Origin of the sequence: Haemophilus sp. HMSC071C11, assembly GCF_001837655.1 — a bacterium.
GTDB lineage: Bacteria > Pseudomonadota > Gammaproteobacteria > Enterobacterales > Pasteurellaceae > Haemophilus > Haemophilus influenzae.
In genome coordinates, this window is record NZ_KV833441.1 from 42,207 (window position 1) to 85,396 (window position 43,190).

General features: G+C 37.6%; 43 protein-coding genes and 4 pseudogenes. 8 read left to right on the forward strand and 39 right to left on the reverse strand.

Going from position 1 to position 43,190, the window contains the following annotated elements; genetic code table 11:
* The 6 genes from HMPREF2644_RS06985 to rlmE form a co-directional block, all read right to left on the reverse strand.
* A partial coding sequence (locus tag HMPREF2644_RS06985) for a histone (RefSeq protein WP_070828347.1) occupies positions 1-443 on the reverse strand: 443 nt, incomplete at its 3' end.
* Between the two features lie 213 nt (positions 444-656).
* A complete protein-coding gene (sixA, locus tag HMPREF2644_RS06990) occupies positions 657-1,151 on the reverse strand; it encodes a phosphohistidine phosphatase SixA (RefSeq protein WP_005652786.1) in 495 nt (164 codons plus the stop codon).
* Between the two features lie 58 nt (positions 1,152-1,209).
* On the reverse strand, positions 1,210-2,547 hold the full coding sequence (gene glmM, locus HMPREF2644_RS06995; RefSeq protein ID WP_005656587.1) for a phosphoglucosamine mutase: 1,338 nt from the start codon (positions 2,545-2,547) through the stop codon (positions 1,210-1,212).
* A 37-nt stretch (positions 2,548-2,584) separates the two neighbouring features.
* Positions 2,585-3,412 carry a dihydropteroate synthase gene (folP, locus tag HMPREF2644_RS07000; protein ID WP_042594530.1) on the reverse strand — a complete coding sequence of 276 codons (828 nt, stop codon included), beginning with the start codon at positions 3,410-3,412 and terminating at the stop codon, positions 2,585-2,587.
* Positions 3,413-3,523: 111 nt separating this feature from the next.
* Positions 3,524-5,431, reverse strand: a complete 1,908-nt coding sequence (ftsH, locus tag HMPREF2644_RS07005; RefSeq protein ID WP_011962130.1) for an ATP-dependent zinc metalloprotease FtsH — start codon at positions 5,429-5,431, stop codon at positions 3,524-3,526.
* A 90-nt stretch (positions 5,432-5,521) separates the two neighbouring features.
* Positions 5,522-6,151 carry a 23S rRNA (uridine(2552)-2'-O)-methyltransferase RlmE gene (rlmE, locus tag HMPREF2644_RS07010; protein ID WP_013525847.1) on the reverse strand — a complete coding sequence of 210 codons (630 nt, stop codon included), beginning with the start codon at positions 6,149-6,151 and terminating at the stop codon, positions 5,522-5,524.
* Between the two features lie 126 nt (positions 6,152-6,277).
* On the opposite strand from rlmE, the gene yhbY reads away from it, so the two are divergent.
* Positions 6,278-6,577, forward strand: a complete 300-nt coding sequence (yhbY, locus tag HMPREF2644_RS07015; protein WP_005650404.1) for a ribosome assembly RNA-binding protein YhbY — start codon at positions 6,278-6,280, stop codon at positions 6,575-6,577.
* Between the two features lie 38 nt (positions 6,578-6,615).
* Here the strand turns inward: yhbY and greA are convergent, their stop codons facing one another.
* On the reverse strand, positions 6,616-7,092 hold the full coding sequence (gene greA, locus HMPREF2644_RS07020) for a transcription elongation factor GreA (RefSeq protein ID WP_005650402.1): 477 nt from the start codon (positions 7,090-7,092) through the stop codon (positions 6,616-6,618).
* Between the two features lie 163 nt (positions 7,093-7,255).
* On the opposite strand from greA, the gene dacB reads away from it, so the two are divergent.
* Both dacB and HMPREF2644_RS09165 read left to right on the forward strand, forming a co-directional pair.
* Positions 7,256-8,695 carry a serine-type D-Ala-D-Ala carboxypeptidase gene (gene dacB, locus HMPREF2644_RS07025; RefSeq protein ID WP_005662415.1) on the forward strand — a complete coding sequence of 480 codons (1,440 nt, stop codon included), beginning with the start codon at positions 7,256-7,258 and terminating at the stop codon, positions 8,693-8,695.
* A gap of 93 nt (positions 8,696-8,788) precedes the next feature.
* Positions 8,789-9,397 (forward strand): annotated as a pseudogene (locus HMPREF2644_RS09165) (IS1595 family transposase).
* Between the two features lie 70 nt (positions 9,398-9,467).
* On the opposite strand, the gene rpsO reads toward HMPREF2644_RS09165, so the two are convergent.
* From rpsO to HMPREF2644_RS07060, 5 genes are all read right to left on the reverse strand, one after another.
* Positions 9,468-9,737 (reverse strand): 30S ribosomal protein S15, encoded by a 270-nt coding sequence (rpsO, locus tag HMPREF2644_RS07040; RefSeq protein WP_005652821.1) that lies wholly within the window; start codon positions 9,735-9,737, stop codon positions 9,468-9,470.
* 135 nt (positions 9,738-9,872) lie between these two features.
* A complete protein-coding gene (locus tag HMPREF2644_RS09460; protein WP_005657378.1) occupies positions 9,873-10,007 on the reverse strand; it encodes a hypothetical protein in 135 nt (44 codons plus the stop codon).
* The gene (locus HMPREF2644_RS07050) at positions 10,007-10,735 is read right to left on the reverse strand and encodes a BUD32 family EKC/KEOPS complex subunit (protein ID WP_005662421.1); all 729 of its coding nucleotides are present in this window, start codon (positions 10,733-10,735) and stop codon (positions 10,007-10,009) included. Before HMPREF2644_RS07050 ends, HMPREF2644_RS09460 begins: the two co-directional genes overlap by 1 nt.
* 233 nt (positions 10,736-10,968) lie before the next feature.
* A complete protein-coding gene (gene fabA, locus HMPREF2644_RS07055; protein ID WP_005650386.1) occupies positions 10,969-11,502 on the reverse strand; it encodes a bifunctional 3-hydroxydecanoyl-ACP dehydratase/trans-2-decenoyl-ACP isomerase in 534 nt (177 codons plus the stop codon).
* Positions 11,503-11,670: 168 nt separating this feature from the next.
* On the reverse strand, positions 11,671-13,446 hold the full coding sequence (locus tag HMPREF2644_RS07060) for an AAA family ATPase (RefSeq protein ID WP_005662423.1): 1,776 nt from the start codon (positions 13,444-13,446) through the stop codon (positions 11,671-11,673).
* A 126-nt stretch (positions 13,447-13,572) separates the two neighbouring features.
* Between HMPREF2644_RS07060 and matP the strand changes: the two genes are divergently transcribed.
* The gene (gene matP, locus HMPREF2644_RS07065) at positions 13,573-14,019 is read left to right on the forward strand and encodes a macrodomain Ter protein MatP (protein WP_005662425.1); all 447 of its coding nucleotides are present in this window, start codon (positions 13,573-13,575) and stop codon (positions 14,017-14,019) included.
* A gap of 68 nt (positions 14,020-14,087) precedes the next feature.
* Here matP and recD read toward each other — a convergent pair whose 3' ends face one another.
* The 12 genes and pseudogenes from recD to HMPREF2644_RS07125 form a co-directional block, all read right to left on the reverse strand.
* Positions 14,088-16,010, reverse strand: a complete 1,923-nt coding sequence (recD, locus tag HMPREF2644_RS07070) for an exodeoxyribonuclease V subunit alpha (protein ID WP_070828348.1) — start codon at positions 16,008-16,010, stop codon at positions 14,088-14,090.
* Positions 16,010-19,645 (reverse strand): exodeoxyribonuclease V subunit beta, encoded by a 3,636-nt coding sequence (gene recB, locus HMPREF2644_RS07075; protein WP_038441267.1) that lies wholly within the window; start codon positions 19,643-19,645, stop codon positions 16,010-16,012. The genes recD and recB overlap by 1 nt, the downstream gene beginning before the upstream one ends.
* A 112-nt stretch (positions 19,646-19,757) precedes the next feature.
* On the reverse strand, positions 19,758-20,111 hold the full coding sequence (rplT, locus tag HMPREF2644_RS07080; protein WP_005596075.1) for a 50S ribosomal protein L20: 354 nt from the start codon (positions 20,109-20,111) through the stop codon (positions 19,758-19,760).
* Between the two features lie 65 nt (positions 20,112-20,176).
* Entirely contained in the window at positions 20,177-20,374 is a 198-nt protein-coding gene (rpmI, locus tag HMPREF2644_RS07085; protein ID WP_005596065.1) for a 50S ribosomal protein L35, read from the reverse strand.
* A 210-nt stretch (positions 20,375-20,584) separates the two neighbouring features.
* A complete protein-coding gene (gene infC, locus HMPREF2644_RS07090) occupies positions 20,585-21,127 on the reverse strand; it encodes a translation initiation factor IF-3 (RefSeq protein WP_010869182.1) in 543 nt (180 codons plus the stop codon).
* Between the two features lie 132 nt (positions 21,128-21,259).
* On the reverse strand, positions 21,260-22,072 hold the full coding sequence (locus HMPREF2644_RS07095) for a D-hexose-6-phosphate mutarotase (protein ID WP_011272579.1): 813 nt from the start codon (positions 22,070-22,072) through the stop codon (positions 21,260-21,262).
* 81 nt (positions 22,073-22,153) lie between these two features.
* A pseudogene (locus HMPREF2644_RS07100) lies at positions 22,154-22,603 on the reverse strand (sulfatase/phosphatase domain-containing protein); the annotation flags it as partial.
* A 7-nt stretch (positions 22,604-22,610) separates the two neighbouring features.
* On the reverse strand, positions 22,611-24,662 hold the full coding sequence (locus HMPREF2644_RS07105) for an AAA family ATPase (RefSeq protein ID WP_044329987.1): 2,052 nt from the start codon (positions 24,660-24,662) through the stop codon (positions 22,611-22,613).
* Positions 24,663-24,738: 76 nt separating this feature from the next.
* Positions 24,739-25,713 (reverse strand): restriction endonuclease, encoded by a 975-nt coding sequence (locus HMPREF2644_RS07110; protein ID WP_011272575.1) that lies wholly within the window; start codon positions 25,711-25,713, stop codon positions 24,739-24,741.
* 77 nt (positions 25,714-25,790) lie between these two features.
* Positions 25,791-26,552 carry a PP2C family protein-serine/threonine phosphatase gene (locus tag HMPREF2644_RS07115; RefSeq protein ID WP_011961976.1) on the reverse strand — a complete coding sequence of 254 codons (762 nt, stop codon included), beginning with the start codon at positions 26,550-26,552 and terminating at the stop codon, positions 25,791-25,793.
* A pseudogene (locus HMPREF2644_RS07120) lies at positions 26,552-27,396 on the reverse strand (NAD-dependent deacetylase). The gene HMPREF2644_RS07115 and the pseudogene HMPREF2644_RS07120 overlap by 1 nt, the downstream one beginning before the upstream one ends.
* On the reverse strand, positions 27,393-27,593 hold the full coding sequence (locus HMPREF2644_RS07125; protein ID WP_005657409.1) for a DNA translocase FtsK: 201 nt from the start codon (positions 27,591-27,593) through the stop codon (positions 27,393-27,395). The pseudogene HMPREF2644_RS07120 and the gene HMPREF2644_RS07125 overlap by 4 nt, the downstream one beginning before the upstream one ends.
* Before the next feature lie 218 nt (positions 27,594-27,811).
* Between HMPREF2644_RS07125 and rhuM the strand changes: the two genes are divergently transcribed.
* Positions 27,812-28,810, forward strand: coding sequence for a virulence RhuM family protein/type II toxin-antitoxin system death-on-curing family toxin (gene rhuM / locus HMPREF2644_RS07130; RefSeq protein ID WP_038441270.1), 999 nt, complete (start codon positions 27,812-27,814; stop codon positions 28,808-28,810).
* 48 nt (positions 28,811-28,858) lie between these two features.
* Here rhuM and HMPREF2644_RS07135 read toward each other — a convergent pair whose 3' ends face one another.
* The 8 genes from HMPREF2644_RS07135 to HMPREF2644_RS07170 form a co-directional block, all read right to left on the reverse strand.
* The gene (locus HMPREF2644_RS07135; RefSeq protein ID WP_011272571.1) at positions 28,859-29,569 is read right to left on the reverse strand and encodes an SIR2 family NAD-dependent protein deacylase; all 711 of its coding nucleotides are present in this window, start codon (positions 29,567-29,569) and stop codon (positions 28,859-28,861) included.
* Positions 29,553-30,008, reverse strand: coding sequence for a 5' nucleotidase, NT5C type (locus HMPREF2644_RS07140; RefSeq protein WP_005650363.1), 456 nt, complete (start codon positions 30,006-30,008; stop codon positions 29,553-29,555). The genes HMPREF2644_RS07135 and HMPREF2644_RS07140 overlap by 17 nt, the downstream gene beginning before the upstream one ends.
* A 58-nt stretch (positions 30,009-30,066) precedes the next feature.
* A complete protein-coding gene (locus tag HMPREF2644_RS07145; protein ID WP_005650362.1) occupies positions 30,067-31,020 on the reverse strand; it encodes a helix-turn-helix transcriptional regulator in 954 nt (317 codons plus the stop codon).
* Between the two features lie 65 nt (positions 31,021-31,085).
* Positions 31,086-31,571, reverse strand: coding sequence for an NlpC/P60 family protein (locus tag HMPREF2644_RS07150; RefSeq protein WP_011272569.1), 486 nt, complete (start codon positions 31,569-31,571; stop codon positions 31,086-31,088).
* A gap of 52 nt (positions 31,572-31,623) precedes the next feature.
* On the reverse strand, positions 31,624-31,914 hold the full coding sequence (locus tag HMPREF2644_RS07155; protein ID WP_005652847.1) for an integration host factor subunit alpha: 291 nt from the start codon (positions 31,912-31,914) through the stop codon (positions 31,624-31,626).
* 1 nt (position 31,915) lies between these two features.
* Entirely contained in the window at positions 31,916-34,303 is a 2,388-nt protein-coding gene (gene pheT / locus HMPREF2644_RS07160) for a phenylalanine--tRNA ligase subunit beta (RefSeq protein ID WP_011272568.1), read from the reverse strand.
* Positions 34,304-34,336: 33 nt separating this feature from the next.
* A complete protein-coding gene (gene pheS, locus HMPREF2644_RS07165) occupies positions 34,337-35,326 on the reverse strand; it encodes a phenylalanine--tRNA ligase subunit alpha (RefSeq protein ID WP_070828349.1) in 990 nt (329 codons plus the stop codon).
* Positions 35,327-35,474: 148 nt separating this feature from the next.
* The gene (locus HMPREF2644_RS07170) at positions 35,475-36,215 is read right to left on the reverse strand and encodes a hypothetical protein (RefSeq protein ID WP_011272566.1); all 741 of its coding nucleotides are present in this window, start codon (positions 36,213-36,215) and stop codon (positions 35,475-35,477) included.
* 45 nt (positions 36,216-36,260) lie between these two features.
* Between HMPREF2644_RS07170 and yfaE the strand changes: the two genes are divergently transcribed.
* The gene (yfaE, locus tag HMPREF2644_RS07175; protein WP_005662492.1) at positions 36,261-36,509 is read left to right on the forward strand and encodes a class I ribonucleotide reductase maintenance protein YfaE; all 249 of its coding nucleotides are present in this window, start codon (positions 36,261-36,263) and stop codon (positions 36,507-36,509) included.
* Here yfaE and dapB read toward each other — a convergent pair.
* From dapB to ribE, 6 genes are all read right to left on the reverse strand, one after another.
* Complete coding sequence (gene dapB / locus HMPREF2644_RS07180) at positions 36,504-37,316, reverse strand: 4-hydroxy-tetrahydrodipicolinate reductase (RefSeq protein WP_070828350.1); 813 nt, start codon at positions 37,314-37,316, stop codon at positions 36,504-36,506. The genes yfaE and dapB overlap by 6 nt on opposite strands.
* Before the next feature lie 16 nt (positions 37,317-37,332).
* A complete protein-coding gene (locus tag HMPREF2644_RS07185; protein WP_011272564.1) occupies positions 37,333-37,962 on the reverse strand; it encodes a LysE family transporter in 630 nt (209 codons plus the stop codon).
* Positions 37,962-38,453: a phosphatidylglycerophosphatase A family protein gene (locus tag HMPREF2644_RS07190; RefSeq protein ID WP_005650347.1), complete on the reverse strand. Its 492-nt coding sequence runs from the start codon at positions 38,451-38,453 to the stop codon at positions 37,962-37,964. The genes HMPREF2644_RS07185 and HMPREF2644_RS07190 overlap by 1 nt, the downstream gene beginning before the upstream one ends.
* Positions 38,450-39,436, reverse strand: a complete 987-nt coding sequence (gene thiL, locus HMPREF2644_RS07195; protein WP_011272563.1) for a thiamine-phosphate kinase — start codon at positions 39,434-39,436, stop codon at positions 38,450-38,452. The genes HMPREF2644_RS07190 and thiL overlap by 4 nt, the downstream gene beginning before the upstream one ends.
* A gap of 66 nt (positions 39,437-39,502) precedes the next feature.
* Positions 39,503-39,937: a transcription antitermination factor NusB gene (nusB, locus tag HMPREF2644_RS07200; protein ID WP_011272562.1), complete on the reverse strand. Its 435-nt coding sequence runs from the start codon at positions 39,935-39,937 to the stop codon at positions 39,503-39,505.
* A 3-nt stretch (positions 39,938-39,940) separates the two neighbouring features.
* Entirely contained in the window at positions 39,941-40,414 is a 474-nt protein-coding gene (gene ribE, locus HMPREF2644_RS07205; RefSeq protein WP_011272561.1) for a 6,7-dimethyl-8-ribityllumazine synthase, read from the reverse strand.
* A 226-nt stretch (positions 40,415-40,640) separates the two neighbouring features.
* On the opposite strand from ribE, the gene asnS reads away from it, so the two are divergent.
* Both asnS and can read left to right on the forward strand, forming a co-directional pair.
* Positions 40,641-42,044: an asparagine--tRNA ligase gene (asnS, locus tag HMPREF2644_RS07210; RefSeq protein WP_011272560.1), complete on the forward strand. Its 1,404-nt coding sequence runs from the start codon at positions 40,641-40,643 to the stop codon at positions 42,042-42,044.
* 75 nt (positions 42,045-42,119) lie between these two features.
* A complete protein-coding gene (gene can / locus HMPREF2644_RS07215; RefSeq protein ID WP_005631770.1) occupies positions 42,120-42,809 on the forward strand; it encodes a carbonate dehydratase in 690 nt (229 codons plus the stop codon).
* Between the two features lie 27 nt (positions 42,810-42,836).
* Here the strand turns inward: can and HMPREF2644_RS07220 are convergent.
* Positions 42,837-43,190, reverse strand: a pseudogene (locus tag HMPREF2644_RS07220) (ABC transporter ATP-binding protein); the annotation flags it as partial.

Below are 43,190 nucleotides of genomic sequence, written 5' to 3' on the forward strand. Positions count from 1 at the left end.
TCGCCTACTTTTTCTGATGCAGCTTCTTTCATCTCACTTGCTTTTTCTGATGCTGCTTCTTTCATTTCGCCTACTTTTTCTGATGCAGCTTCTTTCATTTCACTTGCTTTTTCTGATGCTGCTTCTTTCATCTCACTTGCTTTTTCTGAAACCGCCTCTTTTATTTCAGTTGCTTTTTCTGATGCTGTTTCTGTTGCTGATTTAATTACTTCTTTCGCATCTTCCACTTTCTCTGCTACTTTATTTTTCACGTCTGTAGAAAGCTGCTGTGCTTTTTCCTTTACTTCAGTCATTGTATTAGCTGCAGCATCTTTTGTTTCTGATGCGACTGATGCTACAGTTTGTTTCGTATCCTCAACTTTTTGTTTTGCTTCTTGCTTATCAAAACAACCTGTCACGGCTAAAGCTGAACCTAAAACCAATGCTAATGTTAATTTTTTCATTATTTTCTCCATAGAATAATTTGATTATTACAAAGCCCTATTACTTTGATGCAGTTTAGTTTACGGGAATTTTCATAAAAAGAAAAACAGTAATAGTAAAATTTTACCTTTCTTTAAAAAGATTACTTTATAAAACAACATCTAAGATATTGATTTTTAATAGATTATATAAAAAACCAATAAAAATTTTATTTTTTGTAAAAAAAGAATAGTTTATTTTAAATAAATTACAGGAGATGCTTGATGCATCAATATTTCTGATTTATTACCATCCCATAATAATTGAGCAATAGTTGCAGGATAAAATGATATTGGATTTCGTTTTCCATACAGTTCAGCAACAATTTCTCCCACTAAGGGCAAATGGGAAACAATCAATACAGATTTAACGCCCTCGTCTTTTAGCACTTCTAAATAATCAATTACGGAATGCGCATGGCCATAAGGCGTAATCCCCTCCCAAATTTCAAATTTATTTTCTAATTCCAAATCAAACGCTTGATTAACTTGATGAAAGGTTTCTTGAGCTCTGACATAAGGGCTCACTAAAATACGGTCTAGTGAATTAATTACTAGCGTGCTTAAATGCTGTTTTAACCACTGCCCTTGTAAAAAAGCCTGTTTAGAACCATAAACAGTTAAATGGCGAGCTTTATCACTATTAGCCATTACTTCCGCTTCGCCGTGACGCATAATAAAAATGTTCATTTTGCTTTCCTAAAAACTTTATAAAAATAAACCGCACTTTACTAAGTGCGGTCAAAAATTAATTAATTTTTTTCACGGCTTCTGCAATTTCTTCTGCACATTGTTGTGCAAGTTCAGCATCTTGGCATTCCACCATAACGCGAATAAGTGGTTCCGTACCCGATTTACGCAATAAAATACGACCTTTACCTTCTAAGCGTTTTTCAACCTCTGCGGCAACAGATTTTACAGCGTCACTTTCAAGTGGATTATCCCCACCCGTAAAACGTACATTGATTAACACTTGTGGGAATAATTTAACCGCACTTGCTAATTCATTTAATGATAATTTATGCTGCGCCATCGCTGCCAATACAGCCAATGACGCAACAATGCCATCGCCAGTTGTATTCTTATCCGCAATGATAATATGTCCTGAATTCTCCCCCCCAAGCGTCCAATCATTTTCAAGCATTTTTTCCAATACATAACGGTCTCCCACGTTTGCACGTAAGAAAGGAACGCCAAGCATTTTCAACGCAATCTCTAAGCTCATATTACTCATTAAGGTGCCAACGACACCGCCTTTTAATTGACCTGATCGCAATGCTTCACGCGCAATAATAAAGAGAATTTGGTCGCCATCGACTTTATTTCCTAAATGATCGACCATCATAATGCGGTCGCCATCGCCATCATAAGCTAAGCCAACATCAGCTTTCATTTCAACTACTTTAGCTTGCAATGCAGTTACATCAGTTGCACCACATTTTTCATTAATATTCAAACCATTTGGATCCGTACCAATTTCAATGACTTCCGCACCTAGCTCTCTAAACACGTTAGGCGCAATATGGTAGGTTGCACCATTTGCACAATCTACCACGATTTTATAACCCTCCAAGCCTAAGTGTGCTGGGAATGTCCCTTTACAAAACTCAATATAGCGTCCTGCTGCATCATTAATACGGCTTGCTTTACCTAATTCGGCAGATTCCACACAATCTATCGGTTGCTCTAACATTGCTTCAATGGCTTCTTCAATTTCATCAGGTAATTTTGTTCCTTTTGCTGAAAAGAATTTAATGCCATTATCATAATAAGGATTATGAGAGGCTGAGATCACAATACCTGCTTCAGCACGGAAAGTTCTGGTTAAATAAGCAATAGCAGGTGTCGGCATAGGGCCGGTAAATGCAGCGGATAACCCCGCAGCGGCTAAACCTGCTTCAAGGGCTGATTCCAACATATATCCAGAAATTCGGGTATCTTTACCGATTAAAACCATTTTCGAACCTTGAGAAGCCAACACTTTTCCCGCAGCCCAACCTAATTTTAATGCGAAATCTGGTGTAATTGGGTAAGCACCTACTTTTCCACGTACACCATCTGTTCCAAAATATTTACGATTTGCCATAATAAAATTCCTTTAATTTTTTATCGTTATAAAACCATCAGGCATTTTCTGTTGCCTGCCAAACTTTGAGCATATCTGATGTTGCAGCAACATCATGTACGCGTAAAATTTTTGCGCCTTTTTGCACTGCAATAAGCGCGCCTGCCGCACTGCCAATTATTCTTTGATCAACAGGTTTATCAAGCACTGCGCCAATCATTGATTTGCGAGATAATCCCGCTAATACTGGATAGCCATTCTTACAAAATTCATTCAGATTTTGTAATAATTGATAATTATGCTGTACAGATTTACCAAAGCCAAAGCCCATATCCCAAATTAAATTTTCTTTTTTAATGCCAGCAGAAAGGCATTCATTAGTACGTTTTTGTAAAAAAGCCAATACATCTTGCACGACATTTTCATAATAAGGATTTGCTTGCATCGTGCGAGGTTGCCCTTGCATATGCATAATACAAACAGGTAAAGCCAGTTTTACCGCCGTTTCTAACGCATTCGGCTCTTGCAAAGCACGAATATCATTAATCAAATCCATTCCAACATTTGCCGCTTCACGCATCACAACAGCTTTTGAGGAATCAACAGAAATCCAGCAATCAAAACGGTTTCGCACCGCCTCCACTACTGGCACAACACGATGCAATTCCTCTTGTTCAGAGACTTCATCCGCATTCGGACGAGTGGATTCTCCACCAATATCAATAATTGTCGCCCCCTCTTCTAGCATTTTTTCAACTTGAAAAAGTGCTTTATCTAGACTAAAAAACTGTCCGCTATCAGAAAAAGAATCAGGCGTAAAATTAAGAATCCCCATAATTTGAGGCACGCTTAAATCAAGACATTTATTATTTGCGTAAAGTTTCATAAAGTGCGGTTAATTTTTAGAGTGATTTTGGTGGGCGATTATAGCGAAATACATCCAAGAACAAAATCATTAGGAAAAAATAAAGCCTTTCCGAAGAAAGGCTTTGATGAGTTAAACATTAAAATTGTCGGTATTTTCTACCGCACTTTCGGGCTTTGTATCATTCGTTGTTGAATTTGCATAAGCAGCCTGCTGAGTTTTCGGCTCTCCCCAACCTGATGGCGGTGTGACAGGTTCGCGATTCATCAATTGTTTAATTTGCTCTTCTTCAATGGTTTCATATTTGACTAACGCATCTTTCATCGCATGAAGAATATCCATATTGTCGATCAAAATCTCTCTTGCTCTCGCATAGTTACGATTTACAATTGCACGCACTTCTTCATCAATCGAATGTGCAGTTTCATCTGACATATGTTTCGCTTTCGCCATTGAACGACCTAAGAAAACCTCGCCCTCATCTTCTGTATAAAGAATCGGACCTAACTTTTCAGAGAATCCCCATTGCGTCACCATATTACGCGCAATATTAGTTGCGACTTTAATATCATTTGATGCACCTGTTGAGATATTTTCTTCGCCGTAAATCAAATCTTCTGCTAAACGCCCTGCATACAAGGTAGAAAGCTTACTTTCTAATTGTTTTTGGCTAATACTAATTTGATCGCCCTCAGGTAAGAAGAATGTCACACCCAAGGCACGTCCTCGAGGAATAATGGTCACTTTGTGAACAGGATCGTGTTCAGGCACTAAATAACCCACAATGGCGTGACCAGCTTCATGATAAGCAGTGGATTCTTTTTGCTTATCCGTCATAATCATAGTGCGACGCTCTGGCCCCATATTGATTTTATCTTTCGCTTTTTCAAACTCAAGCATGGTTACCGTACGTTTATTCACTCGAGCAGCAAACAAAGCCGCCTCATTGACTAAATTTGCTAAATCTGCACCAGAATAGCCCGGCGTACCACGCGCTAACGTCATTGCATCAACATCTTGCGCAACAGACACTTTACGCATATGCACTTTTAAGATTTGCTCACGACCTTTCACATCAGGTAAGCCAACAACTACTTGCCGGTCAAAACGGCCTGGACGAGTTAAAGCTGGATCAAGCACATCTGGACGGTTAGTTGCGGCAATAACAATTACACCGTCATTACCGCTAAAGCCATCCATTTCAACTAGCATTTGGTTTAAGGTTTGTTCACGCTCATCGTGTCCGCCGCCTAAGCCCGCACCACGTTGGCGACCCACTGCATCGATTTCATCAATGAAGATTAAGCAAGGTGCATTTTTCTTAGCCTGTTCAAACATATCACGTACACGTGATGCGCCAACACCTACAAACATTTCTACGAAATCAGAGCCAGAAATAGTGAAGAATGGAACTTTTGCCTCTCCCGCAATCGCACGAGCAAGTAAAGTTTTACCAGTACCTGGAGGCCCTACCATCAAAATACCTTTTGGAATTTTACCGCCCAAATTTTGGAATTTATTCGGATCACGCAAGAAATCAACGATTTCGCCCACTTCTTCTTTTGCTTCATCGCAACCAGCCACATCCGCAAAAGTCACCTTAATCTGATCTTGATTCAACATTTTGGCTCGGCTTTTACCAAAGCTCATCGCTTTGCCGCCACCGCCTTGCATCTGACGCATAAAGAATACCCATACACCAACAAGGAATAACATTGGGAACCAAGAAATTAAAATTTGGGATAAGAAACCACGTCTTTCAAATGGCGTGCCTTCCACTTTCACTTTTTTGCTTAATAAATCATCAAGCAATTTTTTATCTTCAAGTGGTGGCATTACGGTTGAATATTTAGAACCATCGGTTTTCGTTACCGTAATTTCATTGGCATCAAAACGTGCCGCTGTCACTTGTCCGTTGCTTACATCGTAAACAAAGGTTGTATAATCAGTAGAATTTTCTACCGAAGATGAATTGAAACTTTGGTATGCTGTCATCATAATGACTGCCACTACCACCCAAAGCACTAGATTTTTGACCATATCGTTCAAAGTCTAACCTACCTTTCCTAAGTTAAAAAATTTCGTCACAAGATACTACACATCATTAGCAATGAAAAGCTATCAAAGCAATTAACCTTTATAGCCTGTTGCCACAATATATACTTCACGAGATCGTCCACGTGATGCTTCAGGCTTACGCACTTTCACCACATTAAATAAAGAACGAATTTCTCTTAAATATTCATCAAAGCCTTCCCCTTGGAAAACTTTAACAACAAAACTTCCTTTGCTTGCCAAGACTTGTTTACACATATCTAAAGCAAGCTCGACCAAATACATTGCACGTGGAATATCCACTGATGGCATTCCACTAAAATTTGGTGCCATATCAGACATCACAACATCAACTTTATCTTCACCTACGCATGCTAATAAAGCATTCAAAACATTTTCATCACGGAAATCACCTTGTAGAAAATCAACGCCTACAATGGGATCCATTTCCAAAATATCACAAGCAATCACACGACCTTTGCCACCAATTTGGCTTACTACGTATTGTGACCAACCGCCTGGTGCTGCACCGAGATCGACCACGGTCATTCCCTGTTTAAATAATTTATCCGTTTGCTGAATTTCATCAATCTTAAAATAAGCGCGTGATCGCAACTTTTGCTTATGTGCTTTTTGCACAAATTGATCACTAAAATGTTCATTCAGCCAACGAGAAGAACTCGCTGAACGTTTTTTCTTTCCCATAATCTTCTATTTTTTGTAGTCGTTTCGCCTATATTTGGGTACAATCTGTCAAATTCAAGTCGAGGCTGATTGAAATCAATGAAAAACATTGAGAAAATCAACCGCTCTTTTTTATTAGGAATCCTTATGACAACCTTATCAACCAAACAAAAACAATTTTTAAAAGGTCTTGCACACCATCTTAACCCAGTCGTTATGCTTGGTGGAAATGGCTTAACCGAAGGCGTACTTGCTGAAATTGAAAATGCACTTAATCATCACGAACTCATTAAAGTAAAAGTTGCTGGTGCAGATCGTGAAACAAAACAACTTATTATCAATGCGATTGTGCGTGAAACTAAAGCAGCACAAGTACAAACTATCGGGCATATTTTGGTGCTTTATCGCCCAAGCGAAGAAGCAAAAATTCAGCTTCCACGCAAATAACAACAAAAGTGCGGTCATTTTTAACCGCACTTTTTTATTTAAATATAATTCACTTCAATAATATCAAACTCAACGACACCACCAGGCGTTGTAATATTAACGGTATCATCTAATTCTTTACCAATTAAACCTCGTGCAATGGGCGAGTTTACCGAAATTAAACCAGATTTAATGTCCGCTTCATCATCGCCTACAATGCGATAAGTGACTTCTTCATCAGTATTTGTATTTACAAGCACAACTGTTGCACCAAAAATCACTTTACCATTATTTGGCATTTTTGTGACATCAATAATTTGAGCATTACCAAGTTTACCTTCAATCTCTTGAATACGCCCCTCACAAAAACCTTGTTGCTCACGCGCTGCGTGATATTCTGCATTTTCTTTTAAATCTCCGTGCTCGCGGGCTTCTGCTATGGCTTTAATAATTTCTGGACGACGTACATTTTTTAAGAAATCCAATTCTTCTCGTAATTGTTCTGCGCCACGCACAGTCATTGGAATTTGTTGCATTGTTTTTCCTTTTACTAAATAAAACAAAAACCACAGTAAAATTCTAAAATCTTACTGCAGTATTATCAAAAATAAACTTGAAATGAGAAAATGATTTACTCAATTTCATTCGGGGCTTATTATTGTTCGTCTAAAAAAAAATAGCAACCATAACAAACCTAATATGAAAAAATTATCTTCAATTTCTACCGCACTTGGTTCCTTTTTACTTTCAGTGAGTTTTAGCCTTCCAACCTTCGCCAATATTAATGTTTCAGATTTAACACAAAAACTGCCTGAAGGCTCTAACGTAGGTTTCATCGCCAAAAATATAAATCAAAACCAAATTATTGCTGATTATAATGGCTCAACCTTTATGCTTTCTGCAAGCACACAAAAAGTTTTTACAGCCGTTGCCGCTAAACTTGCATTAGGCGATCAATTCCAATTTGAGACCGCACTTTTGAGTAATGGGAAAATTCAAAGTGGGAATTTAGATGGTCACTTAATCGTGCGTTTCACAGGCGATCCTGATCTCACAAGAGGTCAGCTTTATAGCTTACTTGCCGAATTAAAAAAACAAGGCATCAAAAAAATTAATGGCGATTTAGTATTAGATACCTCTGTTTTTTCTAGTCACGACCGAGGATTAGGTTGGATTTGGAACGATCTCACAATGTGTTTCAACTCTCCACCAGCAGCTGCAAATATTGATAACAACTGTTTTTATGCGGAACTAGATGCGAATAAAAATCCAGGTGAAATAGTAAAAATTAATGTGCCTGCACAATTTCCAATTCAAGTGTTCGGACAAGTTTATGTAGCGGATAGCAATGAAGCACCTTATTGTCAGCTCGATGTTGTTGTACACGACAATAATCGCTATCAAGTAAAAGGATGTTTAGCCCGTCAATATAAACCTTTTGGCTTAAGTTTTGCCGTGCAAAATACGGATGCTTATGCTGCCGCGATTATTCAACGTCAATTAAGACAATTAGGTATTGAGTTCAATGGCAAAGTCTTGTTACCCCAAAAACCACAACAAGGTCAGCTATTAGCGAAACATTTATCAAAACCATTACCAGATTTATTGAAAAAAATGATGAAAAAATCCGATAACCAAATTGCCGATTCATTATTCCGAGCGGTGGCATTCAATTACTATAAACGCCCCGCCTCCTTTCAATTAGGCACATTAGCGGTTAAATCCATATTGCAAAAACAAGGAATTCGTTTTGGTAATAGCATTTTAGCCGATGGTTCGGGTCTATCTCGCCATAATCTTGTGGCACCTAAAACGATGCTATCCGTTTTAGAATACATCGCCAAAAACGAAGATAAACTACATTTAATGGAAACTTTCCCCATCGCAGGTGTAGATGGCACGATCAGTGGGCGAGGTGGATTAATTAGCCCGCCATTAGTGAAAAACGTGATTGCTAAAACTGGTTCTTTGAAAGGCGTTTATAACCTAGCTGGCTTTATGACAAATGCGCGAGGGGAAAAAGTGGCATTTGTACAATTTATTAATGGCTACTCAACTGGCGATTTGGAAAGCAAAACAAAACGTGCCCCATTAGTACAATTCGAGCGTAATTTATATAACGAACTCTATAAATATTAAGGTGCTGTAGTAGATAACAACTAAAAATCCTATTTAGGTTAGAATAAACCAATGAGAAAAAGTCACTTAAGCCAGCATAAATAAAATAAACTCATTGAACTGTTTGCCGTAGGTGTCACAGCAAGAACAGCCAGTAAATTGGTTAATGTAAACAAAAATACAGCCACTTATTACTTTCATCGATTACGCTTACTCATTTATCAAACAAGCCCACATTTGGAAATGTTTGAAGGCGAAATTGAAGCCGATGAAAGCTATTTCGGTAGTACTCGAAAAGGCAAACGTGGGCGCAGTGTTGCAGGGAAAGTCGCGGTATTCGGGCTTCTCAAATGAAATGGCAAGGTTTATACCGTCGTTGTCCCTAATGCGCAATCAGAGACATTATTGCCAATTATCCGAGAGAAAGTTAAGCCTGATAGCATTGTGTATACGGATACCTTTCGTGGTTATGATGTGCTTGATGTCAGTGAATTTAGCCATTTTCGCATCAATCACAGCACGCATTTTGCTGAAAATCACAACTACATAAACGGAATTGGGAATTTTTGGAATCACGCAAAACGCCATTTACAGAAGTTTAATGGCATTCCCAAAGAGCATTTTGAGCTGTATTTAAAAGAATGTGAATGGCGTTTTAACAACAGTGAAATAAAATCTCAAATTTCCATTTTAAAACAATTAGTTAAGGGGAGTTTGGTCTAGTGATCTAGTACAGCCCCATAAAAAAGCCCTCGATATTCGAGGGCTTGATTTTTTACTATCGTAATAAAAATTAGCGACGTAAACCTAAACGAGCGATAGTGCTTTGGTATAAAGCAAGATCAGTACGTTTTAAGTAGTCTAAAAGTTTACGACGACGAGAAACCATACGTAATAAACCACGACGACCATGGTGGTCTTTTTTGTGCTCTGCAAAGTGAGTTTGTAAGTGGTTGATTTGTGCAGTTAATAATGCGATTTGAACTTCAGAAGAACCGGTATCTTTCGCATCACGACCAAATTCAGCAACGATTGCTGCTTTTTTTTCAGTACTTAGAGACATTTTTTACTCCTAAAAGGTAGTGTTGTTAATACATCATTCGCCGATCTCTAACTCAGCGATGACAAGGAAATCGCATTCTAACGATGAATAAGTTCAAATGCAAGATAAAGATTAAAGTTACCACACTTTTCATTATTAGAAGCGAATACCAGATCCAATCCCCACACCTAATCCTACACCATTACTTCCACCACCAGCACTAACACCACCACCCACAGTACAAGCAGCTAATATGCCTGATAATGCAAAAATAAAAAATATTTTCTTCATCATTTTTTCTTTATCAAGAAAATTTCAAATAAGCGATAAATCGAAATTAAATCTGTCTTTGCAATAGGTTTAAAAGGCAATAAAAGATAATAAACCCAGCTAAAACGTTGCAAAAATACGATCATATTTTGCCAATTTTTCGCTTCACAATGTGTTTGATAATACAACGCTACTTTTTGAATAAAAGTGTCCGAAATATCTTCTTCTCGACATAAACTATCAAAGAAAAATAACATATCCCGAATAACTACCCAATTTTGATTTCGGCTATTTGAACGAGATTCAAAATCAAGAAAAGTAACTTTCCCTTTATCCCAAGTAATATCTCGAATAGCAGGACGACCATGCACCAAATTTTTAGCATGCAAATCAATCAAAGCGAGACAAGCATCATAAATAATTAAAAATTTCTGTTGTTCATCTATATTTTTATTACATAGCCATTGTGATACGGTAAGTCCCACATTCTCTAAAACAAAAAAATGATCACTATAATAAGAGACTTTTGGCACTGGCGCATTTTGTTCAGCAAGCTTCAATAAAGTATATAATTCATTTTTAAAAGATTTTTTAGGATGGGGTTTTAATAATAGCCAAATACCTTTCAATTTTTCAGGTTGCTTCAACCAATATTTTTTTCCTTCATATTGAAAAGGATAAATTCGTTCATCTCGATGTTTTGTTACCAGTTGCTTCACATATTCTTGAAAATCATCATTTACCATCATATTCCCACTACTTTAGTATATTATTTATAATTTAAATAGAAATTAATTTAATATTTTCTATAATAACGTTTATTAAAAACTTTAAAATAAACTTTATTTACCACTAATAAAATTAAAAAATAACAAGAATATTATAGATATTTTAAAAATTTATTACAATTTAATAAGTAAAAGTGCGGTGAAAATCTAAGAAAAACTTTCACCGCACTTTTGTATGAATTAATAAAGAAAAATTAAAATGTTGAGGTATCTTGGAATAGTCCCACTTTTAAATCTGTCGCGGTATAAATAACACGACCATCTACTTCAACTTCACCATCAGCCATTCCCATAACTAGTTTACGATTAATAACTCGTTTCATATGGATTCGGTACACCACTTTTTTAGCTGTTGGCAAAATTTGTCCTGTGAATTTAACTTCTCCAACGCCTAATGCTCGCCCTTTTCCTTTGCCACCAATCCAGCCTAAATAAAACCCAACAAGCTGCCACATCGCATCCAATCCTAAACAACCTGGCATTACTGGATCGCCAATGAAATGGCAACCAAAGAACGGCAATTCAGGTTTAATATCAAGTTCGGCTTCAATGTATCCTTTACCGAAAGCACCTGTTTCTTCATTCATTTCAATAATACGATCCATCATCAACATTGTTGGCGCGGGTAATTGCGGGCCTTCTTTACCAAATAATTCGCCGCGACCTGACGCGAGCAAATCATCATAAGAATAGCTACTTTTTTTATTAAGTGTACAAGCGTTTTGCATTTCAGATTCCTTTATATATGATAAATCCAGTTTATAACTGATATATCTATTTTAAAATGAACGCAGTAAACTGTAAATAGCTAACACTTGTTCGCAAAACTTGTCGGAGCAGTCACTCTTAGAAATTATAGAAAAAAAGAAAAGCGAAAAAATGCTCGCTTTTCTCTATTAGGAGCGGAAAAAATGCCAAAAACTTTTTCGTTCAGAATCGGCACGTCCCTCAATACGACGTTGAATAAGACGAGATAAAGGCTCAGTTTTTTCTGTATAATCTTTGTTTTCATCTAACAAATCACGCCCAAATAACAATTCACAAGCCTGATAAATATCTTCCACAGGATAAATAAAAAACTCGCCATTTTTTACCGCACTTTTCACTTCATTAGACAAACTCAGTTGCTGAATAGTCGTCATTGGAATGATTACACCTTGTTTTCCAGTCAAACCGCGACGTTGGCAAATAGTAAAAAAGCCTTCAATTTTATCATTTACACCACCAACAGAATGAACAAGTCCAAATTGATCAATCGATCCTGTAATTGCGATATGTTGAGGCAAAGGCAAATCAGCTAAAGCGCTTGCTAGCACACAGAAAATCGCCAAAGATGCACTATCACCATCAATTTCACCATAAGACTGTTCAAACACTAATGAGGCAGAAAATGGCAATTGCGAGGGCAAATCTAAGATATTGGAAAGGCAAGCTTGCGCAATCATCATGCCTTTACCGTGAATATTTCCCGCTAGTTCATTTTTTCTTTCAACATCAATCACTTCCCCATCGCCAAATTGCACAATACAACTAATACGCGAAGGTTCGCCGAAACATACTGGCGTACCAGGATATTCAATTACCGAAAGCCCATTAATTTGTCCAACAATTTCGCCTTGCGTTTCGACATAAACTTGCTCGTTTAAAATATCGGCATAAGTTTGTTCTTTTAAGAAACCATATTGTGCTAATTTTTGTTGAAAAATACCCTCAAAATCCACCGCACTTAATGCAGTTTTTTCAGCAAAAGTTGAAGCATCCTGTAATATTTCTTTTAATTTGAGAGGAGATGCATTAATTAAAAAGCGATTTTCACTTTCACGAACTAATAATTGATAGAGTTTATTTAAAGCAAGAAAATCTAGCTCAATATTTTGCTCTTGAGCCATTTGTTGTACATAACTCGCCCAAGTTTTTTGTTCCTCCACTTCAGCTACAGAAATATAACTTTCAATTTCAGCATAATCGGCGAAAGAATAAAGATTTTCTTCTAACTCAGCCAAAGTGGCTAATTCAGTACGATTACCAAGTACAATCACTTTTAAGTTCAGCGCATAGCTTGGTATATCACAAGGTAAATTTTTAAATGGATGGGCTGAATACCAGTCAAAAGTCTGGGTTTGCAGAATTTGTTTTAATCGCCCCCATAAATCAAATTGAGATAACAATGTTGCCGCACTTAAAATCAAAACGCCACCATTAGCCTTATGCACCAATCCCGGCACTAATTGAATATCTTGTGAACTTGGATGAATCCGAAAACTACCGAAAAGCTGGAATTGATCGCAATACAATGCACTTAACGCCTCTCCTTGACTAGCAAAATTATCATCTAAAGATTTTGCTGGCTCAGTATAAACATGAGGAAAAGAAAAAGAGTCGCCCTGCTCTATCACATAATTTACACCAAAAATTGACCGCACTTTATGATGATTTTGCGATATAAAATTTTGTAATAACTCCGCATATTCAACAGGTTCGCCCACTTTCATCATTAGTAAGGAACGTGTCGGATGACGTAAAAATAAATCGATACCCTGTGTAGCATTCGGTTGTAACGCCCAGAAATCCACTGGTTCTAAAGGAAAATCTTGAATTACCAAATCAGGTTGTAATGCCTGCCAATTTAAAGATTGCTCAATAGCTTGTTGTTGAGAAAATAATGAACTCACGGCTGGTCTCTTTCTAGAAAAATTGACCACATTATCGCATATTTAATAGCCTTGTGAAAATCCACTAGAAAATCGGCATAAAAACACGTATATTAATGCAGTTACCACGTCACTCAATGATAAAAAATGAAATACCAAAAACTCGAAAATCAAGAATCAAATTGGAAATGGATTTACCTAATTCGTAAACATCGCGAAGGGGAAAATATTACTCGCTACGAAGAACGTAGTTTGCAAGAAGCTAAAGCCCAAGAATTATTAGAATCCCAAAATTATCCTTCACAAATTGAAGAATGGATTAAAAATCATCTTTCTCCAGCCTTACCAATTAAGCTTGATCAAGCCATTCGTGCCCGCCGTAAACGCTTTTTTAATGGAGAAAAACAACATACCAAGAAAAAATCCATTGATTTGGAATATGCTGTTTGGCTACGTCTTTCTAAATATTCTCGAAAAATGAAGATGACACTTTCGGAAACAATTACCTATATGATTGACGAAAGAGAAAGCAAGGCACAATTTGAAAATCAAATGGCAGCAATGAAAACCAGTTTGAAGAATTTATTAAAATAATCTTCCCCAAAAGTTATTTTAAATGGAGATTATCTGATTGATTTATCTTCCAAATTTACCGCCTTTTACTAATTTAAATCTTCCAATAATTTTCCCAATCCGCTCTGGCGTTTGACGGTCTGACGAATCGCTGTTTTCCATATTTTTTCATCGGCAAATACAGTGAGTTCTTTTTTCGCACGAGTGACGCCCGTGAAAACTAATTCTCGCGACAGTACTGGATTTACTTCTGTTGGAAGCACCATGACAGTGTGTTCAAATTCGGAACCTTGAGATTTATGAATCGTCATCATAAAAGCGGGTTCGTGCGCTGGAATTCGGTTTGTCAGCACTTCTCGATTGCCAAACCATACTTTGCCATTTGCCAAGCATAGTCCAATATCGCCGTTATAAAGGCGAACGTTATGATCATTTTCAGTAATCATAATTGGCTTGCCGATATACCAATCTTGTTCATTACGGAACCAAAGCAATTTTTGCTCTCGCAACGCTAACGCAATTTCTTTATTGAGATTTTCGACACCTAAATTGTTATTACGAAGTGCGGTTAAAAATCTCACAGAATTAAATTGCGCTTGAATGGCTTCGGCATAGGAAATGCCTTGTTCATTTTTAGCGTTAGGATCAATTTTTTGTTTACGTAAATCGTCCAACATTTTTAAGAAAGTGCGGTAATTTTCCACCGCACTTTTCACCACTTGATTGACCGCATCGCTTTCATCATTTAGGGCATTAAAGTGCAATTCTTGCGGATAATGGTCAAATAACTCAAGGCTATCGTCTGCTTTGCCTTTTTGAATGAATTCAGCCAATTTTCCAATGCCTGAATCTTTATCAAAACGGCAACTTTCTGTTAGATGGCATAAGCAATCACGTATTGGATTTGAACAATCGGAACCTTCTACTTTGTAGCCTGTTGTTGCTAGTAAGTATGCGACTTGTTCATGACTATAAGGTTGAGTAACAAATTGAGCTAATTCCCCCAATACAGCCCCCGCCTCAACAGAGGCTAATTGTGCCTGATCGCCTAATAAAATTAATCGGGTTTCGGGCTTTAACGCATTGATAAGTTTTACCATCATCGGCAAATCAATCATTGATGTTTCATCGACAACTAACACATCTAATTGCAAAGGGTTATGGCTGTTATAGCGCGTGTAATCATTAAAGGCGTTCACGCCCAGTAAACTATGCAAGGTGCTGGCTTTTTGTGGAATCGCATTGAAAAGTGAATGGGATACATTCATTTTTTCTTGCATAAAACCTAACGCATTTTTAATCGACTCTTCCAAACGGGAGGCGGCTTTGCCAGTCGGTGCAACCAATTTGATGTGTAATTTACAATCAAATAATTCTTGTAGAACGAGCAATAAACGCGTAACTGTCGTGGTTTTTCCTGTTCCTGGGCCACCCGTAATAATCGAAAATGGACTTTTAATCGCTGTCGCCACTGCCACTTTTTGCCAATCTGTTTTTTCCTGTTTTTCAGGGAAATATTTCTCTAATTTTTGATGAATTTCATCATAAGAAAAGGCTAAAGTGCGGTGTTTTTTTAAAGTGTTTTTTATATATTGCGCGATACGATATTCATCTTGCCAAGTACGATAGAAATACAACGCGCCAAATTGAAATACCATTGGTGCAATTTGATTGACGGGATCTTGCGTAAATGCCATATGCCCGCACAACGCATTTTGCCAATCTTCCACAGCTAAATAACCAATCTTTTCACGAATTTCAGCTAAATAGTCTTCTTCTGTAGTGCGATAAGCCAAGCCAAATAAATTATGTTCTAAATAGCGATCTAATTGGCTGCAAGTATTTCCCTGCGTATAACGCCAACTACAAAGTGCGGCTAATAATATAGCTAAATTTTTGATTGGTTCCGCATAATCCGTATGACATTGTTTATCAGCTATCAACTTAGCAAAATAATAATCACCTTGAGAAAGAATGCGCTGCTCTTTAAGTTTGTGTAATACAGATAACATTAAAACACCCCGTCTAATTCTGTGATTAATTCAACGCTTGGACGATCGTAAAATACGCCAGATTGTGGTTCACCGTTCATTCCACGTAAGAAAAGATAAAATACCCCGCCGAAATCTCGTGCATAATCGTAATGAGGCACAACGCTTTGTAAATAACGATGTAATGCCAGCGTATAAATTAAATATTGCCAATCATAGTGACTGTGTAACATTTCTTTTTTCAATGCCTCTTGATTGTAGTCAGCAAGGGTTGAACCTAAGAAATTAGATTTATAATCAATAAGATAATATTTTCCATTATGGCGGAAAACTAAGTCAATTGAACCTCTCACCATTCCTTGAATTTGCTCAAATTGAAGTGGCTCGCTTGGTAAATGATGATGGGCTTTCAATGTGCGATTAAACTCTTCAACATCAAAATGTTCCCAAATAGCCAGATAAAATGGCATTTCTTTAATGCAATCTTTATTTGCCAAATCAGCTAATGCTATTCCTATTTCATGAGAAAGTGGCGTATGTGAAATCTGTTGTAGCCAATTTTGTAGCGGCTCTGTAAAAGTTTCATCTAACTGTAAGGATTGTCTTAATTTGTCAATTTCTTCTATATTTGCTAAATCAGAAAAATAGCAATTTTCAAAATGGCGATGCAATGCAGTCCCGACTTGTTTACCTCGTGGTAAATCTAAAATATTTGATTCATTTTCGTTTAAAAGTGCGGTGGATATTTCAATAGCATTTTGACTATCGTAATCTTTTGCGTCATCAAAAACAGCGTGTTTTTTCTCCGCACTTTCAGCGAAATAATTTTGTCGGCGATGACCTTGTTCAATTGAAGTAAAACTGGTTATTCGCCAATCTTGCTCAATATTGCCCGTAAATTCTGCGGCTTTAAGCTCATCATTTTTTGTATTGATAGATAAAGCCGGAAAAGCCTCTAGATTTGGCTTAGTACAGATTTCCACATTATCTCGCATTTTTTCTTTAAAGGCTTGCAACAACGTCTCGGTATCTTTAGAATTCGACAAATTTATTTCCTTGCCTATTTCACCTTGGCTTAATACATAATGTAAGGCATTCCATTTTTTATCAAATTGTGCAGGCAACGCGAATGCCATTTGATATTTGGCACGTGTTAAAGCCACATAAAGTAAACGTAATTCTTCAGCAAAAGTTTCTTCACAAAGAGCGTTTAAATTGCGATTTTCTATATCCCATAAGGTTTCATCTCGTTCTTTAGAATAATAAATATTGATGTCTTTTTTACTTGGATCTTTGCTCGGCACAGCTAAAAATGGTAGCCAAACTAAATCATATTCTAAGCCTTTAGATTTATGGATTGTCACTATTTTTACCAACTGGCGTTCACTTTCTAAACGAATTTGAGCCTCTTGACGACCTTCGCCTTGAATTTGTTTTTCAAACCAACTGAGCAATGCCGATTCACTTTCGTGTAGCGTGGCAGCTTGTTGTAAAATTTCTGCCAAATGTAGGAAATCCGTTAAATCTCGCTCGCCCGTGGCTTGGCTTAATAAGCGTTCTGAAATGCCTTGCTCCAATAAAATTTGATGTAACATTGCCAATATTCCTTGGCGTTGCCAAGTTTGTTGGTATTGAGCAAAACTATCTGCCCAACGTTGCCAATCTGCTTCATTTTGCTGAATTTGATGAATATCCGCTGCATTTAAGCCAAAAAGTGCGGTCGCAATCGCGTTCAAAATTGGACGTTCTGCCACATTCAAACAGGCTTTAAGCACCCAAGCTAATTCTTTCGCAACATTGCTATCAAATACGCTATTTTGATCAGAAAGATAAACTGACGCGATCCCTAATTTTTGCAATTCATTTTTTACTAAAGCCGCTTCATTTTTATCACGCACTAATACGGCAATATTTGCCGCTTGCAATGTTTTACGAGTATCTTCATTTTGAAAAACTGCCTGATTTTCAGCCGCACTTTTTAGCCAATGTTGAATAGAAATAGCACATATTTTTGCCATTTCAGTTTTATTCACTTTGTCACTTTCAGTTAGATAAAAACGATAAGCTGGTTCGGCTTTGCCATTTAAATAAAATCGCAGATGATCATCACGAGAATCAACAGCAGTAAATTTAATATTTTGATAAATAAATGGCGATTGAGGAAAATCGAATAAAGCATTTACACCATCAACCAAATGCTTCTCTGAACGATAATTTTTAGTGAGTTCAAAGCGAGATTGGGCTTCGTCTGAGGCTTTTAGATAAGTAAAAATATCTGCGCCACGGAAACGATAAATCGCCTGCTTCGGATCACCAATCATAATAAAACCAGTATTTTTTTCGGGATTATCACGATAAATTTTTGAAAAAATAGCGTATTGTTGTGAATCCGTATCCTGAAATTCATCAATCATCGCAAAAGGATATTGGAAACGAATCATTTCCGCTAATTCATCCCCTTGCGCATCTTGCAGGGCTTCACAAAGCAAACGCAATAAATCATCAAAGGATTTTTCTTGATGATTTAGTTTATAGTCTAAAAGTTTTTGTTGTAAGCCTTGTCGATAATGATAAAGAGTGAGTTTGCTTAGTAAATCTGGTGTCATTAAGGCATTAACGCGCTTTTCAAGCTCTGCAAAAATCGGGGAATAAAAAGGCGTTGCGGTTTTTTTATCTTTATTTTTATCCGTTGATTCTTCGCAATTTTTCTCAATAGATGATTGTAGGAAATAGTCTTTCAATGTGGTATTAATTTGATAATCTCTAGGATTATTTGACCATTGATTGATTTTATTAATCCAATCCCCTAAACGCTTTACTTGGTACTTTTTACGATTTAACGATTTCAACTGATCTTTTGGATAATCTTTCTCCAGTTCATTGGTAATAATCGCTAAAATTTCATCCGCACTTTCTAACCAAAATGCCTTTAATTCATTCAACGCCTTTTGATAACCACCAAGATATTGCGGTAAAAAGATTTGTATTGGTACAGATAACGCCTGTTTATTTTCAATCTCCACCTGCAAATCTTTACCTAAATCCGCTTTCAACAAAGACAACACCTTTGCTGGTGATACTAATTCTGTCGCGATAAAATTCGCAGATTCAAAATCCAACGGATAAAAATGCTCTCGCCAAAATTCATTAGCAAAACGAACTAATAAATCAGATTGATCTTTTATTAATTCTAAATTGAAATGAATGCCAGAATGGAAAGCATATTGCATCAACATACGGCGACAAAAACCGTGAATGGTATAAATCGCCGCCAGATCCATATTTTGTTCAGCTAACTTTAAGCGATGAATTGCCTCAAAAATATCTAAATTATCACAAAGTGCGGTAAGAAATTCATCATTTTTAAATGCGGATTTATCTTGGGTTTTAGCAAAGGCAGTGAGTTTATTAATCGCATCTGTTATACGCTCACGAATTTTTTTCTTGAGTTCTTCTGTTGCCATTTCCGTAAAGGTTACCACCAGAATTTCTTCCACATTTAATGGACGTGAAAAATTATTTTCTCCCGCCTTTAATAAAAGTCGGAGATATAAAGAACCAATAGTGTAGGTTTTTCCCGTACCAGCAGATGCTTCGATTAAGCTAATTTGATTTAAAGGTAGCGTGATGGGATTCAGTGGGATTGTTTCGGCCATAGATTTTAACAGATGAGAACTAATGGCATCATTTTACAAAATTTGAAGTCACAAATGCAAAAAAAGGACGCTTTTCAGCGTCCTAATTCTTCTTTATCTAAACTTTAAAAAATTAAAGTGCAGATTTTGCTTTTTCAACTAATGCAGCAAACGCTACTTTGTCGAATACAGCGATATCAGCAAGAATCTTACGGTCGATTTCAACAGATGCTTTTTTCAAGCCGTTGATGAATTTGCTGTAAGATAAACCGTTTTGACGCGCTGCAGCGTTGATACGTGCAATCCATAATTGACGGAATTGACGTTTACGTTGACGACGGTCACGATATGCGTATTGACCAGCTTTGATCACCGCTTGGAAAGCAACGCGATACACGCGTGAACGTGCACCATAATAACCTTTAGCAGCCTTAAGAACTTTCTTATGGCGTGCTCTTGCAATAACACCACGTTTTACACGAGCCATTATTTAATCTCCTATGTAATATTTTTCTAAAATGAACTAATCGTACGTTTTGCTTAAATAACGGCTTATGCGTATGGTAAGCAAGCTACTACTAAAACTTGGTCTGCTTTCGCAACCATTGATTTATGACGTAAATGACGTTTACGTTTAGTTGTTTTTTTAGTCAAAATATGACGTAAGTGAGATTGTTTACGCTTGAAACCACCAGAAGCAGTTTTTTTGAAGCGCTTCGCTGCGCCGCGTACTGTTTTGATTTTAGGCATTGTTAAAATAACTCCGCATTTTTCGTTTAAAACAACATAATCAGGCGAACTTATAAAGTTACTTGGAAGCACTGATCATTTCCATCATAAGGCAAATTAAATTGCCTTTTCAAAAGCAGTTAGGCTGCGTAGTGTGCCTAACATGCAGTTGTCTTTTCATTTAAGTCAAACTTAAACAAAAAGATTTGCTGAAGAATCTCAGCAAAATTCTTATTTTTTCTTCGGTGCTAACACCATTACAGCCTGACGGCCTTCTAATTTACCTGGTGCAGATTCAACCACTGAAATTTCAGCTAAATCATTTTTTACGCGCTCTAATACATCTAAACCGATGTCTTGATGAGCCATTTCACGACCGCGGAAACGCACGGTAATTTTCGCTTTGTCACCGTCTTCTAAGAAACGGATTAAGCTGCGTAATTTAACTTGATAGTCACCTTCGTCTGTGCCAGGGCGGAATTTAATTTCCTTAACTTGCACAACTTTTTGTTTTTTCTTTTGTTCTTTAGCGGTTTTACTTTTTTCGTAAAGGAATTTACCGTAGTTCATAATGCGACAAACCGGCGGCTCTGCATTTGGGCTAATTTCAACAAGATCAAGCTCTGCTTGTTCTGCCATTTCTAGGGCTTGTTGAATAGAAACAATCCCTGCCTGTTCACCATTTTGGTCAATTAAACGAACTTCTTTTACACGAATCTCTTCATTGATACGGTTTGGGCGATTTACTGCCGGTGCTTTTTTTACGGTTTTAATAATCGTATTCCTTCTATTGGTTAATAGTAAAAATCTTTTCGCTAAAAATAAAAGATTTCAAATTTGTTGCCCGCGAGAAACGAGCAAAATCCCACGAATTCTATAGTATTCACACCACTTATGCAACAAAATTTAGCCTTTAAGCGAAATTTCCACGCTTAAACTTTCGCCAAATTCAAGTAAGTGATGAATGCGTGCAGTTTCTAAGCACAACATCGTTTGATAGCCAGTTTCACTCATTCCACTCGTCTTTTTGTGCCAAGGATTCCAAAGGACAAATTGACTTGCATTATGATGATGCAGTGCAATTGTACGATTGAAACTTTTATCTAGGATTTGATTCTGCATGTTTTCTGCGGAATAAACGCAATCAACATTTTCAGAAATGTGACGCGGTGACGGAACATTTTCTTGTTGTTGGTTTAAGCTATTAAAACAAGTTTCAGGTAAACCTTGTACTTCCACTTGATTAATATCCCCAATATTAAAATAGGTATGTAATGCTGCTTGGGCTGATTCTTCGCCATAATGGGTAAAAGTTAAATGACATTTGTCTGTAAATACCATAGCAATTTTCGCTTCGATAATATTTAAATCAGAAAACAACTCAAATTCTAACCGCACTTTATGGGCTGAAATATCATAATGGCTTAACTGCCATAAACGAATACGAGCTGTGCCGTGCGCAGGTTGTTTTACGCCACCAAACCAAGGATAGCAAATCGGTACACCACCACGAATAGCATTGCCATTTTTGAATGGCTCTACTTCACTTAGCCATAATACATCTTGCTTCGCATTTTGCGGTTTCCAACTGATAAGCTGTGCCCCTTGCAGGGAAATTTTTGCTGTTCCAACAGCGTGTTTTAGATAAAGAATGGGAATATCATTATGTTGAACAAGATGAAGTTCTGGTGTCAGTGTTTTTAGTAATGTTGTTTTCATGTTTATTCCTATTTTAAAAGATAAATAAGGTGCAGAGATAACAAAGGGCGTATCAGATACGCCCTTAATCTACGACTTTGATTAAATTTCGTCAATAATTCGATAAACCCAATTTTCCAGTGGGTCATTCAGACGTTTCATCTCTGCACGAATTTCTTCCAACATCTCTTTTTTGATTCTGTTATATTGAGGATCATAAAACAAATTGTGCATTTCTTCTGGATCGTTACGGATATTGTAAAGTTCGCAAACATCAGTCGCATTAAATACGAGTTTGTAATCTTTACGACGCCACATACGCTGTTCAAAATACACAAAATGCCCCGCAAGCTGACCAAGTACACCTTTTCGTTGGTTATCTTGGTGTTGGCGCATAATCGGAAGAATGCTCTGCCCTTCAAAACTTTCTGGCACTTTTTGATTGGCTAAATCAAAGACTGTTGAAGTTAAGTCGTGAAGATAAACAAGGTTATCATCTTCTTGATTTACACGATCAGAGTTTGGATCTTTGATAATCATCGGAATGTTGTATGGCTGTTTAGAACCCTATCCGCCTTGTCGTTGCAGAAAACGCTGGTTTCACTTCACATTCCCCTTGTAGTGCCATCAGCCAATCTTGCACCTTGTGAAAAGGGGAAAATTGGTGACGACGAGCCACTGCAGCAAAATCCCCTGGTGTCAGCAGATTAAGCGATTCAATCTGACTTAAATCCTCTTCCGATAACAACGGCAATCCTAAAATTTCTGCTTGTTGTTTAGCAAAATCTAAGCGTTGTTTGAGCGTTAAATAATCAAACTTCAATTTTAAATCAAAACGGCGTAAAGCTGCGTGATCAAGAACCTCAATTAAATTTGTTGATACCACCATCAGGCCCTCAAAGCGTTCAATTTGTGTTAGCATTTCATTCACTTGCGAACGCTCCCAGCTTCGATTTGCGCCTTCTCTAGAAAATAAGAACGTATCTACTTCATCTAGCACCAATATTGCATTATCGGCTTTCGCTTGTTCAAAGGCTTGAGCAATATTTTGTTCTGTCCCGCCCACATAAGGATTAAGTAAATCTGAGCCTTGTCTTAGCAATAGCGGCATGTCCAACTGTTCCGCAAGCCACGCTGCCCAAGCAGTTTTTCCTGTTCCCGGCGGGCCATAGCAACAAATTCGCCCTTTTTTCGACCGTTTTAACCCTTCACTAATACGATGAATATTGTCGTTACAAGCCACATAATCCAAGTTGTAGTCGGCTTTGCCTAAAACAAGCGGTTCAATTTTCGGTTTATTTTGCGATTTTAACGTTTGATTAAACATCATGAGCAAAGTCTCAGCAAAATTTGATGTATTGAGTTCCTTTGCCACCCGAATTGTGCGGCTTAAAATCGCCGGCGTTAATGACCGCACTTTAGCAAAATGCTGCACATAGGCCGGACTTAATTTTCCCTCAGTCAGTTGCGTAATCAGTGCTGACTTATTTTTCAACGGCAAATCTGGCATTTCTAAAATAAAATCAAAGCGGCGTAAAAAAGCAGGATCTATGCCCGAAACAGAGTTAGATAACCAAATCATCGGCACGTTATTGTTTTCCAATAACTGATTTGTCCACGCTTTATTTTTTTGTGCAACAGAACGCTCCATAAACGAGCCGTTAAACACATCTTCAATTTCATCAAAAATTAAAAGCGCCTGCTTGCCGTTCAATAGCGTTTGAGCAAGACGACTGTAGTTCAGGCGTTGCTCTGCCTCCACAACATCTCCGTCAGAATCCATGTAAGTAATGTTATACGCCGAAATCCCCAACGCCTGTGCAAGCAACCCGGCGAATTCTGTTTTACCAGTGCCAGGCACGCCATAAATTAAAAGATTCACGCCTTTTCGATGATGTTTTAGTGCTTGTTGCAAATAAGTCAACATCATCTCTTTCATGCCGGCAATATGGTCAAAATCATCCAGTTGCAGACTTGGCACTTGAGCGACTTCCGTACAAGATTTTAATAGGACGTTTTCGTTTAATGGTTGTGTCACAAATTCATCAAAATCTAAGGTTTCGCCCCAATCTAAATAATCATGCACACTATCGGGGCGATAATCGCGATCAATCAGGCCATAAGCATCGAGTTTACTGCCTTTCTTTAAGGCAGATAGAATCTGATTTTTCGGCTGTTTAAGTAAATCCGCCATGATCGCAGCCGTTCTTTGTAAATCCGATTTCGGCAAGTAGCCAAACAAATCTCGCATAGCTCCTTCACTACGTAAATGCATGGCAAAGCGGAGAAGTTCCTGTTCAACGGGATTCAGTTGCAAAAATTCTGCCAACGTTGCCAAATTTTCATACGCCTGTTTCCATAACTCAGGTAAAAGTGCGGTGGATTTTTGGAGTTTTTTATACCGCTCTTTTAAAAGCCGACGAGCAACCGTGCGTAAATTTTTATCATTCTCTAATTCTTCAGGCAGCCCAAATGCACTGGCAATTTCATCACTTCGCCAGCTAGTCTCCCGAAACACTTCGGAAAAACCTTTATGCTCAAATAAAACTTTAAGCATCATATTTTCAGTATAAGAAGACACTGTCGGTGGGTTTAATTTATATTCAGACATAAAAAAATACTCCTTACTGGGTTGGTAAGGAGTATTTTAGTGAGTAGTGCGACAAAAGGTGTCGTTAAGGATAGTTTTAAGAACGTTTGTTAATCAACCATTCAACTAAACCAGCACTAATTACAAGCTCTGCCATTTTTCGGCCATTTACAAGCTTAATTCCTTTAGCTTGATATTGTTTTTCATCTATGTTTTCTAAACCAGAATGATATACGTAATACATTTCTGAATAACCATAGTTTTTATATTCACTTTCAAAGTTCGAAACATATTCGTCTAATTGTTTAATATCCGTATCTGACTTAATTTGCACAAATACTCTCTTCTGCGTTGAAGACGAATACAAATCAAGATCTATTCCTTTCTCCGTTTTACCTAAAACAGAGTATCGTTGCCATCCTAATTTAGAAAAAACAAGATCCGTTAAAAGTTCAAAGTCACTCCACCATAAACCTTTAATTAATTTTTCAACTGATTTAATTAATGTTTCATACGCCTCTTTCGCTTCTGTAATTTCCTCAATAACTTCACCATTTATACGACGTATTAAATAGTCCTCCATCTCAACACCACAAATCGTCCCTCTATAGGCTTGGACCTTTGTTACTCTACCATCAAGATTATCGACTAAAAGCTCTTTACCGTTAGCATCAACGCAAGACCAATTCCCATTGTTACTAATAACTTTTCTTGTTCTAGAACCATCGCTTTCCTCAACAACCTCTTTACTGCAAAAAGCCCAATATAATTTACGTCCAAAGAAGGTGATCCAAAGTGTATCTTCCCCAAGTTGATAAAAATCTTGAATTTGTCTCAAGTGATTTGAAACAGTTCCTGTATGGTCACTCCAATAAGTTTTACAATATTCAATACAACTATCCCATTGATTATTCAAACATTCTTTGTGAATCTCTGATGTAGATTCATAGCCAAGACGAATCGTATTTTTTGTACTTGCTGTACTATTTTTATCAATACAATCTTTTTCCCAACATCCTTTTATGCCTAATTTAATAAAACGAATATTAGTAGGTTCAATTTTTTCAAACATAGTTTTTCCTTATTTCTAGTTAAAATTCACCGAATTATAGATAATTGAGCAAAAAAAAAACAATTTAAACATATTTTTTACTCAATAATAGAATGACAACAAACTACCGACAAATCATCCGAAAACGATTGCTTCTCAATCATCTTGCGGCAAACCGTAAGGCGATATTTATCATCGGGATATTTCTGCCAAATTTTTTCGCGCATTTCATCTGAAAGCCCGTCGGTCAAGCCGTCAGAACAAAGTAATAAACTTTCCCCTTGCTGAATTTCAATTTCTTGATAAAAAATTTTATCTTGAAATTCGGAATAATCGGCGACTAAACAAGAAGAAACGCCGCCATAAATCGTGGCAAAATCTTCTTCTTTTTTATCGGGGAAATCAGTCAATAATTCAGAAAGAATAGAATGATCTTGGGTGATTTGTTGCCATTTTCCTTGGGCATCAATTAAATAAGCACGACTATCGCCTACGCTGAGAATTTTCGCTTTACGGGTTATTTGATCAATTTCGGCAGCCACAAATGTGGTCGCCGAACCAAAATAATCCTCAGCTAATTCTGCTGATAAACTGGATTGTAAATCGTAGATCGTTTGACGGTTTATACTTTCCATTTGGCTTAATAATTGCATAGCCAATTTGCTCGCTTTTTCAGGTCGGTTGCTATTAGAAATACCATCTGCCACGCCCACAATAAAGTGCGGTCGGTTTTCAAGGCGTTTTTCAGCCGTTTTGAGTTTATATTGAAACACCGCCTCGCCATTAAAAAGGGCATCTTGGTTGCGTCGCTTGTTGCTGCCAATTTGTTGGCAAAAGGTAATTTCGCAAAAATTTTCCATTATTCAACCGCTTGTTGAGAAGGATTTAGAAGGCGATCAATCGCTTTTAGTGCATCTAACGCTTTCATTTCTAGACTTAAAAAGTGCATTTTCGGCACGCCTGCATCTTGTGGGTTAATACGGATACCCCCCCCTTTTTTGCTTTCGCCGTACGTTCAGAAAATCGACGCACAGTTGGAATGGCTTTTCCTGCTCCCAGTTCGATAACGACGAGATTTTGCACTTCTTTTAACCACGATTCTAACCGCACTTTTTTAAAATCCTGATATTGACTTGCATAACTCCAATCATTAAACATTAGTACATTTTGACGAGCAAAGCCCCCACAATAAGGACAATGTGGTTTTTCACTGGTTAAACATAAGTTTTCATTATCCACGACAGGTTGAAAACTTGATGCAGACCAACTTAATCCTCGACAATTATTGACACATTGAAGACGCTCCAAAGTACCATGTACTTCATAAACATGGCTATCATTAAAACCAGCCTTTTGAAAATGCCCATCAACATTACTGGTAAAAACAAAATATCCATGAGGTTTATCTCCCGCCCAGCATTTTAAAATCTGATACCCTTCGTGAGGAAGAGTATTTCGGTATTGAACTAATCGATGCCCATAAAACCAATAGGCTAGTTCCTGATTATGCTTATAAGCTAGTGGCGTTGCGATCTCTTCAAAAGATATATTATGTTCTTTAAACATAGGATAAGCATTCCAAAATCCGCCAACGCTGCGGAAATCGGGAAGCCCAGAATCCACGCTCATACCCGCACCAGCTGTAATTAAAATGCCATCCGCTTTGCGGATAAGTTCCACTGCATAATTCAAATCATTTTTCATAATACTTTTCTCTGCCCATTTTTCATTGATGAAATAATACCCGCTTGTTCCAACTGTTCTAAAATTTGCCCAGCTCGATTAAAACCCAACATAAATCTGCGTTGAATCATTGAGCAAGATGCAAATTTTTGTTGTTGCACATATTTTTTTACATCCTCAAAAAGTGGATCTCTTGCCATAATTACTTTCATTGCCATTATTTGCTCCTTTTTCTTAATTAAAGGCTTTATAAATATGTAAGAAGTAAAGAATTTCTCTTTATGGAGAAATTATATGAAAGGAAGCGACAACTTGTGTCGTTTGTGAATATTGAAAGCGGTTATTTTTAGAAGATTTTTTGCAAATAAGATGCTCTGTATTGCAATATGCATATTTATCTGGTTATATATACATGTTAGTTATTAAGGAAAATAATATGAATAACCAAAACCCGATTGAAATTTACCAAACTCAAGATGGCACAACGCAAGTGGAAGTGAGATTTGAAAATGACACCGTTTGGCTTTCCCAAGCGCAGATGGCTATGTTATTTGGTAAAGATATTCGCACCATCAATGAGCACATTACCAATATATTTGATGACGAAGAACTTGAGAAAGAATCAACTATCCGGAAATTCCGGATAGTTCGCCAAGAAGGTAAACGCCAAGTCAATCGTGAAATTGAGCATTATGATTTAGATATGATTATCTCTGTTGGCTATAGAGTAAAATCTAAACAAGGCATTAGTTTCCGCCGTTGGGCAACTGCACGTTTAAAAGAATATCTGACTCAAGGCTATACCATTAACCAAAAACGTTTACAGCAAAATGCTCACGAATTAGAACAAGCACTTGCGCTTATTCAAAAAACGGCAAATTCATCGGAATTAACGCTAGAAAGCGGTCGCGGATTAGTGGATATTGTCAGCCGTTATACGCATACGTTTTTATGGCTACAACAATATGATGAAGGTTTACTTGCCGAACCACAAACACAGCAAGGCGGTACATTACCGACTTATGCTGAGGCTTTTTCTGCACTAGCAGAGTTAAAATCACAGCTGATGACAAAAGGTGAAGCAAGTGATCTCTTTGGACGTGAACGAGATAACGGCTTATCTGCGATTCTAGGTAATTTAGATCAAAGTGTATTTGGTGAACCTGCTTATCCAAGCATTGAAGCAAAAGCGGCGCATTTACTTTATTTTGTCGTCAAGAATCATCCTTTTTCAGATGGTAATAAACGTAGCGGCGCATTTTTATTTGTAGATTTCTTACATAGAAATGGGCGTTTGTTTGATCATAATGGATACCCAGTTATCAATGATACTGGGCTTGCCGCGCTCACTTTATTAGTTGCTGAATCTGATCCGAAACAAAAAGAAACGCTTATTAGGCTTATTATGCATATGCTTAAGCAAGAGAAAAAATGATAAATAGCGACCGAAGTCGCTATTTGTTTAAAAAGTGCGGTCATTTTTCTATGAGTTTTTGGTGTTCTCTAATAACTCTGCCACCACTTTTGGCACACCCTCGCCTGCTTTTTCTTTGATTGCAATAACTTGCTTACGAACAAATCCTGTATTTGGGTTAGGATCAATCAGATAAATTGGCGCTTTTCTTGGGGCTTCATTGACTAAGCCATTGGCTGGATACACTTGTAAAGAAGTGCCAATCACTAACACAACATCTGCTTGTTCCACAATATCAACCGCTCGTTCTAGCATCGGCACCATTTCACCAAAAAAGACGATGTAAGGGCGCATTGGGTGTCCATTTGGATCTTTATCTTCTAATTTCTGATCACCAAAACAATCCACAATATAACTTTCATCAAAGCTACTGCGAGCTTTATTTAATTCACCGTGTAAATGCAACACCTTCGAGCTGCCGGCACGTTCATGTAAATCATCCACATTTTGCGTGATGATTCTCACATCATAGGCTTTTTCTAGTTCAACTAAGGCGAGATGCGCAGCGTTTGGCTTAGCTGCTGCCGCATTTTTACGGCGTTGGTTATAGAAATCAAGCACTTTCGCACGGTTCTTTTGCAAGGCTTCGGGCGTACAAACTTCTTCTACTTTATGCCCTGCCCACAAACCATCTTCCGATCTAAAAGTTGGAATTCCACTTTCGGCACTAATGCCAGCTCCCGTTAATACCACGCAAATTGGTTTATTTTTCTCTGTCATTTTTCAGGCTCCTTTTATTAGCAAACTGTTCTGTACCAAAATGAACATGCTCGCCTTGAAATTTGCCAGCACCATTTTTAGTGCGATCATCAATTAAATAATCACCTTGGTTGAGATTTTTATGATGGGATAAAATCAATCGTTTATATAAGGCTGAACCTTTTTCTTCACCGAAATAATGTTGAATCCATTTTACTTTATCACTCCAAGCAGAAGGATTATGCCAAGGCGCAGTAGAAAGCACATAAATATGATATTTTTTCATCAATTTATGCACCGCAGAAATCGCATTCGGCATAGGTTCCATTAAGCTAAAAATGCCCTCGACTTCATCATATCGACCTTCATATTCTCGCTTGGTTTTATCATCTAGTTTTGCAATACCTGATGGAAAATCTACCATCACATTATCCATATCAATATAAACAATTTTCTTCATTTTAATGCCCTCTCTGTTGATGGCTTAATGATAAAAGATGAAGCGACAATTTATGTCGTTAGGCATTTTCGTCTAAATAAGTGCGGTCAATTTCTTGGTAATCTTCACCAAAATGGGCTATCCACCATTCCAGCATAGCGCTCTTAATCACGGTAGCGGAAATTTCATATTCAGTGCCACAATCTTTTACTGTTTGATCCATTGATAATGGTGTTTCTGTTAAAAATCCACCAATATCTTTATTAATGCGGAAAGTTAATCGAATTTTTCGACCATAGGTAAAACCAAACTTTTGGCTTTCTACATAAGATTTCAAATTAAAATCAGGGCGTTCAAATATCATTGTACTCACTGTTACCTTAAGCAAGCGATGCAAAGCAAGGTGTAAAATATCGCCATTCTCATATTGTGCGACTAAATAGCTACTTGGTCCTTGTTGAACCAAAGCCAATGGCTTGACCTGTGCCTTATGTTCTTTACCGTGAATACTCCGATAATGCACCTGTAAAAATCGATTTTGATAAAGTGCGGTACTAATTTGAGAAAAAATTTCTGGATTGATTTTGGCAGGTAATAACGGCTGACTAGTTGGTGCAATAGCAACTTTATTAAGCCATTCTGCCCCTGATTTTTTATGGCTGTCATAAACCAAATTATATTCGGCCTGTTGAAAGAACGCCTCCATTGAGTTCATAATGCTAGAAGGCAAAATGCCATTGAGATATTGTTTAGCAAGCATAAGCACAAGTGATTGCTGTTCATTTAAAATCGGTAAATCCAAGCCTTTAGCATTTGATTTCCATCGATATCCATAAGGTTTATCACGCATATCTCGCTCAATTTCAAACTGTTGAGACAAACTTTCTAGCAGGCGTTGGATTGAACGAATATCACGTTGAACACCAATATCAGCAAGTTTTTGTAAGATTTCTTCTGCGGTAATAAAACGAGTTTTTGGAATAAGGCGTAAAATTTCAAGTTGAATTTGAAGTGCGGTTAAGTTTGAGGGCATTTTTATCTCCCTAATTTGAAAAAAATCATTATAAAAAATGCTGGAAAATTCCAGCATTATACTTTTTAAATCCGTCTGACTTGCCAGAAGGCTTTCGACCAATAAGGGTTATTCATTGAAGAATAGACGACTCCCCCTCTGGTGGAAGCATGAAGGAATTTATCTTCTTTTACATAAATCCCCACATGATAACCATTAGGACCTCGGCCAGTTTTAAAGAAAATTAAATCGCCAGTTTGAATATGTTCTTTGCGTACATGTTTACCATAATTAGCTTGTTCAACAGTGCTTCTAGGCAAACGAAGATTAAAACGATCGAAGAAAGTTTTCTGCACAAAACCAGAACAATCTACCCCACGACGAGAAACGCCGCCGAGCACATAAGGTGTACCAGCCCATTCATGTTGTTGTTCGCTCAACATGGCTATGGCCATAATAGGATCGCCGATTTGACCTTTATAGTTCATCGCATAATCATCGTTTTGAAAACTGGAACAAGCGAATAAAAACAGCGAGGCAGTAGCGATTAAAAATGATTTATATACTTTCATACCTTTTCATATAAAAAGTGCGGTAGAAATTCACCGCACTTTTTGTTGCTTACTATTTAGTTTTTTCTACACGGGCACGTAACTTTTGCCCAGGTTTAAATGTCACTACTCGGCGAGCAGAAACTGGCACAACATCACCTGTTTTTGGGTTACGCCCTGGGCGAGATGACTTATCGCGTAATTCAAAATTACCAAATCCTGATAATTTCACATCTTGACCAGATTCTAGCGATAAGCGGATCTCTTCCAAAAAGTTCTCCACCACATTTTTCGTATCTTGTTTAGATAAGTGATATTTATCGCTTAAATATTCAATAATATCAAGTTTAGTTATCGTAGCCATATTAATCCCTTAATTCAGCATTAAAGCGTTGTTTTACCTCCGCTAATACTGCTGAAATCACTGCATTAATTTCTTCATCTTCAAGTGTTTTTTCATTATCTTGGACAGTCAAGCTAATCGCTAAACTCTTATAGCCTTCAGCGACGCCCACACCTTGATATACATCGAACAAGTTCACTTGCACCAATTTTTCGCCACCTGCTTGTTTACATGCTGCGATTAATTCCCCTGCTGGTACGCTATCCGCGACGACTAAAGCTAAATCACGACGGTTTGCTGGGAATTTAGAAATTTCTTTTGCTTGCACCACATTACGTGCCGCAATTGCATTCCAAAGAATTTCAAATACAAACGTTTTGCCATTTAAGCCAAGTTTTTGACTAATAGATGGATGAATTGCACCAATAAAACCAATTTCTTGACCATCTAATTCAATAGCAGCAGATTGGCCAGGGTGTAATGCATCAAATTGTTTTGCAACAAAACGAACTCTATTACCACCTTCTGTTAAAGAAAGTACTGATTCTAAATCGCCTTTAAGATCAAAGAAATCTACAGACTCTGCTTTACCTGCCCAATGTTCAGATTTTGCCGTTCCAGTAATCACCGCACTTAAAACAAATTCTTGACGCACGCCAAATTCAGCATTGGCATCTGGCACAAAACGTAATCCTGTTTCAAATAAACGAACACGGGATTGTTGGCGATTTTGGTTATAAAGCACTGCACCTAATAAACCGCTGATTAAAGACACGCGCATTGCGGACATTTCCACAGAAATTGGGTTTGGCAATACAAGTGCTTCTTTATGTGGATGTAATAAACTTTGAATTTTTGGATCCACAAAGCTATAAGTAATAGCTTCTTGATAATCTGCATCCACAAGTGCGGTCTTAATTCGAGCTAAATCTAAATCAGATTCTTTGTGCTCACGCATGCGGAGATGCGCTAATGGCGCATTGTTTGGAATGCTGTTATAACCATAAATACGCGCCACTTCTTCAATTAAATCTTCTTCGATTTCAATATCAAAACGCCAGCTTGCAGAAGTTACCGTCCAAATATCATTTGCATAAGTAACATCGAAACCAAGACGGTGGAAAATTTCCGTTACGCTTCCTGTTTCAATATGATGACCTAAAAGTGCATCTAATTTACTACGGCGAAGTTGAACTGTATTGACTTTAGGAAGATGAGTTTCACTGCTTGCTTCACAAATCTCACCCGCTTCACCACCACAGATTTCAAGTAATAATGTGGTTGCTCGTTCCATTGCTTTACGGGCTAATTCAAAATCCACACCACGTTCAAAACGGTGCGATGCATCAGTATGTAAACCATATTGTCTTGCACGGCCTGCAATCGCTAATGGAGCGAAAAATGCGGATTCTAAAATCACATCTTTCGTTTCACTATTCACGCCACTGGTTGCACCACCAAAGATCCCTGCCATTGCTAAAGGCCCATTTTGGTCAGCAATTAATAACGTATTTGATTGAAGTTTTGCGGTTGAGCCATCTAATAATACTAATTCTTCCCCCTCTTTCGCGAAACGAACTTGAACAGGTTGTGTAACTTTAGCTGCATCAAACGCGTGCATTGGCTGACCGAACTCAAGCAAAATATAGTTAGTAATATCGACAATAGGATCGATAGAACGAATACCACAGCGACGCAATTTTTCTTGCATCCACATTGGCGATGGTGCTTTTACATTGACGTTCTTTATCACACGTAATAAATAACGCGGGCAAGCTTCTGGTGCTTGTAAATCAATTTGAACTTTATCAGAAATTGTTGCTGGCACTGCTTCAAAGTGCGGTTGATTTACGAGTTGTTTATTTACCACACCAATTTCACGCGCAATACCTGCGATGCTCAAACAATCTGCACGGTTTGGCGTTAAGCTAATTTCGATGGCATTATCATCTAAAGCTAAATATTCACGTAAATCAGTACCAATTGGTGCATCAAGTGGCAATTCAATAATACCATCCGCTTCAACATCAATACCTAATTCAGAAAATGAACAAAGCATCCCTTCTGATGGCTGACCACGTAATTTCGTTTTCTTAATTTTGAAATCGCCAGGTAATACCGCACCTTCTGTTGCACAAGCCACTTTTAAGCCTTGACGACAATTTGCTGCGCCACACACGATATCCAATAAACGATCACCGCCTACGTTCACTTTAGTTACACGTAATTTATCTGCATCTGGATGTTGTGCACATTCCACTACTTCACCAACAACGACACCATTAAATGTACCCGCAACGCTTTCCACGCCATCTACTTCTAAGCCAAGCATGGTAATTTGCTCGCATAATTGCTCGGTGGACACCGCAGGGTTCACCCATTCTCTTACCCACTGTTCACTAAATTTCATTTGTTGTTATCCTTTTAATTCAAATCCGAGAAATTACTTAAATTGTTTTAAGAAACGTAAGTCGTTTTCAAAGAACGAACGTAAATCTGTTACGTTATAACGTAACATTGTTAAACGCTCAACACCCATTCCCACGGCAAAACCAGAATATTCATTCGGATCAATACCAACGTTACGCAACACATTTGGATGCACCATACCGCAGCCCAACACTTCTAACCATTTACCATTTTTACCCATCACATCCACTTCCGCTGAAGGCTCTGTGAATGGGAAATAAGATGGACGGAAACGCACTTGTAAATCTTCTTCAAAGAAAGCGCGTAAGAAATCGTGCAATAAACCTTTCAATTCGGTGAAATTTGCTTTTTTATCCACATAAAGTAGTTCAATTTGATGGAACATTGGCGTATGCGTTTGATCGTAGTCATTACGATATACACGTCCTGGAGCCATAATGCGAATTGGTGGCTGCATTTTTTCCATAGTACGAATTTGCACGCCAGAAGTTTGAGTACGAAGTAATAATTCTGGATTAAACCAGAAAGTATCGTGATCGGCACGTGCTGGGTGATGTTTAGGAATATTTAACGCATCAAAGTTGTAATAATCACTTTCAATTTCAGGGCCATTTTCAACTGAAAAGCCAAGTTCTGAGAAAAATTTTGTTACACGATTAATCGTCATGGTAACTGGGTGTAAGCCACCAGTTTCAACTTTGCGACCTGGTAAACTGACATCTACACGTTCTTTTTCTAATTTTGCGTTAAGTTCAGCCTGTTCCCACTCCGTTTTTTTTGCATTTAAAAATTCTAACGCAGCTTGTTTTGCTTCGTTAATTTTTGCGCCCATCGCAGGACGTTCTTCTACTGACACGTTACGCAATTCTTGCATTAATTGCGTAAAATACCCTTTCTTACCAAAATATTCGACACGGATTTCATCCAAAGCCGTTAAACTTTTATCCTGAATGGATTCAATCGCTAATTTCGCTTTCTCAACAAGCTCGTTCAGATGTTGCATAGTTTCCCCTGCTTCTCTTTTCTCTATAAAATAAAAAACCGAGTAATGATAATACCAAGTCCTTAAAAAGTAAAAGAATAATGCGAAAAATCATTGGCTTATCAAAAATAAAAATGGAATAACGTATTCGCTATTCCATTTTTTCTTGTTACCAACAAAATCGTTCATTCACAAAATTTTCTGACCGCTTTTTTTGCCATTTTTCTTTATTTTTTGGATTAGCAAAAAAACGGGCTTGTTCCTGTAAACGTTGAACTAATTTTTCTTCCGATTCTTTTAACGCTTTTTGACGATCTGCAAATTTTGCGGGTAATGCTGGTAAGAAAACCACTTCATAAGGATGCGCAATTGTCCATTTCACCGCATTTTCGGCAGCACGACTTTGTTTATCAAAATCACAAAACGCATAAGCATTAACAAACTGCCCTACAACATGGCTGAACCCTGTATTATCCTGCACCGTTTGTTTTGGTAAATCCAACACATAAAGTGCGGTGATCAAACGATTTTGACCACGATAAAACCAAGTAACCGCTTCATCTCTTAAGCCAAAATCGTAAGCCCGAGCGGCTAAGGTAAACATTGTCATTGGTGAAATGCGAGCTGGATTTTCTTCTAAAAATTTTACCGTACTTTTATAACCTTTTAGCGTATTTTCACGTAACATAGGATCAATTTCTTTATGTACAAATACATTTTCTGCTTTTCCATTTTCAGCAGAATAATAAGGTTTAATATAAATATCCACAGTCTTCACTGGTTCTTTGCTAATAGAACTACAAGCCGTAATAAAAAGTGCGGTTATAAAACCTAGCATTTTAAAAATAGGAATTTTGGCAAAATTCAAGCAAATCCACTGACTAAGTGAAGTTTTTATCAATAATTTCATCTTTTCCTTATATAATAGTACGACAAATTACAACATATCGTTATTATGAAAATCCACCTTATCCGCCATAACACCACATTAGAATTCAATAATGAAACAAGTTTACTTGATCATCTCGAGAAAAATAATATTCATCACGAATATCAATGCCGTAGTGGCTATTGTGGTTCTTGTCGCGTTAAGATCAAAAAAGGCAAGGTGTCTTATAAAGAAATGCCTCTTGCCTTTATTCAACCTGATGAGATTTTATTATGTTGCTGTCACGTAGAAAGTGACCTTGAAATTGATTTATAAATTATTTAAATCTAATACATCGGTCATATCAAATAAGCCATTCGCCTTATTTTCTAACCATTTACCAGCACGCACTGCACCATTAGCGAAAGTCATTCGGCTTGATGCTTTATGGGAAATTTCTACACGTTCGCCAATATCTGCGAACCAAACCGTGTGTTCCCCCACCACATCCGAAGCGCGAATAGTTGAAAAACCAATTTCATCCCGTTTACGTTCGCCTGTAATTCCTTCACGGCAGAAGACTCCGTGCGTTTTTAAATCGCGACCTAAGGTTTTTGCGATATGTTCGCCCATAGAAAGTGCAGTGCCAGATGGCGCATCAACTTTATGACGGTGATGAGCTTCGATCACTTCAATATCGCAATAATCCCCCATCACTTTTGCTACTTTTTCTAAAAGCTTGAAGACTAAATTCACGCCAACACTGAAATTTGATGCAAACACAATAGCAATTTTATCTGAAGCTGCTTTAATCGCTGCTTTACCATTTTGATCAAAACCCGTTGTACCGATCACCATTTTTTTATTATTCGCTACGCAAAATGCAATATGTTCAAGGGAGCCTTCTGGTCGGGTAAAATCGATTAATAAATCGAATTTATCTTTTTGGCTTTCAAGATCGTCTGAAACTGCAACGCCAAGATGACCAATTCCTGCCAATTCTCCCGCATCCGTCCCAACTAAAGATGATCCTTTGCGTTCAAAAGCCGCACCTAGTTCTACGCCTTCCGCAGAATGAACCGCTTGAATTAATTGACGCCCCATTCTTCCGCCAGCACCAGCGATTGCAATTTTTAATGTCATGTTACTTCCTTTTCTATTAATGAATTATTTCGTTGATGCCGTTATAAACAAGCGCACAACCAAAAAATAAAAATACAATACCTGCCATATTATCAATATAACGGCTGTATTGACTGTATAAACGCTTGGCAATATTACGTGAAAAAATCAATGAAATCACATAAAAATAACAAAATGTTTCTACCACAATCACCATAAAAGCCAAGATAATTTGCCACATTTCAGTGATATTTACTAAGACAAGCGACATCACGCTACTAAAATACACCACGACTTTTGCATTGGATAAATTCACTAAAAGCCCTTTCAAAATTTCTTTTTTGATTGTGGTTTGCTGATTAAATTCAGTATCAGAGTGCGGTTCAAATTGAGCGTATTTTTTGCTGCGAGCCATTAAAAAACCGAGATATGCTAAGTAACTACCGCCTAGCAACATAATAACGCCATGTAATGCTGGAATGGTAACGAACAACACCGCCAATCCCAACATAGAAAGCATTCCCCAAAAAGCGATACCAAGCGTTATGCCTAAAATGCCACAAACTGTATTACGACGAGAGTTACTTGCCGCCATTCGACTTACATAAAAGAAATCAGGCCCTGGCGTCATTAATCCAAATAAATGCACAATGATTAAATTTAGCATCACAACATCCAATATTGAATAGCAAATACAACAATCACAGCATAAATTGCCGCTAAAACGTCATCGATCATAATGCCAAAACCATTTTCGAGTTTTTCGTCAAAATAACGAATTGGAAACGGTTTTAAAATATCAAAAAAGCGGAATAACGCAAAAGCAGCCAAAATCCATTGCCAAGATAATGACGGTATCGCTGCTAATACAATAAATACGCCGACAAATTCATCCCAGACGATAGAACCATGATCGTGTACGCCCATATCTGCAGTAGTTTTTTGGCAAAGGTAGCAACCGAGTAGAAAACAAAGTGCGGTGAAAATTAAAAAGATTTTTACGCCTAATAAGGAAAGTAAAATCACACCTAAAATTGTTCCAGCTAAGCTCCCCCAAGTGCCGGGTGCTGGATAAATTAAACCCGAGCCAAAACCAACGGCAAGCAAATGAATAGGATTTAAAAGAGAGATTTTTTTAAGAGGATTATTTTCTGTCATTTTGATTCCTTAAAATGATCGAAACCGCTTGAAAAAATTATATTCACAGGTTTTCCATCCCGTAAAAAACGGGGAGAAAAGTCACCGCACTTTTCATTAATTTTACCAATACAAGTGCAAGGCACGTTCAGTTTTTTCAAGCGTAATTCTAATTCATCTTTATATTCGGGCGGTATGGTAAAACAAAGTTCATAGTCTTCGCCACCACTTAAGGCAAATTGTTCCGCTTGAGTGCGATCATATTTATTTAAAATCGATGATGAAAGAGGTAATGCAGTCAGTTCAACTTCAGCACTACATTGACTTCGTTCAAGAATATGCCCTAAATCAGATATTAGCCCATCGGAAAGATCAATGGCAGCATGAGCAATATCAATTAACGCCCGCCCAAGTTCAATTCTAGGTGTGGGTCTAAGATGTCGTTGTTGCAAAAAAACATCATCAGAATCAACCGCACTTTTGCCCAATAAAATTTGTGTTAAACCTGCCGCGCTATCGCCTAAAGTGCCTGAAACATAAATTAAATCACCGATTTGTGCTTTATGCCGACAAATTCCTTTGTTTTTTTCGACAAAACCTTGTGCCGTAATCGTAATAGACAAATTACCTTTTGTAGTATCGCCACCAATTAATGTGACGTTGTATTGTTTTAACGTGTGTAATAAACTTTGGCTAAATGTTGAAATCCAATTTTCGTCTACATTTGGCAAAGTTAATGCCAGTGAAACCCATTTTGGCTGTGCCCCCATTGCAGCAAGATCACTTAAATTTGTTGCAACCGCCTTATAAGCCAAGTCCTCAGGTGAAATGGTTGGTAAAAAATGCGTATTTTCCACCATTGTATCGGTAGTAATGGCAAGCTGATAATTCTCTGGCACGGAAACCAGCGCACAATCGTCGCCAATAGATAATTGAACGGAATCATCAACTAATATTTGTTGCTGAAAATATCGTTTAATTAAATCAAATTCACCCATTGCCATTTTTCACCTATCTTATAAAAGAAAAGGCACGCATTAAAAACGCGCGCCATTCTCAGTTTAAAAGGATTATTTACGCCCTAATGCTGGTGCGATTTTATCAAGTACGCCATTGATATATTTATGGCTTTCATCTGCACCGAATACTTTTGCCACTTCAATCGCTTCATTGATAACCACTTTATATGGCACATCTAACTCGAAGCACAATTCATAAACGGCCAAACGTAAAATTGCCGTTTCAATAGGATCAAGCTCATCAAAAGCGCGGTCAATATAAGGCGAAATTGAAAAATCAACGGTTTCAATATTTTCTACTGTTTGACGAAATAATTTACGGAAGTAAGGTTTATCTACCCCATCCATATCTTGATCTAACACAAAGGCTAATTCCACTTGTTCTGCAGTATTGCCGGATACTGCCCAAGAATACAAGGCTTGAACAGTACACTCACGCGCACGACGACGAGCAGAAGGCTTTTTCACTTGTTTTTGTTCTGTCATGATTTATGCCGCATCAATTTGTTGAATAAGATTAACCATTTCAAGTGCGGTTAAGGCTGCTTCTGCACCTTTATTTCCTGCTTTAGTACCAGCACGTTCAATCGCCTGTTCAATATTTTCTGTAGTTAATACACCAAAAGCGACAGGGATTTCAGCATCCATTGCAACTTTTCCTAAACCGCTGCTTGCTTCCCCTGCTACATATTCAAAATGTGCTGTACCACCACGGATAACTGTACCTAATGCCACAATCGCATCAAATTTTTTACTTTCAGCTAAACGACGAGCAACTAATGGCAACTCATACGCGCCTGGGGTACGCACGATAGTGATATTTTCATCTTTCACTTGGCCGATACGTTTTAATGCATCAATTGCGCCTTCTAATAAACTTTCATTAATAAAACTGTTAAAACGAGCAATTGCTACTGCAACTTTTGCATTAGGTGCTGCAACTGAGCCTTCTAAAACTTTCATATTTTTTCCTATTATTAGCCATAATGATTTTGGCCCGAGATTTTAACATAAAATCGCGTATATTCAATATTAATGAGGCTTTACCCTATTTTATTTAGGGCTCATTTTTAAGGCGATTTTATTGTTCATAGCCCGCACCAACACTATATTTTTATGGAAAATTTCCTTTATTAAGGTAAACTGTCGGCAATTTTATGTGAATTACATTCAGTTACAGAGGTTTAATATGTCTAAAGTGGCATCAATTGTTGATGTATTACAAGGGAAAGTGGCGATTGGTGAAACCGTCACTGTGCGTGGTTGGGTTCGTACCCGTCGCGATTCTAAAGCAGGCTTATCTTTCTTAGCGGTTTATGACGGTTCTTGCTTTGATCCAATTCAAGCAATTATTAATAACGATATTAAAAATTACGAAAGCGAAATTTTACGTTTAACAACAGGCTGTTCTGTGATTGTAACTGGTAAAGTCGTTGAATCACCTTCTGAAGGACAAGCGGTTGAATTACAAGCAGAAAAAGTGGAAGTGACAGGGTTTGTTGAAGATCCAGATACTTACCCAATGGCAGCAAAACGCCACTCTATCGAATATTTACGCGAAGTAGCTCACTTACGCCCTCGTACCAATATTATTGGCGCGGTCGCGCGTGTTCGTCATTGCTTGTCTCAAGCAATTCACCGTTTCTTCCATGAGCAAGGTTTCTACTGGGTGGCAACCCCATTAATTACTGCATCAGACACTGAAGGTGCGGGTGAAATGTTCCGTGTTTCTACACTTGATTTAGAAAATCTTCCACGTAGTGAAAATGGAAAAGTGGATTTCAGCCAAGATTTCTTCGGTAAAGAATCATTTTTAACGGTTTCAGGTCAGTTAAACGGCGAAACCTATGCTTGTGCATTAAGCAAAATTTATACTTTTGGCCCAACATTCCGTGCAGAAAACTCGAATACTACCCGTCACTTAGCTGAATTCTGGATGGTTGAACCTGAAGTTGCATTTGCAACCTTAGCGGATAACGCAAAACTTGCAGAAGATATGTTGAAATACGTATTTCGTGCAGTATTAGCAGAGCGTAAAGACGACTTACAATTCTTTGAAAAACATGTAGATAAAGATGTTATTACTCGTTTAGAAAACTTTGTAAACTCAGATTTTGCGCAAATTGACTATACCGATGCCATTGATGTGTTATTAAAATCTGGTAAGAAATTTGAATTCCCTGTTTCTTGGGGCATTGATCTTTCTTCTGAACACGAACGTTTCTTAGCGGAAGAATATTTCAAATCACCAGTTGTGGTGAAAAACTATCCAAAAGACATTAAAGCATTCTATATGCGTTTAAATGATGATGGAAAAACTGTGGCGGCAATGGACGTGTTAGCTCCAGGAATTGGTGAAATCATCGGTGGTTCACAACGTGAAGAACGTTTAGAGGTGCTTGATAAACGCATGGAAGAAATGGGATTAAATCCAGATGATTATTGGTGGTATCGCGATCTTCGTAAATACGGCAGTGTTCCACATTCTGGTTTTGGTCTTGGTTTTGAACGTTTAATCGTCTATGTAACTGGCGTTCAAAATATTCGTGATGTAATTCCATTCCCACGCGCGCCAAGAAATGCGAATTTCTAATTCAATTTAACTTTAATATTGACCGCACTTACGCCAAAGTGCGGTTAATTTTTTCAGAATTTTAAGGAAAGTAAAATGGATAAAATTAAACAACTCTTTGCCAACAATTACAGTTGGGCACAAAGAATGAAAGAAGAAAATTCTACTTACTTCAAAGAACTTGCGGATCATCAAACGCCACATTACCTTTGGATTGGTTGCTCTGATAGCCGTGTACCCGCTGAGAAATTGACGAATCTTGAACCAGGTGAGCTTTTTGTACATCGTAATGTTGCTAACCAAGTAATTCACACAGATTTTAATTGCCTTTCTGTTGTGCAATATGCCGTCGATGTGCTTAAAATTGAACATATTATTATCTGTGGTCACACCAACTGCGGGGGAATTCACGCTGCTATGGCAGATAAAGATTTAGGGCTTATCAACAACTGGCTTCTTCATATTCGTGATATTTGGTTTAAACACGGTCATCTTCTCGGTAAACTTTCTCCAGAAAAACGTGCCGATATGCTAACTAAAATTAACGTAGCGGAACAGGTTTACAATCTAGGGCGCACATCAATTGTAAAAAGTGCTTGGGAACGCGGACAAAAACTCTCATTACACGGCTGGGTATATGATGTAAATGATGGATTTTTAGTGGATCAAGGCGTAATGGCAACCAGCAGAGAAACCCTTGAAATTTCTTATCGAAACGCTATCGCTCGTTTATCAATACTTGATGAAGAAAATATTTTGAAAAAAGATCATCTTGAAAATACATAAAAAAACGCCCTTTTGGGCGTTATTTTTTTAAGCTTTACCGTCAGCCAAATTTTTCTTTTCTTCTAATTCTTCCCAGCGTAAAAATGCTGTTTCTAATTCGGCTTCAGTATCCGCCAATGCTTTTAATTTAGCGTCGGTAATATCGTGAGCCTGTTGGAAAAATGCTGGATCGGCTATTTCAGCTTGAAGTACGGTGATTTTAGTTTCCAACTCTTCCAATAGTTGTGGCAGCTGTTCTAACTCACGTTGTTCTTTATAAGAAAGTTTCACGGATTTCGGCTTAGAAGTGCGGTCATTTTTCACCGCACTTTCTTCTTTTAGCGGTTCAGTTTTCTTCGCTTTAGCCTGCTCTTCCACTGCTTTACTTGCCCAGAAATTGGC

Excerpts from the sequence above, each read along its gene's own strand:
- HMPREF2644_RS07150 (WP_011272569.1), bottom strand. The coding sequence starts at position 31,571 with ATGAAAGTATATAAATCATTTTTAATCGCTACTGCCTCGCTGTTTTTA.
- ftsH (WP_011962130.1), bottom strand. The coding sequence starts at position 5,431 with ATGGTCAAAAATCTAGTGCTTTGGGTGGTAGTGGCAGTCATTATGATG.
- nusB (WP_011272562.1), bottom strand. The coding sequence starts at position 39,937 with ATGACAGAACAAAAACAAGTGAAAAAGCCTTCTGCTCGTCGTCGTGCG.
- pheS (WP_070828349.1), bottom strand. The coding sequence starts at position 35,326 with ATGCAACATCTGAACGAGCTTGTTGAGAAAGCGAAATTAGCGATTGAA.
- fabA (WP_005650386.1), bottom strand. The coding sequence starts at position 11,502 with ATGCAAAACGCTTGTACACTTAATAAAAAAAGTAGCTATTCTTATGAT.
- recB (WP_038441267.1), bottom strand. The coding sequence starts at position 19,645 with ATGGCCGAAACAATCCCACTGAATCCCATCACGCTACCTTTAAATCAA.
- sixA (WP_005652786.1), bottom strand. The coding sequence starts at position 1,151 with ATGAACATTTTTATTATGCGTCACGGCGAAGCGGAAGTAATGGCTAAT.
- HMPREF2644_RS07105 (WP_044329987.1), bottom strand. The coding sequence starts at position 24,662 with ATGTCTGAATATAAATTAAACCCACCGACAGTGTCTTCTTATACTGAA.
- rplT (WP_005596075.1), bottom strand. The coding sequence starts at position 20,111 with ATGGCTCGTGTAAAACGTGGTGTTATTGCAAGAGCACGCCATAAGAAA.
- HMPREF2644_RS07140 (WP_005650363.1), bottom strand. The coding sequence starts at position 30,008 with ATGAAGAAAATTGTTTATATTGATATGGATAATGTGATGGTAGATTTT.
- HMPREF2644_RS07145 (WP_005650362.1), bottom strand. The coding sequence starts at position 31,020 with ATGCCCTCAAACTTAACCGCACTTCAAATTCAACTTGAAATTTTACGC.
- dacB (WP_005662415.1), top strand. The coding sequence starts at position 7,256 with ATGAAAAAATTATCTTCAATTTCTACCGCACTTGGTTCCTTTTTACTT.
- ribE (WP_011272561.1), bottom strand. The coding sequence starts at position 40,414 with ATGAAAGTTTTAGAAGGCTCAGTTGCAGCACCTAATGCAAAAGTTGCA.
- glmM (WP_005656587.1), bottom strand. The coding sequence starts at position 2,547 with ATGGCAAATCGTAAATATTTTGGAACAGATGGTGTACGTGGAAAAGTA.
- HMPREF2644_RS07155 (WP_005652847.1), bottom strand. The coding sequence starts at position 31,914 with ATGGCTACGATAACTAAACTTGATATTATTGAATATTTAAGCGATAAA.
- recD (WP_070828348.1), bottom strand. The coding sequence starts at position 16,010 with ATGTTATCTGTATTACACAAACTTAAAGAGCAGCGCATTCTTTCTCAA.
- HMPREF2644_RS07170 (WP_011272566.1), bottom strand. The coding sequence starts at position 36,215 with ATGAAATTATTGATAAAAACTTCACTTAGTCAGTGGATTTGCTTGAAT.
- matP (WP_005662425.1), top strand. The coding sequence starts at position 13,573 with ATGAAATACCAAAAACTCGAAAATCAAGAATCAAATTGGAAATGGATT.
- asnS (WP_011272560.1), top strand. The coding sequence starts at position 40,641 with ATGTCTAAAGTGGCATCAATTGTTGATGTATTACAAGGGAAAGTGGCG.
- HMPREF2644_RS07125 (WP_005657409.1), bottom strand. The coding sequence starts at position 27,593 with ATGGCAATGAAAGTAATTATGGCAAGAGATCCACTTTTTGAGGATGTA.
- HMPREF2644_RS07110 (WP_011272575.1), bottom strand. The coding sequence starts at position 25,713 with ATGTTTGAAAAAATTGAACCTACTAATATTCGTTTTATTAAATTAGGC.
- can (WP_005631770.1), top strand. The coding sequence starts at position 42,120 with ATGGATAAAATTAAACAACTCTTTGCCAACAATTACAGTTGGGCACAA.
- rlmE (WP_013525847.1), bottom strand. The coding sequence starts at position 6,151 with ATGGGAAAGAAAAAACGTTCAGCGAGTTCTTCTCGTTGGCTGAATGAA.
- HMPREF2644_RS07095 (WP_011272579.1), bottom strand. The coding sequence starts at position 22,072 with ATGAAAACAACATTACTAAAAACACTGACACCAGAACTTCATCTTGTT.
- thiL (WP_011272563.1), bottom strand. The coding sequence starts at position 39,436 with ATGGCAATGGGTGAATTTGATTTAATTAAACGATATTTTCAGCAACAA.
- pheT (WP_011272568.1), bottom strand. The coding sequence starts at position 34,303 with ATGAAATTTAGTGAACAGTGGGTAAGAGAATGGGTGAACCCTGCGGTG.
- HMPREF2644_RS07185 (WP_011272564.1), bottom strand. The coding sequence starts at position 37,962 with ATGCTAAATTTAATCATTGTGCATTTATTTGGATTAATGACGCCAGGG.
- yfaE (WP_005662492.1), top strand. The coding sequence starts at position 36,261 with ATGAAAATCCACCTTATCCGCCATAACACCACATTAGAATTCAATAAT.
- HMPREF2644_RS07190 (WP_005650347.1), bottom strand. The coding sequence starts at position 38,453 with ATGACAGAAAATAATCCTCTTAAAAAAATCTCTCTTTTAAATCCTATT.
- HMPREF2644_RS07050 (WP_005662421.1), bottom strand. The coding sequence starts at position 10,735 with ATGATGGTAAATGATGATTTTCAAGAATATGTGAAGCAACTGGTAACA.
- HMPREF2644_RS09460 (WP_005657378.1), bottom strand. The coding sequence starts at position 10,007 with ATGAAGAAAATATTTTTTATTTTTGCATTATCAGGCATATTAGCTGCT.
- greA (WP_005650402.1), bottom strand. The coding sequence starts at position 7,092 with ATGCAACAAATTCCAATGACTGTGCGTGGCGCAGAACAATTACGAGAA.
- rpmI (WP_005596065.1), bottom strand. The coding sequence starts at position 20,374 with ATGCCTAAAATCAAAACAGTACGCGGCGCAGCGAAGCGCTTCAAAAAA.
- rpsO (WP_005652821.1), bottom strand. The coding sequence starts at position 9,737 with ATGTCTCTAAGTACTGAAAAAAAAGCAGCAATCGTTGCTGAATTTGGT.
- dapB (WP_070828350.1), bottom strand. The coding sequence starts at position 37,316 with ATGACATTAAAAATTGCAATCGCTGGTGCTGGCGGAAGAATGGGGCGT.
- rhuM (WP_038441270.1), top strand. The coding sequence starts at position 27,812 with ATGAATAACCAAAACCCGATTGAAATTTACCAAACTCAAGATGGCACA.
- folP (WP_042594530.1), bottom strand. The coding sequence starts at position 3,412 with ATGAAACTTTACGCAAATAATAAATGTCTTGATTTAAGCGTGCCTCAA.
- HMPREF2644_RS07115 (WP_011961976.1), bottom strand. The coding sequence starts at position 26,552 with ATGGAAAATTTTTGCGAAATTACCTTTTGCCAACAAATTGGCAGCAAC.
- HMPREF2644_RS07135 (WP_011272571.1), bottom strand. The coding sequence starts at position 29,569 with ATGACAGAGAAAAATAAACCAATTTGCGTGGTATTAACGGGAGCTGGC.
- yhbY (WP_005650404.1), top strand. The coding sequence starts at position 6,278 with ATGACAACCTTATCAACCAAACAAAAACAATTTTTAAAAGGTCTTGCA.